This is a genomic window from Cysteiniphilum sp. 19S12-1, from assembly GCF_052030685.1.
GTDB lineage: Bacteria > Pseudomonadota > Gammaproteobacteria > Francisellales > Francisellaceae > Caedibacter.
This window is the reverse complement of sequence record NZ_JBQAJM010000019.1, coordinates 1-47,807: the sequence shown is the minus strand read 5'-3', so window position 1 is coordinate 47,807 and position 47,807 is coordinate 1. Positions and strand designations below refer to the sequence as shown.

The window sequence follows — 47,807 nt, the reverse complement described above, 5'->3', positions numbered from 1 at the left end:
GCTTAAAAGCTCAATTGCATGAGCTAGCAATTAGATCGACTGATTCATAATTCAATGTTTAAAACTCTAAACTTCAGATACTTGAATTAACCATGGCAGAAACTTGCGTTGTATCTTTTGTGATATTACTCTGCACGTTGTATTGTGCTAATTTATTGGCGCTATTGATAGAGACAAATCCACTGCTATTATCTTCACTATAGTTAAGCGTTGCATTACTGCTTAAATAAGCGTTTGGACTACTATAGTGTGAGTAGTAAACCGAAGCTGATTGATTAAATTTGCCTTGTGTTTGACCATCATCCATATAGTCAGAGCTGGCACTAACGTTCCAACGACCTTGCGTAAAGTAAAAGCGAATACCTGCTTGAATTAAGTGATCATGATCTGTCTTTACCGCTGAGAATGTCATATCAGCACTTAAACCTGAAGTACTAAATAAATTTCGAGAAAGACTGACACCATAACGATTCTGATGCGTGATCGTATTCCAACTGTGTGATAAAGATGTACTGACACCTAACCATGTAAAGCTTAAGTTGTTTTGCAATTGCAACTGTTGACCACTTGGCAAAGGATTAAAAAGCCGTGGTTTAGGCATTAATGCGTCATTATTATCAATAACGCCTAGAATATTGCTATACCAACTGATATTACCAAAGTTCCAACTACCAGTAATTGCTGAGGCATATTTATTAACATTTGAAACAGTGTTATACCATGACAGCCTTAAGTTACCACCCAATAAACTATCTAAGCCAAATGTCGCATAGATATCGTCAAAATTAGACAGCATATTCCCTGTTAATGCCAATCGGTTATTTAAACTCTGCGTCCATTTTGCGTTAAAAACGGGTTCATCGGTATAGCTTTGAGGATAGTAAAAATGTTCATTACTATTAATCGTTTTTTGCAAATAGCCCAATGCAAATTGATAGTTTGGTTTGTCTACTTCAGGAATCAATGAAAACTTTGTAAAAAACTCACGTGATACAGTTTTTTTATTAAACTGATCAATCACTTCAATCGTAATATTATATGACCCATCTGGAAAGCTGTAGGTATCAAGCTTCTGCTTCCCTGCTGGTAATTGCTGGGCGTAAATCAATTGATTATCTTTATAAACACGCACTTGCGAATTTGTTGTCAATAATACCTCTACTGGCGTGCCTGAGTTACTCGTGCTATAGCTATAGACTTCATTATTGTTGCGCATACTCATACCAATAATGTTTTGCTGAGCAAGGATATTATCCCCTGCCGTTATTGTTGTTCCTGCTGAAATTAAGGCAGGATTCCAATAGTAGCGCAAAGTTAAGTTATTAATGCTCAACGTTGTGTCATTATCACTGCGCTGCGAGACTTTCTGCTCAAGTGCTGGGGTTACTAACAAGCTAGCATTGCCATAATTAAAATATTGATTGGTATTTAGATTAAGACTACTATCGTTAAAATCCGTTGTTGAATAGAGCAAAGAAGAATTATTAAAATACGAAAAACTAGACGTCGATGACGCAAGCATTGGATTAATTGGCCCATTAGTGCTTTCTAGAAACTTAGGATTAATAAAAACATACAAATTAAGATTGCTCGGGTTAAAAATCACACCCGCTATTTCAGGTGTCAGCGCCTCACAAATATTGCCATAGCCTACACTTTTAGGCGCATCTAATTTGCATAGCCTTTCACTATGGTTAGGTAGCTTTTGTGATAATACTTCAAGCACTTTTTGTTTATTCGCATCAGATAGCGTAGGAACTCTATTAATAACACTTACAGGATTAATTATTTCAATCGTAGCATCATCAAATTTAACCATAGTCGTTGCGACGATACGTCCATTGATATACACCGGCACATTCATCGTTGATATTGCTTGATAATTTTCAAATCCTTTAGGAATGCTTTCATCCTCAATTGCACGAATTTCAGCAAAAGCAAATCCACCTTGCAACGCAGCCAGTAGATACATAACGCTTTTTTTATGCTGAAATACCATTTTCTATCCATTTTATTATGTGTTTTGATATGAGCACATAATATAAAGTGATCAAAATAAAATCAGCACATAAAGCATTAATCTATTTTATAAGGTCATTAAGTGTTTAAATACTAATTGGTTTTTTTTTAACCTAATCATCACGTATGATATAAGCATGATCAATAGCAACAGGTACTCGAATGAAGATTGTAGCAACTATCATCACGGTTATGTTGAGCTATGCAACAGGCGTCAGTCATGTTGTGACAACGGGACTAAATTACTCTATCCCCTCACGACTAGACTTCACCCTAAGTCCAATTACCGGAAGCATTCATTCCAATAGTCAAAGTGTTTACACCAGTGATGTGATGTTTAACCAAAACAACCGCTATAACCCAAGTGACCGTTATGGTTTGGTCATTAATGCATTTAATAGTAACTTTCTACCGTTGAAAGAAGATAATAGTGTCGTCATTCCGTTAGGAAAGATCGATCACGGAGAGGCCGAAGTTGGCATAAGCCATATCGCTTTTTTAAATGCGCAAAATAACCGATTGAACTTAGTCAATGGCAGAAACAACGCCAATTGTGCCATTGTTGATAATCAGTTGTCATTTTTTGCGATAGGACAACCAATCAGCTGTGAGCTTGAATTTAGTGGGCAAGCCCTTGTTGAACATTTCAAGCGTATGGAGCTAACCTTCAAAGCGGCTAAAATGACCCAAGAACAATACACAGGAGTATTATATGTTACGATCAAAAAAACATTATAAATTGCTCTGCATCATTAGCGGCAGCTATTTAGCGCTATCAAGCTTTGGATATGCTCACAGCTTAGGTGAACCACAACTTGTTATTGACACGCCCAATGCAACGATTAATTTTAACAGTGGTTACTATGACCAAGTAAGCTTAACAGCGCATACTGCCAACATCTTTGAGGATAAAAACTATCGATTAACTATCACACCACAGGTACCGAATCAATTTACCTCAATCACACAAGATGGTAAAAAAGTTTATGGCCTCGGGTTAGATAATTTACACAATGCACACACGGGTGCTGTTGTGTCATTGATTCGTTTTGAAGACAGTCAAAGCAATAGCATTGTGCCAATAAATACAATTAACTCAGCATTGTGTCAGTATAACGGTGGTCTTCAAGGCATTATTTTTAATACCACACAATCATCAGGCAGTTGTGACATGGTGTTTTCTGGCACAACACTTGCTAACTTAAATCGTATCATTCTTAATGTTTCAGCAAATGATACGATTGAGGGGCATTTCAACCTTAATATTAATTGGTCACTGCAAGTGATTTAAATGATAAAGTTAAAAGGAGATATCGATGTTTAAACAATTTTTAAAGCTTGGTTTATTTGGTTTACTGCCACTACAATTTGCGATTGCAGGCATATCAGTTACGCCACTTGTGATCAAACATAAGTCAACGAACACTCAGTCTTATGTTGATATCAAGGTTAAAAACGAAGGTGATAAATCTGCTTATGTTGAGGTTATTGCCAAGAAGTTCGATACCAATATAGGGAAGTTTACGCCCTTTGATGGTTCAATTGATCCAAAGAAATTTGGCATGATTGTCTCTCCGCCAAAACTGGTCATTCCTGCCAAACAGACTCGTATTGTACGCGCTAATTTATTAAATAAAGATGTAACCACAGAAGAGGCTTATACACTTACTATTAGCCCCGTTGTTAATGACATCAAAGGCTTTACTGGTGTCGATGATAAAGATACGGTCAGTGGCGTTCAAGTTGTGGTTTCTTATAAAGTGCAGTTATTTAATCAGCCTAAAGAAATTCATAAAGCACTAGATTATCAGTATAAAGACGGTCTGCTTACTGTAAAGAACACCGGCAACAGCTATAGTGTCTTGCGCAATATGTATGCTTGTGATAAAGACTTTAAGACATATGATTTATTACCTCAGAACAATCAAGATAAACAAAGTAAGTCAAAAACTGACGATAAACTTGCCTCATCTTCAGAAATCAAAGGATGCAAGGCTCTTGGCAGTGAAGTAGTTTATGCCGGAGAAGAAAAAACCTTTACGGTGGATCAAGGTAAGCAAATTGTATTTTATGAAAACAAGTCCTCTAAACTGCACAAGTACTTATAGCCGACTTAATCCACGGACAAAACGCTTGCTCTTCTTCATGGGCTTCCATAGTTTATATTTGTACACCTTATTTAGAAATAACCACAACTTTAACTGTTGCTAATTTCTTAAGATAATGCCGCTACCATCACCCATCATTTTCAAAAGCTGATTTGCACTATGCTTTATTTGATAGTAAGTATAAAATAGCCACTATCTTTAGAAAATGGACTGTTGTATGCGGCATAAAGCACGTAAATTCTTAAGACAAATGCCAGTAGGCGCTGTTAAATTTATTCTTAATCGTTACCGCCCTTATCGTGGCGCGGGGATCAGAACCTTACATATTGCCAAAGACTATCGCTATATCAAGGTTGCGATGCCACTAAAATGGCATAATCGAAATTATTTTGGCACACACTTTGGTGGCTCTCTGTTTGCAATGACCGATGCCTTTTATCCGCTAATGCTTAGTCATATTTTAGGCAATGACTATATTATCTGGGATAAGGAATCGTCGATAAAGTACATCGCGCCTGGCAAATCAACAGTATACTGTGAGTTTCGCTTAAGTGATGAAGATATCAATCAAATCAAGCATCAAACCAGTGTTAATGGCAAAATATATTTCCAGAAAGAGATCGAGATACATGATCAAGATAAACAAACTATTGCACGTGTTTTGCGCACTATTTATATCAAAGACAAAAGGTTTGTTAAACCAGATTAAGCATAATGCATCCTATGAGTGCCCATTACTTATAACGATCACCCACTTTGGCAGATGCCTGCCATTGCATAAAATCAAGCACTTCTTTGTCGCCCTCTTTTGGCGCCCATTGCACAAAATCATTCTCTAATGTTGGCGTAAAAGGACCAGGTTTCACCTCAAAAAATAATGCCTCATCAGTTATTGCATATAATGAATGCCATGTGTTGGGTGCCATCTCAAACCCCAAAGTATCGCCATCTGCGCCCAGTACAAATTGGTCAATCACAACAGCTTCATTATCATAAATAAGCACACCTATCTGACCTTTAAGCGCTATGATCAACTCCCATTTATGCGATTCTGAGTGCCTGTGCGGACGAATATAAGTGCCCTTTTGAAGATGGATAGCTAACCGATTGACGGAATCTGATAGCTCAGGATGGAAATTGTGATGTGCGCGTAAACGCGGTGACTCCTTGGCGTTTTGCGCCATTTGAGTCATTAACGCATGATCAATTTTTTTCATATAAGTACAAATCCTATTTCAAAAGAGACTCACTTTAAACTTTTGATAAATGCTAACACTTCCTCAACATGCCCTGGCACTTTGACTTTACGCCATTCTTTGATAAGTTTGCCTTCCATATCAATCACAAACGTGCTGCGCTCAATGCCCATATATTTTTTACCAAACATGCTTTTTTCTTTCAGCACGGCAAATGCCTCACATAGCTCTTTTTCAGTATCAGCAATAAGCTCAAACGGCATATGATATTTTGCCTTGAACTTCTCGTGTGAGTTTAAGGTATCTTTTGACACACCGAGGATCGTAGCATTAACTTTGACAAAATCTTTATAATGATCGGTAAAACCAATACTTTCCGTCGTGCATCCTGGTGTGCTATCCTTTGGATAAAAGTAAATCACCAAATAATTGCCACGGTAATCATCAAGTGTAAATATTTTATTTGAGGTCATTGCCACCTGCGGCAAGCTTATTTTTTCACCCACTTGCAAAGTCATCTTGCATACTCCTAAACTTTGATTATCATGAACACCTGTGTACTTTAACAAAGATAATCTTGAGATAAAGCATGTTACAACAAAAACCTTTTATTTTAGATCCCATCAAAGCTGCTAAAGAAGGCATGGTGCTTAATCAAACCTTTAGTTTTTCGCATCTTGCTTCATTGCATGAATGTATTGTTGATGGAACTTATGATTTTCAGCTTAACCTTAAATTTCATTTTGAAAACAACAAGCCACTACTTGATGGGCAACTTGCTGGCAAGGTGACACTCATTTGCCAAAGAACACTTGAACCTTTTGAATTTCGCTTTGATGATCCGGTTAAACTTGGTTTTGTGACAGATGATCGTTTTTTTAAAAACTTCCCAGACACTTATGATCCTTACATCTATAAAGACAATCAAATCAACCTCGTTGAGCTACTAGAAGAGGAAATCTTACTGTCTATTCCGATGATCCCAAAAAAATCACTTAATGATTGTCAAACTGAACAAAATACGTCATACTATGGCGTTTTTGAAACTAGCGACACCGAAAAGCAGGACAAACCGAACCCGTTTTCTGCTTTAAAAGAGCTAAAATTTACAAAGAAAGATTAATATTAAAGTAGTGAAATAGGAGAATTAATAATGGCTGTACAGCAAAACAAAAAGAGTCGTTCAAGAAGAGATATGCGTCGTTCACACGATGCATTAACTGCTTCAGCGCTTTCAACTGATAAAACAACAGGCGAAATGCACTTGCGCCATCATGTGTCTGCAAACGGTTACTACAAAGGCAAGAAAGTAGTTGCTGTTGCCTCTGATGATGAATAGAATAACTGCACGATAAGGCAATTATTCTGTATTACTGTGACCAGTTCAATATCTTATAAAATATCTATTGATGCCATGGGTGGTGACCATGGATTAAAAACCACCATTCCAGCCTGCTTATCGGCGCTAAAAAAATTTCCTGATTTACATATCTGCCTCGTTGGTATCGCCAAAGATATCGAGCAATTCTTAACCTCACACAAAACACCATATGATACGACACGCTTATCGATTGTTAATGCCAATGAAATTGTCGAGATGGACGAATCCCCTGCATTGGCGCTTCGCAATAAAAAAGACTCATCAATGCGCGTTGCCATTAATCTTGTTAAGAGCGGCGATGTTGACGCGTGCGTTAGCGCGGGCAACACGGGTGCTTTGATGGCAACCTCAAAGTTTGTATTAAAAACACTCAATGAAATTGATCGCCCAGCAATTGTGTATGCGATTCCCTCGTTAGATCGCAAAACCAAGAAAATGAATCCAGTCTATATGCTAGATTTGGGGGCCAATGTGAACTGCTCATCTGAGCAGTTGTTTCAATTTGGCATTATGGGTTCTGTGTTAGCTGCAAATCTTAAGGGCACTGAGCGCCCACGTGTTGCCTTGCTTAATATCGGTGAGGAAGAAATGAAAGGCTTAGACAGCATCAAGCAAGCAGCCAAAATGCTACAAAACTGTGATCACATCAACTATATCGGCTATGTCGAAGGCAATGATATTTTCTCAGCTAAAGCTGACGTGATTGTTTGCGATGGTTTTGCCGGAAATATCGCCCTTAAAACAATGGAAGGCACGGCCAAGCTCATTGCAGACATGCTCAAAGATAGTTTTAACAACAGCATTTTCTCCAAGCTTGCGATGCTGTTGAGCGCACCAGTACTGACAGGACTTAAACGCAAACTTGACACCAACCAATATAATGGCGCATCCCTGCTTGGTTTAAGAGGTATTGTGATTAAAAGTCATGGTGGTGCTTCAGCTGAAGCTTTTGAAACTGCCATTTACGAGGCAATCAAAGAAATCAAATACAATATCCCGCAAAAAACGCAGGCGCAAATTGAGCGCATTATGCAATCTTAAGGCTAAGAACAATGTTTGCAAAGATCACTGGCACTGGCAGCTACTTACCCGCCAAAGTACTACATAACACAGATATTGCTAAGATGGTTGACACCTCTGATGAATGGATCACACAACGCGTTGGTATCAAGCAACGTCATATTGCCAATGAATCAGAAAGCACAGCATATATGGCAATTGAAGCTGCCAATAACGCCATGAGTATGGCAAACATTCAAGCTCAAGACATTGATCTTATTATCGTTGCCACAGGCACCGCAGACTATATCATGCCATCAACTGCGAGTATCGTGCAAACACAAATAGGCGCACCTTGTTGTCCGGCATTTGATATCAGCGCTGCATGCAGTGGCTTTGTTTATGCTGTTGATATTGCTAAGCAATATATTGAAAATGGTAGTGCTAAAAACGCCTTAGTCATTGCTTCTGAGCGTATGTCGCGTACACTGGATTGGCAAGATCGCTCAACTTGTGTCCTCTTTGGTGATGGCGCTGGTGCAATTATCCTAAGCCAAAGCATTGAGGCAGGTATTATTGCCTCAACTCTTTATTGTGATGGTGAAGGCAAAGATATGTTACATATCCCAGGACTTTTAAGTAAAACACCATTTACCCAAGGTCAATATCATGCCATGTTACACATGGAAGGCAATAAAGTCTTTAAAAAGGCTGTTTCTAAGCTTAGCGATCTGGTATCTGATTTACTAACTAAAGCCAATATGTGTGACTCAGACATTGACTGGCTAGTTCCCCATCAAGCCAACTACCGCATTCTTGAAGCAACTGCCAAGAAGCTTAATATGCCGATGTCACAGGTGATCATCACCCTTGAAAACCATGGCAACACGTCTGCGGCCTCCATTCCTCTAGCGCTTGATCATGCTGTACGCAACAACCTAATAAAGCCGGGACAAACAATCCTGACTGAAGCCTTTGGTGCTGGTCTTGTTTGGGGTGGCTTCATTGCACAATTTTAACATGTCACAAAAAATCAACTGCAGTTGCCTTTGCCAACAAATCCGTTTTAGCTGTGATGCCAGAATATTATCAAATCAATGATTCCATCAAACAATACTCAGATTTCTTCGGCATTGATCGCAAATAACAATAAAGCACACTTGAAAAGCCTTACTGCATCATGCAGAATGCATCTAGTTTAAATTTATACTTTGATCGATATGGGTTTATTTAACCGCTTTAAACGTAGTAATGAACAAAAAATCAAACGTCCTGATGCTCACACTATTCAAGATAAAAAAATACAAGAAGACGTTGCAGCAGCAGAGCCTCAACAAGAAACTGTAAATGAAATAGAAACATCAACTGTTTCAATACCAGTTGAAGTTGAAGCTGAACCTAAAGCAAATACTGATATTCAAATACCTGAGTCATCAGCATCCTCTAGCACAAATACACCAACAATAGACAATAAAGAAAAAACCGTTGTAATTGAAACATCTAATAATGATAAACGTGGATTATTTGCGCGTTTAAAAGATGGTTTGAAAAAAACACGCTCAAAACTCGGTGGTGGCATTGGTGATTTACTCTTGGGTAAAAAAGTCATTGACGATGATCTAATCGATGATATTGAAATGCAGCTACTAACCGCAGATATTGGCGTTGAAGCAACCCAAGAAATCATGGAGACGGTGCGTAATAAAGTCAGTCGCAATGAACTACAAACCATGGAAGCACTTACTGATCTTATTAAAGAGAAGCTCAAAGAAATTATCACACCTGCTGAAAAACCATTAGTAATTGATAGCACACATAAGCCATATGTTATTCTAATGATTGGTATTAATGGTGCTGGCAAAACGACAACGATTGGCAAACTGGCTAAGAAGTTCCAAACCGAAGGTAAATCGGTTATTTTAGCAGCAGGTGACACCTTTCGTGCAGCTGCGGTTGAACAACTTCAAGTGTGGGGTGAGCGCAACCATATCCCCGTCATTGCCCAACACACAGGGGCAGATAGCGCTTCAGTTATCTATGATGCAGTACAAGCAGCCAAATCAAGAAGTATTGACATTGTCATCGCCGACACTGCAGGGCGCTTGCACAACAAAGATAGTCTAATGGAAGAGCTTAAGAAAGTTGCTCGTGTGATGAAAAAGCTTGATGATACGGCACCTCACGAAGTTATGCTTGTATTAGACTCTGGTACCGGACAAAATGCTATTATGCAAGCAGACGTATTTAACAAAATTCTATCAGTTACTGGTATTACGCTCACAAAAATGGATGGCACAGCCAAAGGTGGTGTGATTTTCGCAATTGCTAAAAAGCTTCAATTGCCTATTCGTTTTATTGGTATTGGAGAGAAGATTGATGATCTTCGCCCATTTCACGCAGATGACTTTATTGACGCACTATTTAGCCAAGATTAATGCATCTGTAATATTTCTCTGGCATACTACCGCAAAAAATAAATACTTAATTTTCAATGAAACATACAGGACTTTTTGAACGCACGGCTATTCTTGTCAATGATAATGGTATTGAACGACTAAAAAACTCACATGTATTGCTTGCCGGTGTCGGTGGCGTTGGCTCCTTTGCTGCGGAAGCACTAGCACGCGCGGGCATTGGTGAAATCACATTAATTGATCATGATGTTGTCTCACCATCTAATCTTAATCGCCAATTAGTCGCACTGAACTCAAATATTGGCATCAAAAAAGCCCAAATCATGCGTGAGCGCATTTTGGATATTAACCCTAATTGTAAGGTTAATATTGTTGATGACTTTATTCGTAAAGATGATATGACACCTATATTTGACAAACCCTACGACTTTGTTATTGACGCCATTGATAGTCTTGTGTGCAAGGTTGCTTTTGTTGCTTATGCGCATAAACAGGGTTACAAGGTCATCTCAAGCATGGGTGCTGGTGGCAAGCTTGATCCTACACAGATTAAAGTCGCTGATATCTATCAAACAAGCATGTGTAAACTCGCTAAATTCGTGCGCATTCGCTTGCGTCGCCTGAAAGTTAAAAAAGGGATTCTTGCCGTTTACTCAACCGAGAGCTCATTACCTCCGCTTCCACCCGAGCCTGTTGGTGGCGATAGTCGTGATCGTGCCGTTAATGGCACAATTAGCTACATGCCGGCATTGTTTGGTCTTACCATTGCTGGCATGGTGATAAAGCATCTTGTCGGTGGAAATCCACACACCAATCAATAATATAACTACCCCATTCTATAATTTATTTAACCTGTTGCATCGTTTGTTTACCTTTAAAGATTCGTGCGACACTCCCTGATAGCGCATAAACCATAAATATCACAAACAAAGTAACCGATGGATCAATAAAGATAATTGCGATAATAAATACAACAAACACCGTTTGCGTAAAAACCACTTTACCTTTTAGATCATAATCTTTGAAGCTTCTAAACTTAATATTACTCACCATCATCGCTGATAGATAAAGTGTGATAATCGTTGCGAAAAATGTTACCCATCCTTCAGCAGATGTATGCCCAAGCGTATTACAAAACCACACAAATCCAGCAATGGTGGCAGCAGATGCCGGACACGGCAAACCGGTAAAATAGCGTTTACTATCAGGGCTATTATCATCTAGTTGCGTATTAAAACGCGCCAGACGCAAAGCAACACATGCCAAATAAATAAATGCCACCGCCCAACCAAACTGATCTAAGTGCTTGACTGCCCAAAAATAGATAATTAAAGCAGGCGCCACACCAAAGGAAACAATGTCCGCTAATGAATCATACTCTGCACCAAACGCGCTTTGGGTATTGGTTAAACGCGCAACACGCCCATCTAATGAATCCATGATCGCGGCAACATAAATACACACTGACGCCAGTACAAAGTGACTGTTAAACGCAGCAATAATCGCATAAAACCCAGCGAATAAACTGGCTGAAGTAAATAAATTTGGCAGAATATAAATACTTTTACTGCGTTGTGTTACTTGCTTATCTAACGATTGATCATCTTTCATCGCATTATCCTTACACGTTACTTTTATTGCCTTTCACGACATCTTTAATCTAAAAATCATTAAGCTTAGCCTTTTTTACACCACCAAGCTTAGTTTGTTTTAATAACTTTGGTAAAGGGAAGGTCACTTCTTCCTTAACACCTTTAAAGTCGACAACGTACGCATCAGCAAAGTGTGTTTGCAAGAAACTGACCACTTGCTGCACCAGATACTCAGGTGCCGAAGCCCCTGCGGTAACACCTGCAGTATGCTTATGAGCAAACCATTCAAGATTAATATCATCTTTATTATCAATCAAATAAGCATCTACACCCTCTTTTTCAGCTAATTCACGTAAGCGATTTGAGTTAGAGCTATTTTTAGATCCTACTACCAAGAGAATATCAACCTCTTTAGCCAACTGCCTTACGGCATTTTGGCGATTCTGTGTAGCGTAGCAAATATCTTCTTTTTTCGGTGAACTGACTTCAGGATATTTAGCCTTTAATGCAGCAATAATATCTTTTGTTTCATCAACCGATAAGGTTGTTTGGGTTGCAAAAATAAGTCTTGTTGGATCTTGTACATCTAGGTTTGCCACGTCATCGACATTTTCAACCAAATAGATCTGACTGTAGTCATTTTTATATTGCCCAAGTGTACCTTCAACTTCAGGGTGCCCTTTGTGACCTATAAGCACACATTCAACACCAATATTGCTGGCTTTTTGCACCTCCCGATGCACCTTTGTTACCAATGGACAAGTCGCATCGTAAATTTTAAGCGCTTTGCGTTTAGCCTCTTCCTCTACTGCTTGTGAGACGCCATGCGCGCTAAAAATACATACCGCATAGTCTGGTACTTCATGTAATTCTTTAACGAAAATTGCCCCTTTTTCTTTGAGACTCTCAACCACCGCACGATTATGCACCACTTCATGGCGCACATAGACAGGATGTGGCTCTATTGCAAGCACACGTTCAACAACATCGACAGCGCGTGAAACACCTGCGCAAAATCCCCGTGGGTTGGCTAAAATAATTTTCATTAGGCAAATTCCTTATCTGAAATCTCTAAAATATCCACATCAAACAAAATCACTTGCCCTGATAATGGATGATTGAAATCAACCGTCACATCATGCTCATGAATCTCAACAATCACACCGGGCAACTCTGTTCCGTCCTTTTGTGAGAAGGCAACGATTAGACCTTGCTCTAATGCCATCTCTTCTGGGAATCTTTTTCTTGGCACCTCATAAATCATCGCAGGATGCTTTTGACCAAAGGCATCTTCAGGCATCAACATCATCTTACGATTCGCACCAACTTCTAACCCAATTAGCTCGTTTTCTACTTTTTCTGAAAACGTCTCTTTGCCCATTTGGAAAACATATGGGTGATCATAGTTTTTTGTATCTTCAGCAATAGATCCATCTTTTAAACGGATTTTAAAATGCATCTTTACAAAGCTATCTCTTTGTATTTTCATGGAATTCCTTTGCTTTAATTTTTTTAATTATTTTTTAATTATGCTTTTTTTGCTTTTCCCCAACATCTAGGCTAGAGTTTTAGCAGGTTACTAACGCGCACATTCTACGAGATTTATAAAAAATGCACAAATACTCCTTTGCACAACAAGCACCTCTTAATATGATTTCATATAAGCTGCTGCTGCCTATTACCTTTTTACTACTCTCGACGCTGCTCATCAAGCCTGTACAAGCCGAGTCTTTATATGACAAATATCATATTTTTTTTAGTAATTTCTATTTATCTAACATTCCTCTAAAGGATGCTGGCAAAATCATTGCCTCATCAAAAGGACAAGCGCTTGTAAGCTCTGGTGATACCGTTTATGTTTCTAAAACGAGTGAGGCACCTTTTTATTATGTTTTTTCACATGTAAATAGCATCCCTTACGCTGAGAACAAATACGATTATATTTTCAAACGCCTTGGCAAAGCTGAGTTTATTAGCAACTACCAAGGCACACTGGTACTGCGCATTATGAATATTACCCAAGAAATTAATATCGGAGATCATGCATTGCCTTCTGATTTAGTGCAAACAAAACTACCTCATGATGAAATTATCGCTGATAACAATATTAATGGTGAAGTCACACAACTAGAGGGTGAAGCCGATTTTGCTGGAACTTATCAATCTGTCTTAATCAATACAGGGCAAAATGCTGGACTTAAAATGGGCATGCGTGTTTATTTTGAATCACCTGCTAAAAAAATTGATGGTTATGCCATCCCAGGACAGCTTTTAGGGCAAGGATTTGTCTATCGACTTGCTAGTCATCATGCCATAGCACTTGTGACCGATGCCAAACAAGAAGTTATGATTGGCAGTACCGTATTAACTCAACTCCCCAAGTACCATGTCAAACATGAGCTTTAGTGTTTTACACACGATTCCTAGGTTTGCTTCTAAACACTACCAAAAACTTGTTAGCCTTAAAGTCAGTATTGATGACTTTCTTGCCAAACCACATCACTATCAGCAAGTTTTGCATTTAAGTCATGAAACGATTACTTTTATTCAAGAGCAGAAATTTACGCCTTATCTTAAGAAACTTGAAACATGGCTTGCCTCTTCTGACAAACATCATTTAATTCATCTTATTGATATAGCATTTCCTCCGCAATTAAAACAAATTAGCGATCCACCATTGAGCTTATATGCCATTGGCGATATTTCTCTTTTAAACACATTGCAACTAGCTATTGTTGGCACGCGCCAAGCCAGTCTTTACGGCAGTGAATGTATCAAAGCACTTATCCCACAACTTGTACAGGCTAGGCTCACCATCAATAGTGGCATGGCGCTTGGCATCGATACTTTGACACATCAAGAAACACTTAACTGCCATGGCAAGACCATTGCCGTACTTGGTACTGGGATTAATATCTGTTATCCGGCACAAAACCGTCATCTTTATGCTCAACTTCAAAACCACGGTTTGGTTATTTCTGAGTTTTTATTAGGACAAGCGCCTAAGCGCTTTCACTTTCCCAAAAGAAATCGACTGATTAGTGGCTTAAGTCTTGGTGTTGTTGTCATTGAAGCAGCGCACAAAAGTGGCTCACTGATCACGGCAATGCATGCTTTAGAGCAAAATCGCGATGTTTTTGCTATCCCTGGCAATATCTTTCACAGTCAGAGTCATGGCTGCCATAAGCTCATTCAGATGGGAGCGAAACTCGTTTGTTCAGCAGAGGATATCCTCGAAGAGCTCAACCTCAAACAAACACTCAATGCGTCGAAAACACCCTTTCAACAATCCTTATTACTCACCTGCGAGCAACAGCTTGTTTTTGACAGTATTGGCTCAAGTTGCACTACGATTGACAAAATTATCGACACGACCAACTTAACATACGCAAAAATAACTGGCATACTGTTTGAGCTTGAGATGGAAGCGCTTATTGGCGCAGTTCCTGGCGGATATAAACGAATCTAATAAGGTAACATGAACAACAAAGCCCCTATACTACAAGTTCTCATGTCGCTGTTTAGCGATTTGCCCTATTTCGATGGTGATATGGTCAAATTGACGAACTCACAAGAGATATTGCATGAATTGCAAAAAGCAGGTCTTGCGCCACAGGCGATTGAACAAGCAATTGCTTGGCTTGAGCGCTTTAGCAAATTCAATGATGAGCCAAGAGCAGACTATCACCCTGAAACCGTACGTGTCTTTACACCACAAGAAAAGGCGATTATTCCAACAGAAAGCCTGCGATTCTTGCTTGAAGCTTACTTAGCAGGCGATATTCAATCACATGAGCTTGAATTTATTATTGAACAAATCATATCCCTTGGCACGCACACCATTACTGAAGATCAATTCTTATGGGTGTTTGAAATGACCATTGCCAACCAAGAAGATGAACTCTTTGGTGGATTTATTCCCATAGAAGAAGTATTAACAAGATCTTTCCGTATTCATTAATCCTTACCCTGCTTTTTATTATTTTTCATTTTGCCTGCCAACATTGCGCTTAGCATTTATCGATCTATAATCATGATTGTCACCATATTATATCAAACAGCAAGGAGCTTATATGTTTAAAGTTATCACCAATAAAGATGGGCAAACACAAGAGATTCAAACATCACTGTCCGCGCATGCACTCATGGATAACCCACTGTTAAACAAAGGCACCGCCTTTAGTAAGGAAGAGCGTGATGCATTTGATTTACACGGCAAACTGCCAATTCAAGTTGAAAGCCTATCCTCACAACTGATGCGCGTCTATCGTCAGTTTCAGGAAAAAAATGACAATATTCAAAAAAATATTTTCCTAAACACCCTGCATGATAGCAACACGACACTCTTTTATAAATTTTGCTCGCAGCATATTGATGAAGTACTGCCAATTGTATATACACCAACGGTTGGCGATGCTGTTGAGCAATACTCTAGCGAATTCAGGCGTCCTGCTGGTGTTTACCTTGCCTATGATGAGCAAAAACAAATAGATAAGATCCTTGGTAATATTGCCAAAAAGCAACAGATTGATTTTATTATCGTTACCGATGGCGAGGCTGTACTTGGTATTGGCGATTGGGGCATTGGTGGCATGGATATTAGCATTGGCAAACTGATGGTTTATATTATTTGTGCCGGTATTAACCCTGCCAATGTTCTCCCTGTACAACTTGATGTTGGCACTAACAACCAAAAGCTACTGGATGATCCGATGTATCTTGGTGCGCGCCATCCACGTATTAGCGGCAAAAAGTATGATCAATTTATCGAGAAATTTGTCAGCAGTGTTAAAAGCCACTTTCCCAATGTCTATTTGCACTGGGAGGATTTCGGTCGGAATCATGCCCGAGCGATTTTAGAGACTTATCGCGATCAACTTTGTACATTTAATGATGATATGCAAGGCACAGGCATTGTTGCTACTGCTAATGTGATTTCAGCCATCAAAGCCACCCAAACTAAATTCACGGATCATAAAGTGGTCATGTTTGGTGCCGGCACCGCAGGCTGCGGCATTATGGATCAGATTCTTGATGCATTTATTGCCAGTGGCATGACAAGAAAACAGGCTTTGGATCGCTTTTATATTATTGATCGATTCGGTCTGGTTATTGATGATATGCCAGATTTACCAGACTTTCAAAAGCCCTATGCCAAATCAAGAAAGCAACTTAAAAACTGGAATATCAACAATCCTCAAAACATTTCACTGCTTGAAGTCGTGCAAAATGCTAGAGCCACGATTTTAATCGGATGCTCAACGGTTAAAGGGGCTTTTAACAAACCGATTGTCACCACCATGGCACAAAATATTGAACGCCCAATTATCATGCCATTATCCAATCCAAACTCACACTGTGAAGCAACACCTGAAGATCTTATCAACTGGACCAATGCCAAAGCTATTATTGCCGCAGGCAGTCCATTTGAACCTGTTATTTATCAAGGAAAGACTTACCAGATATCTCAAGGCAACAATGCCTTTATCTTCCCAGGACTTGGACTAGGTGCCATTGCTGTTAAAGCAACTAAGATGTCTGATGGCATGATTCGTGTTGCCAGCCAAACACTAGCGAGCTTCTCACCACTGCATCAATCCGTTGACAATCCCGTGTTGCCACCTATTCATGATGCAACTATTGTTAGTAAGGCGGTAGCTATCGCCGTTGCTAAACAAGCGATTAAAGAAGGCTTATCAAGCATCAAAGCCAAAGAAACTGATGTCGATAAACTCGTCAACAGCGCACAATGGATACCGGATTATTACCCACTAAAAAAACAATAAAATATCTTAATTCTCTGACTCGCCTGCACTTGTTGCACTAATCTTAGTGGTATTGGCTTGTGCGTCAAATTCAATGCTATAGTTTGATTTGTCATTATTCTCACCTAAATCTATCCCCATATTGAGCTTTTGATTTTTACCCGTCTTATCACTACTTGCTTGGAGCGACATTTCCTGATCGGCACCCCAAAACAAAGACTCAAGCTGAGTTGATGCCTCAATGGGCTTTATAATTTTCGTTGCAATAATACCATCAAGCATCACACATTCAGGGTGACACTCAAGCATCACTCTTGTACCTACTTTCAATGGCAAATGATATTGAGCATGTGTGATATAGCCACTAACGGGAACCTGTATCAGTAGATTGTTAAACTCAGGTAATTTAACCCAATAACATAGCTCATCTTTTGCTAATTGATCTAAGGTCACACCGTCAATTGCTGGGTTTTTATTTTTATCAACTACATATAAATATTGTGCTGATTTGTTACTTTGCTGTTGATTTGCATCTGAGCTGCCGACAATAACGCCCTCGGTCGTTATTAATGGCATATCTCTCACTTTGGGCGTAAATGCAAGGTTTTGCTCCTTAGGATCAACAAACACATATTCTGAAACAATCCTATGTGTTGCTGAATAATATCTTTTAAGATCTGTGGCTTTCATCTTGCCAAGGCACACACCCTCATTGTTTGCTTGATGAAGACTCATCATCAATTTAAATGAATACATTTGAGCAAATTTATCACCAAATAAATTTAAGCTCTCACCATCAGCTAATGGTAAATTCAAATCCATGTGGTCAAGTGGAAATATTCGACCCGTAAAGCTTGGTAACACATCAAACTGCATCATTAATCGTTGCAATGGTGATTTTTGAGCACTCTCAAACTTTAATTGCTGGCTTGCTTGTTTTTTAGCATCATCTTCAACTGCATATGATATACGCCTATTTGCAATGCATATTGGCTTGTCTTCAGCACTCTCAGGATAACTTTTCACCAGGTCAGGAAACGTATTGATCATCTGATCTGCTGTTTGTGACTTTGTGATATTTTCAAGATTAATATTAACCAACTGCTGCCAATCACTAAAAACCAGACTTACCTTAGATTTAGATTCTCCATCTGCTGCGATTGCTTTTATTTGATATTTTGGCACCTCTATTGTAGGCCAACTAATCACACTACCATCGGATTTTTCCGATAGCACCACACTTGGTTTTTTCTCCTGCATCGCCTGATAATCAAGGGCTAACACACCACCATAATGCGCAACAATAAATGCTAGATATTCATAATGGCTTATATCCTTTCCATGCACACAAGGGATAATAACTCGCCTTTTTGTTTGGTAATTTGCGAGCTTCCCATCTACTGTCAAGGTGCAAAATGCTTTAAATGGTGACATGATATCGGTGATGACATCACTATAACTTTTATCCTTAAATCCCATGCGTTTACTTGATTGCTTTAACCAATACTGCAATGGATCAGTAAACTTTAGTGTTATGCGCTGACGCATAGATGTAATCACAGGTTTTTTAGTTTTGGCATCTATTTGACTATTAAAATCCAAATACTCCATGGTTAACGGTTCATACTCTGTTAAATAACCGCTTAAAATAAGCTGTTCTACTTGATTGCTTTGGCTATCAACATTTAATTTTTGCTGAATCAATATATTTATCTTAACCGCCTCTTTACTCATCAAATCTTTGACTGTATTAAGCAGCGTTTTATCATACTCCAAAGGAATAAACATCAACTCTCCATTAAAGCCACCTACTTGCAAATCTAATGAAAATTGATGAATAAAAGAGCCGTTGATCTCAAGTATTTTATCTGGTTGTGGTTTATTGCTTTTATCCAATGGAATCAATTGAATTTGCAGTAATTGAGTATCAAAAGGTGCCATTTGTTTAAACCGATTTATTAATCTATCCTAAATTCAATATATCTTTCTTAAGGGGAAAAACCATAGCCAATATGGCCTGGCAGTATCACTTTATCTTTTGAATCTTCTTGGTGGTGCAGAACGAGACCTTCTGTGCTCGGTCAAGTCATGGATAGTTGCTTTACGCCAACTATCGGTACCTGAGCTTCTGCAAACCCCCAGCCCTTTAAAGTATCCTCCTTTTGACTCATCGCAAACAAATTGATGCTCAGATCTAATCTCAAGAAAGGACATTTGTGATCGCATAGAAGCATAATTTTGATCCAGTGATAGCCCACCACAAAGATATAATGCAAACTGCATAGGAAAAACATTGGTAATTGTCCCTAGTATAGATCGATTATTATCCTGAGGATGGACAATAGAACCAAGTCCTTCTTTAACGGCTACAGCTCTTTTTGCATCGAACCATCGAGAGAAATGACTAGAACCCGACGTTGATTTCACACCAATAAAGATCTTATTTAAAAGCTCACAAATTTTTACAACAATAGGATGATTTGCTCGACCTGCATACATCACATGGCTATCTAAATTTTGCACTCTGCCAAACATTAGATTATCAGCACCCGCATCGCCAACTTGCGACATGCGAGCATTTGAAAACATATCATCACCGGTATTTGCTAACCCACCTAAACTTATACTTTGTCCGGCATAAGCAGCACACCTAAAGGTATCAGCAGTCATTTTAATGATGGTTGGATCACGTTGATTGCTTATGTGGAATGAGAAATCCATATAAAAACCACCATAAGCTTGCAAAATAAAAAAACGAAGCAAATCAGTTAAATATGCATATGCATGTCTTCGTTCTAGCTCATCATAAATGGAATAAAGAGAACGAGGCAAAATGGCTAAATAATCAATTTTTTTCACTTCAAATTCAATATAACCTTGGTTTGCACCTATAAGAGATTGAATGAAGTTCAATGAATTATAACTAGATTCCCCTTTATCAACCCATAGGCAAATTTTAATGGGTGCTTGGCGATACCACCCAAGCTTTTTTGCACAAGCAATATCAGCACAAACTGCCGATTTCAGTCTTGTTTCATCAAGGTAACCTCCAACCCAAATATGATGGAATATTTGTACTCCAGGTAATGTTTGATAGTGTTTTTTCTCAGCACAGCTAATCACATCACGTTGTTGCATTCTATCAAGATGAGATCTAACAACATGAAAATAAGGCTCATTTCTCAATACACCTTTACCGTGCCCCATCTCTTCTGTATAGCGTGTGTGCATTGCTGCTATTTCATTTTCAATTGACTGTAAATTAACAGCAAGGCTCTTATCAAGTAAGAAATCTATCGTTTTCATTACTTCCCGCGTATACTCAGCACCATGCGTAACACCATCACTGTGTGGAATTAAAGATGAACGTAATAATGTCTTCAGCTGATATAATTCATGATCATACATAGTTAATATTATCCTCTAGTTTTACTTAATGGAGTATAGTTATGAACCAAAATTAACCTGTGGTGCTTTGCCGCTAATCGAACTACCCTTCATGCTAATACTTTGCCCATCCTGCTCAATGTTTTCTGCCTTAATCATGATCCCACTTTCTGAAATCGTTAATTTAGAGCTGCCGACACAGATTGAAATCTCACCGTCTTTGATATCAAATTTCGCACTACCTATTTCAATAAACGCTTCATCACTACTTAGCTTTAATGTCGTGTTTTTCACTTGAGCTGTAAGCGTTTCATCGGCAGTTAGCGTGATTTGTTTGCTTTTTTTCTGAATCGTACCCTGTGGTACTGACTCATTAGATAGCTTTGCTTTGGCATCAAGGCAATATTGATATTGATCCTCACTATTCTTAAGCTGGGTTGTCAATGCAATGCTTGGCGTATTCGCAGCAAGGGTAATATCTGCTGTATTTAATTGTGCCATTTTTTTACCTTAAGCCACCTCGATGGCATCTTGCCCTGGGTTAACCACTGTAACCATGCCACTCATTGCGGTAAAGGCGCAGTGCAATTGACTATTTTGACGCACTAAAGGCATGCTTAAACCTTGAGTCATCGTTGCTAAAGGGAACCATGGCAATGTCAATGGCATGCAAGCCGATGGCGCCCCCAAAGAAGCAATCACTAGTGGATTTGCTGGATTTGTGCATGGTGAAAATGGTTTCACATTTAAGAAAGGAATCATATTGATCGGTAAAGTTGCCGGCTTCCCAGGAGATAGATTCACACCAAAGGGAAGCACGGTTAGTGGCAAAGGAGCCGCTCCCATCATACAACGAATCTCAGCTCCGGAGGATACTGCGACCATTTTCTCTCCACTACCACTAGGTATCGCAAATGCACTCATCACACACCCTAGAGCTGCTGTTAACTGATTAAGCATATCTGTTAGTTGTGGAATAACGACATTATTTGGTAATAAACTATTAATATCTGGTAAGGGTGGCAATTGCATTGATGCTAATAGACTTTGTTCATTTGGCATTGCAGGGAAAGTTGCCATAGATTGTGTATTTAAGGCGATCGGTTGATCAAGTGTGATACTTGTATTCACAGCAGTCTGACCATTGGCTAATAGGTTATTGCTATTTGCCTGCATACTAAGTGCATTATCACGTAGCTGAAGTAAGTTTTGTGGCAATGCAACCTGATCTTGTGAAGGGTTTAATGCCTGTTGGAATGTTAAATTTAACTGATTAACTTGTTGATAGGCATCATTTATTTGATCTGTTGCATGTGGACAACTTGGAAAATTCATGCGAGCTTGGATGAGGCTTTGTTTGATATTATCTGCCTTGGACTGCATCACATCAACACCTGTTGATAGTAAGGGGCATAGCTTAGGCTTTGTCGTTGCAATCTGCTTATTAACTTGCTGCTGCATATCGTTAAGTACCTCAGCTACTTGTGCTTGTGATTGACTGATTACTGCCAGATTTTGTGTCAACTGTGCCGAACGACTTTGACTTGTAAGCCCACTCATATTCTGTTGTGCTTTTATTAACTCTGTGTTGAGCTGATTGAGTTTCTTGAATGTGCTTGGTTGTAACGTTGCTATCTCATTAATAGGCGCTGATTGACTGAGTGAAGCCATTGGATTGACATTACAGAAAGTTTGCGACACTTGATTAGATAGATTTTGTGTCATCGCATTAGCTGCATTTAGCTTACTATTTAATATACTTTGCATTTTCTGTGCTGCAGCTTGAATATCAGCAAGCTTTTCTAAATATGCTGCCTTAAGCTTGGCATAGTCAGCTTGAGCCTTTGCATATGCAGACATCGCTTTGTCTTGTAATTCTTGTATTTGTGCTAACCTTTTCTCACCGTTTTGTGGCGAGCCATTAAGAGCTGTTATTGCTTGTGACTTCATTTGACTTTGCAATTGATTAAATTGACCTAATGACTGTGCATAATGATCTTGTGCTTGCGACAGTGATTTATTGTTATTAATGCAACTACTCAATGAGGCAATCTGATGCGCGTGCGCATTGTGCAAACCATTCATGTGCTCATTTGTCTCAATCAACTGATCATTTAATTTTTGCTGATAACCATTGCTTATAGTCGCGGCATGTATATTTAATTGTGTTAGAGAAGTATTTAAATGGTCTAAAGCTTGCGCATATTTTCCTGATCGATTGGCAAAGTCTTTGCAACCTTTGGCACCATTAATAATATCAGCTGCACTTTGCGCATTGTTTAATGCTTTTATCATCTGTTGGTTGACGCTATCTTCTGATAATTGATGTTGCTGAAGTTGATTGTTTAGTGTTGCTAGCGGTTGATATTGCGTTGCAGCATCTGCTGACTGTGCCGCCCAATATTGACGACTTATGTGTTGCGTTTGCGTCGATATATAGCTTATTCGCTGCTGCAAATCGTCGTCATTTGCTATGGTGGTTGCGCTAGATGATTCTTGCTTGACCTGCGAAAGCTGATAGTTAACTTGAGTGGCTTCAATATGCGCACGATAGATACCTGCTTCCGTTTGCAATGACTGTTGGTATAAATTATTATTTTGACAGGTCGCATTGAGTTGACTAAAGCTTGCTTGTGTATTTGCTATCGCCATTTGCACCTTTGTCATCTGAGCATTTATATCTGCTTGACTTGACTGAGCACTATTATGCATCGCATACAACTGCATCAACGCGTTAGAGGTATCATTCATACGTTGTTGAAAATCACCAATATTTGCATTTAATGCAGAGTGACTACGTGCAAAGGGCATCAAGCTACTAACTGCTGATGTATAGCTTTGTTGCAACAACATAAATTGATTTGCCTGTGGGAAACGCGACGCTTGCGCATGCCCTGCAATACTTTGCTGTAATGCGCTATTATATTGCTGTACAAGTGCCTCTTGATTTAAACCCATATTATTTTGTGCATTTAATTGCTCAGCGAGCATATCATCTGGACAATTCTCAATGGCGCCTTTGTAGTTATTGAGTGCATTGAGATTGCTACTTGCCATCATCATCTGTATTTGCGCAGGTGATCCTGCGCTACTTAGATCAGGAAGAGCAGGCTCACTCAAGTTAGCATTATCTTTGAATGCATATAACTGCGCTTGCTGATCACTAGCCCCTTGCTTTAAAGCATCGACATTAGCTAGCTGGTCAATATTTGATTGATATGTGCTAGTTTGATTCGACATAGACGCCTTTAGCATATTGTCATAATCTGTGGCATTTTTCTTAAATGATGTATCTGAATCGGACGCCAGAGCATCTTGAGTCGGTGATTGATAATCAGTAGCAGCATATGCCCCAATTAGGGCATATTGCCAAGCATTTGCTAATGCTTTAACCTGTTGGTTATGGCAATTACCTTGACAAGTTTGTGCATTAGGGCACATTGATTGTTCAGACGATACTAACTCACTTTCCACCATAAACACCTTTAATCTTGACGTATAAACTCGTTGTTGTAATGATTTTCACGTTCTTGGAACGGTTGCTGCGATGAATGATCCCTCTCATAGTCATAGCGCTCATGCACTAGACTTTGTGAACTTGGCATTGACGTATTGGCAATAAGTCCATTAAAGACCTCCTTATCAACAGCACTACCATTATTATCAAGCGTTTGATCTAACAATAACCTATGATCCGAATGAATAATATTCTCAAGAATACTCCACTGCAACGAGTTAAGATTATCATTCATATGATTAACCAATGTTTGAAACTTTGGGTCAAAACTTTGCTGATAAAACCCAATGAAAATACTTGGGAAATACTGTAACGGATTAAACTGTGATAGCTCTTTATATAGGTGATGATACATGGCTGCTGTAGCAATCGTATCACCTTGTGCTTTTAATAAATTAAATGTTTCAAGCTTCGCTAACAAATCAAACCATTTTGGCGATGCTTCTTTGAGTGCAATCGCATCAACTTGTCTGCCGAGTGCTTTGCGATCTTCTGCCATGGTTGGCGAGCACGAGTCTTTATGTTCATCTTCATGCTGGCATGACTCCCCCTGATCAGTTTTAGCGAGTCGTTGCTGCAGAAAATGTTGCAATTTTTTGTAGGCGTCCTGCAAATTGGGGGCTAATTGCATCATACACTCTACAAGTAAATTAAAAGCATTGACAACATCTTCTGCAATACCTAGGCGCGATTTATGACTTTCTTGATAACTTAAATTATCCAACACACCATTGATAAACCATGCTAAAGCACTTTCAATCTGACGTGATTTAAATTTATGTGGTTGAAGCGCTTGATAACGCTCAAGCAAGATAAAATGTAAACTATCAAAAGCATATATCGCATGTTCATTGAAGTTTTTACAACAAAGTCCAAAAAGATAATAGCACACTAAGCGAATATCAAAATAGCCTTCGGTTAACTTTGAAGCTGACAACTCCATACATTTTTTATATTCACCTTTTTGACACCAATCAATGATCTCAGATAGATCAACTTGTGATAACACATCCTCATTAACTAGTATCTCATTAAAATCAATATATTCACTCATAGCGCGCTCCTTTCGACCTTATAATCTGGTGAATATAAAAAAATCTTGGCATTTTCAAGCTGAGGGGTCGTTGTCATCGCCATATTGCCATAATGAATCACGTTATCCCACTCTCGACCTGCCTCCACTTTATAGATTTGGGTATTGGCATCAAAAATATGTGAAAATAATGTCTCTTTTTCATGGGTTAATTGCAAGCCAGGCAATGCCTTTTGATGCACCACAGGCAAGCGCTCACTACTAGCAATCTTGATATCATTAATATTAAAATCTTTGGTTAACTCTTGAATAAGTAAGTAAACTCGATTTGAGCCTAAAATAATCTCTGGAATTTCCTTAAGCTCTATATAACGTACACCTTTGTTAAAGGCTAACAATGAAGCTTCTTTCACTTCATATTTGGCAATAAAACCTAAATGCTCTATAAGGTCATCTAGACTCTTACAGCATTTAGTATGCTGATATGTCAGCTCAGTAATAGGCTCATCATCGATGTAATTGCAAAAACAAAGATAAAAATCATATAACTGTTGAAACAAATAATCTGGTGATGACTGACCACCTTTTTCCATAGTCATCATGCAATTATCAATGCGATAGCTATGCATTAAAACTGTCTGTGCCATCACATATTTACTGGCTGAAATATGATTTAATAAATCATTTTTAATTCGCGCCTCAATGGACAAAACAATGCCCTTGATCTGGTCTTTATACCCTTCCCAAAATAGATTGCTATAAAAACTTAAAATCGGCGTTTTTGGTAAGGCATTAAGCTCACATTTACCAGATGGCAGCATTGAAATTTTACAAAAAGGAAAGCTACTAATACTTCCATCCATAGTAGGGATAGTAGATAAAACTGCCTTGTAGCTTTTGATCTCAATTTGTTGATCGACGACTGATATCTCTTTAGGTTTTGCCAAGAAAACATGTAAATAAGCTTCTTTATTTGACGTCTTTAATAACTCATCTAGCAGGCATTCTTCAATACTGAGATTATTATGTAACTCATAATACTGACCACAAACATCAATTGCTTTAAGCGCTTTAAAGCGGATAACACCCATTGCGCATAAGTCACGATCAATTACTAAATCAGCAAAACCATAAAAAGCCTCACCTTGTAATTTTGAGCATTGAGCAATAAGCGCAACATGATGATCACCCATCATATTAAAATGCTGAGGCAAAAGTAATTGACCATTTTTCCAATTGACTTGATGCATACGAAACTCCCAGTATTGAAAACATTGAATTTATGCTGCGTTTGAAGCGATACCCCAAGCACGCGCCGTTTTTTGCCCTTGTCCTAAGTCAATCGTAATATTCGGATTAGTAGCCTTTAAAGATGGAGGTAGGAAAGTTAATGTCCATATACCAAATTTCTCATGCGCATCTAAAGAGTCTTTATTATATTCAGCAGCAGGCTTACCACCAAAACTGTCCAAACGGGTTGTAATCACTTCTTCATTTTTTGCATAGACAACCCACTGTCCTTCACCGGTTCCATCTTTACCTGCAAATTTATGAATTTCAAACTTCAATTCAATTAATTGATTATCAGCTTTGAAGCTTTGCATCGTTGTCACAAGTGCTGTGTGGTGTGCTGCTGGATACATAAATCTGATCGATAATGGGCTTGACGAGCGCTCGCCTAAGTTAAATGTATCGATAATAGCAACGGCTTCTGCATCGCTCACACCATCATCAGTTGGCTGCTTATATTTAACTCCCTTTGGCAGCTCAGTCCCATTGATTTTCAGCTCAGTAATGACAGCATACTCGTCATGTTGCAGAGCATTGCCTTGGTCTAATAAAACATATGGATCAAACGTTTTATTAATTGCTGTACTATTCATTTATAGATACTCCTTTTGTTGTTGCTTTTATATTTTTAACATTATTGTTATTGTTTTAAGCTAATCGAGAGTCTAGCTTTAACTCAGCATCCATACCTTCAAATTGAAGATGAGGTAGCACACTAATTTTGCAGTTATACCAACCAATTTTTCCATCAACAGAGTTCACCTCAATATTGGCGGTTTTAAAAGGGAACCTCTGCAGTGTGACATCATCTGGATCAGTTACTGCAGTTACATAATCGTTGAGCCACTTTGATAGTTGATTCTGGATATAAGCACCATCCGCTGTTGAACCAATATTGTCACGCATCACAGACTTAACATAATGCGCAATACGTGTAATTGAATAAGTGTACGACAAATTTGAAATCATCTGCGCGTTTTCTGAATCTTTTGGATCTTCAAAGGTTTCGACATATTTCGCTGATTGCGCACTAAAGAAACAAGCTTCTGTTGTTCCCTTGTTATATACCAAAGGAATGAAACCACATTTAGCAAACTCAAATTCACGATAATCTGGAATCACAAATTCAACCGGTGGCTTTGCTTCTTCCTTACCGCGAATATCAAACGTATGTGTAGCGAGATTTTCAACCATGCCTCCGGCTTTTGGACCACGAATGTGCTGACACCAACCAGAACGTTCAAAAGACTTAGTTAAATTCTTAGCGAATAATATGGCGCTTGAGCCCCATAAATAATCATGATCGTTAAGTGGATTAATATCTTCTTTAAAGCCTTTTAAACCTTTGTTTGCTGGATTAATCTCAGGATCATAAGGCAGTCTTAAGACATAGCGCGGCAGTGTCAAACCAACATAAGTTGCCTGCTCCGTTTTTCTAAACTTATTCCAATTCCCAAATTTAGGGTGATTCATTAACCCTTCAAGGTCTTTAATTTGTGATAACTCTTCAACAGAATCACAGCCAAAAAATTGAGGCTTAACCGCTGACACAAATGGCGCATGTGATGCAACTGAGATTTTACCCATGGTTGATAACCAATCTAAATCTTCATTTGAACGATCAAACTCATACAGCCCAACGATCGAGCCATATGGCTCACCACCATATTGATCATACTCTGCAATATAAACCTTTTTGAATAACGATGCCCCTGCAATATCAACACTATTGCATTCAAAATCCTCAGCAAGCTCATCTTTAGACGCATCTAAAAAGTCAATTCGAATATTGGCCTGAAAATTAGTATCTTTCACCAAGTCTGCTAAGGAGGTAAATTGAGATTCAATATGTTTGAACTCTGGCTGATGCATGATTTCATTGACTTGATCATTGATGACATTATCAATGCGATCGATAATTCGCTGTGCAATTGATTTATTAAAGCCCGCGCTAAAATCCTCTACCTCGGCATTTGCCATAAGTGCTGCCAAACTGGCAAGCAGGCGATTTTCCTCACTGCAGTTTTCCTCTACATTAGAAAATGCATCGGCAACCATTGGAGTTTGTGAAACGGCTGTTGTATTTAAACTTGCGGAACTAAGTAAAGCTTCAATAGCACTTAAAGCTTGTGTATTCTCTACTGTCATTAGTTACTCCTTAGCAGCACTATCAATTTCACCTTCAATCACATTCGTTACCACGGCCTTTGGTAAGGTGTAATTTTCAAGTGCATTTAGATTAGACTTAAGTTCGTTGGCACTGTCATGTGCCTTTAAAATATCATTGAGTTTACGACGAAATGCCTTGTTATTATCTGACATTGCCTGCAATTCAATCAGTAATGTTTTCATTAAATTAAGTGCTTTAATCTTTGGTACTGATTGAGCAACACTTGTAGGGTTGAATGATTTTATATTTTCAATGGGGATATTGACATCAATAGAGCCTTCATTGGAAGGATCCACTTTATTTTCGACATTAAGATTTAGTGTGATCCCCATATCTTTAATTGTTTTATCTAAATTTTTACCATCAAGTTGACGCACTTCTCTGGCATCAAAATCTACTTGACGATCTTTTGATTTCCCCAACGAAAAATCACCCATAACTAACATTCTAAATGGCAATTCTTTTTTTACCTTTTTACCATTGATTTCTACTGGATATTTAAGGGTGATACGTGATTTAGGAATTTCATCAACTACTGCCATATCGTTTCTCCAATTTGTTTGACACTTATTATAAAATCACTAACTAGCGATCTTTATGTGATCAATATTAATTCATCGTTTTCAATGTAAACATAGCCATATTGGCCTAATGCTAAAAATACTTTAGCTAAACGCTTAAGGTTTAGATCATTATGATTACGTAGTAATAGATTGACTGAAGAAATTCAGCATTTTTGGCAATGTTAACATATTCATTTTACTCCTTTTGGCAAAATAGCCAACTTGGCTATATAACTATGGCATAACCTCTAAAACAATAGACTCATCGCAGATTATTTTGCGATGTTTTAGATATAAGTTTTAACGACCGAGGTAAAGAATATGGATAAATCAGATATTGAGAACTTAATTGAAGAAGCAATGTATGTTGATGATATTAGCACATTCATTGAGAGAAATTACGGTACAGATGATAATGAGCAAGCATTAGTAAAATTTTTATTGGAAAAAATTGATAAATCTATCAATAAAGGTTTTATACCAATGATTCTAGGAGCCGGCAGTTATGGCGTAGCGGTAAGATGTTTCGATGGAGTATATAAAATTAGGGTGCAAAACATTGAGAAACGTCCACACGATAAAATAGCTTCAGAGCCCGAGAGGATAGCTCGTCTTTGGAATGTTTATTTTAAAGGGCTTCATAACTGGGCAATCAGTATGGCTAAAATGCATATTCCAAATTATGCAACAGCAGAAGTCATACAAAACAGGCATTGCACAGATATCAACAATCTTAATTATAAAATCTTAAGAACCCCATTTGTCAGATGTGCCAATATAGATTATCAAACAGCGGAAGGTCAAAAATTAGTCTGCTCAGGAGAGGCTAGATTACGTGCATTTTTAAATCGTGGAATGGAAGATAAAAAGGTAAGAGGTAACTATGTCCAACTACTCAGTCTCACAGACAACAGCCTACTTGAGTTTGCTGTGCCTTTAGACTTTGATCGCGTGGTAGATAACTCACAATATCGACCCAGATCGGCAACCTCAACTAGGTATGGCACAGCACCCCACCACCACCCTATAACATCTGGAGGATTGCCTGAAATCAACCCTAGGTATCTGCATCGCTAAAGCTTATAAAATATTTAATAAGCCTAGCCAATCATTTTTAGAAGAATCACCGTAAAGTGTTTTGTGAGCAGTCACTTTTAAGCCAAATATAATGGATAATGCCTTAAAATATCACAGTTAAACACAAATACTATACGGTCTCCTATATGTGGTAATCCTTGTGTCAAGCCAATCTCACGCAGCATGTCATGTGGATGATAACCAATCTCTGGATATTCTTTGAAAATACCATCCTCAAGTGCTTGATGATAATGCTCTTGATACTTTCTGCATTTAAGTATCATTGGCAAAGGAGTGCCTTTGTTATATCTAAGCTCAACCCATTCTTTAAATAGCCCTGGTAACTCTGGATCTCGCACATCTTCAGGTGCTAAGAACTGTATGAGCGCATCGTGAGTAATCGATTCTCTATCTTGAGTCAACGTACGCCTGTCATCAGCCAATCTAAATCCTTCAGCGTTAACACTACGCCAACGAATTAACATTCCATCATTAGAATAGAAATAATATGAACCAATACCTTGAGCTCTCTCTGTTTTAAATATCATGCGCCATGATTGATTTAAAGGCTTTAAGCTTCTCAACTTATCTCTGATCTCTCTCAAGTATTGAATTGTTTGCTGGCGATAATCTGGATCTACAAGATGGGCTAGGCTAGCTCTATCATCTCTAACGATTTGTTCAACAATCGATCCATGCTGAGGTTGATCATTACGCCTTCTTTGCATCAGTATCAACCTTTGCCCTTGATCATGCTCGCTACCAGCTGATTGCCGAGAATTCACGGCATGACTACTCTCTCTTGCTGCTACAGATGATGTAACACCAAAATCGACACTGCGAGAAGTATTATCTCTATGCTCACTTAGATTTCTAATATATTGCAAGCTTGACATGTTAGCAGCAGGCGCCTGACAAATGCTCCTATCAACCTGCGCTGTATTACATCGTAGGCTTCTCATATACTGCAAGCTTGACATCTGTGGCTGAGTTGCCTCAGGTTCTCTTTTTTGATGTTGAGGACAGAGTTCTCCATACATGATTTCCACACCACAAATTAAACATCGTTTCAATTTCACGCTCCTTTTCAATAAAGTCACTAATAAACTGCAACCGTATCAAATCTTGCAACAGATGATAAAATTACACATACAGCATTGATAGATTAGTTGTATTTCTTTTGAAGATTAAACCATCTGACTTTTAACACTTAGGCAATGTTTTCGGCAAATGTTATAAATTCTGTGTTGTCCCAGTAACTTTGATGCTTTAGAAATATTCTCTAAAGCACTGATTAATACATCTTTAAAATCACCATCGTATTCATGATATTTAGATATTCTTTGATGGTATTTTTTATCTTTTAAAAGCAACCTTGACATCAACATATAAATTAATAAGTTAGATTCTTTTAATATTTTCGGATTCAATGGTATTTGTTTTTTACTTATTGCCTGCTCAATTAAATGACTTGCATAAACAAGTTTTCTACTAGCAAATGCTTCATTTAGCATATGTGACCGACTTTTCTCGAATAAAAGCTCAAATGCTTTCACTATTTCAATAAATACTTCATAAATATATTTAACTTCATCTTTTGTATCCTCAGTTAATTCAAGATTATACACTGATGTATATACTGATTTAAGTATGCTAAAAACGGTGTTAATTTCTCGCCAATGAGCCAAGCCATTCTGCTGTGAACCAAAACTTTTATAGTCCTCATTGTCCCTTTTTATATAAGCGTGATTGCATTGCGTGCCTTCAACTTCAGTCGTTTGTAGAATTGGGCAGTAAAGTATATGTTGTGTAACTGTCACTCCATCGTCGTCAGTTAATGAAATCACAGCACCATGACTGGCCTGATGGTCTAAAGTATATACAAACAGGCTAGACCTAACTGATCCATAAAAATCTTTTTTAGATTGCAACGTCTTACAAATTCTTTCATGAACAGAATCTGACTGCCCTGATGCTGCCGAGCATGAAATTACCTCTACGACTGTTTCTTGAACAGCTTTATTTTTGAATGTCTTATAGCAACGATAAATACTATTAGCGACTAGTTGGCAATCGATTGCCCCACCAACATCTGAATGCATTTTGCTCTCATCTGGCGCACCATGCCCTAGCACAAGTATTCTAATACGTGTATATGGATCCAGTTTTTTGCTATAGTAATAATAATTCAACCACCCCCTAAAATATTGTTCCTCATAAAATGCAAAGTTTTTAGGGTGTAAATCTACGGTAATAAAATTTTTTAGCCCTTTATAGTTTTTGCTCAAACTATTTGAAAGCATTTGATCTCTTTGATCTTCATCACAAGGTTTAAAATAACTACTTGCATACGAACAGGCCGCGTTTAAATAATAGCGACTGTTATTAAACGCCTGCTGATAAAAAGTAGGACGTATTCTTAATAAAATTGTTAATTCATTATTCATAATAGGTTCAGACTTTAAAATTAAACGATTACTACCAACTAGAATGCTTTGATAAACTTATTACCTTCTAGATCTTAGGATAAAGGGTGGAGCCGCCTTTACTCTTGGTGATAAAGCATTTTGTGCATACTCCGATATACCACAGCGTTCTTCGTAGCATCGTAATGTTCTATGCGCCAAATACACCTTATCTTCAGGCACCCAAATAAAACTAATATCCTCAATACGCAAACAGCCAATCGAGAGTGGATGTTCCCTTACTCTTCTATGCAACCTGCTAATATCAAGATTTTTAATGGCGTAAATCATAGGATAGCAATTAGCATCACCCGCATTCCTCATGTTGGCATAGTCAATGCAATTTTCTATATCTGCGATTTCGTACATACTAATACCATTGGCAATAGGTTGATTCCCATCCATATTTGCAGCTAATATTGTGTTGCCACGCTCTCCTGATCTTAACTGTCCAGGGCGACCTAACACCCTGTTGTGCATAATCTGTGACATTGTTAATATGGTTTTAAACTGAGCTAACCCAGTCAGCGCATTGCTATTAGTTCCATGAACATGAGATATATTATATAGCTCAGCCTGAGTTTCTGCCCACTCTACCGCAGGACTTGGTGTTACATCAATCGTTAACCCAAAAGGATTTCCGTTCATTTCACTCTCCTATAGTTTATAAGATTACTACTGCCGCACATCCAAGATACGCGAATATTTCAGTTAGGTGGTGTAATACACTATGAAATAAGACGTTTTAAAGGGGCGCTATATATATGATTAAGCAATTTATAAGATTTAGCGCTCCCACAAAATAGCCAAAATGGCCTCTTTCTCTATAGCTTGTTTTTAAACTGTACTAATACCTTAAACATCGCATTTAGATAGTAATTGAGCATGCTGTCCTTACAAAAATTCATCGCTTTAATATTTTCCACATCAACAATTTGATCTTCAACATCTCGTAAATATGCTATCAAGTGTGTCAATTTTTCTTGTTGATACTGCAGTGGTAAAATTTCAGTGACTAAGTCTAGTAAATCTTTATGCAAAATATTTCTCTTGTAACTTAATTTTTGAATCAGTTGCATTGCATAAAAGTCTAAGACAACAGGAGCAGAGGCCTCCAAACTCATGACTGGAGCCAGCTTTAATGACTCAATCGGTTTAGAGGGAATACTAAAGCTTTCTAGTCTACCCAGCTGGCGATAACCACTATGCCATGCAGCCTTTATTTGAGCCTGCATCCCAGGCTCAAATGGGATATTATGAAACTGTATGTGCGTATATCTTTGATACATTGATTTCTCAGCAGGCACTAAAGTATAACTTGGCTCACCATAACCACAGCTACTTTGAGGATATAAACGTGTAGTTTTTGCCTCTTGAATCAAACTAACTTCAAGCTCCCGCAACAACAAATCATTTTTTTCATGGTTTAAAATAATTGGATAACTATCTTTTGAACCATCGATCTGAATTGGTAATGCGTAATCAATATGATAGTTTATCAATGGCAAATGGTTAATCTTAATCAGTGATATACCTTCTTCAACATCGAGCATTTTCCCTTTACAATCGATGACAAGCTCTATGGATTTAATTTCCTCTTCATAAAAGTCGTTATTAAACTGCAAGCGTAACCCTTGATAAAATCGTCTATCTCTTAACTGATCTTTTAAATACTCATGTGGATGCATATAGGCATAATGAAGCTTCTCAACGACTGCTCTTTTGGTTTTTTTCTCACCTTGCAATGTAAATTCTAGCAAAAAATCAGCTTCTTTAAGACCGTCAAAGTAATTACTAGCAAGTATTTCATTCTCATCAAAACACCAAATATCAATATAGTTTTGCTCAAGATAAAAAAAGCCAGCCAAGTTGTTTAGACTCAAATATAACTTGTCATTATCACTTCTGCGATTTGTGATTTCACAAGGCAAGATTTGAGTATTAAACATCGGGTGCAGTGTGCATTTTTGACCATCTTTGGTTAATGCTTCAATGCGATCACTCAACAATAGATCCACAGCACTTACTTGTGACGGTTTGAGCTTAATCTCAGTAAACAGTTTATATGGAATAGCACTTTGTAAATATGGAATTCTTGTATTAAACGACCTAAGACGTGCATTATAGATATACTGCAAAACATCTCTTTTAAGATCCTTGACATCACTCTCCAATATAGACTGAAGTTGGATAAATTTCTGTGCTAATACATCTTGCATAAAGGCTCCCTAGTTTAGAAATAGACTAACACACCGCATAACAAATACGTTAAAGCCACACATCCGCCTAAGATCAAGCCCAAGTGCTGTCTAAAGCATTGCTTGACTTTATTAGCCACACGTAAATACCTGCTTTTTGTTACCAAGGGTGTTGATAAGTTATTGCTTTCTAATAATGGCTTCTCATGCTCAAACTGCAACATTTCCTTAAGCTTATTAATATAATTAGCAATTGCATAACGCTCTGATTCCGCAGGGTATTTGCCTTTAAATCCACCTGTTAGCATGCAGTAATACAACTCATAGATAAACTTAGGATAAAATGGGTTTGCTAATACATCATCGACATATTCGTAAAACTTCACCCCGCCTTCAGTCGTTTCAAAAAGCTCCTTTTGTAAACTCGGCCAAGGATGTGCTGCATACTCATAGATCCCAGAGAGTATTTCATCTAACCATACCGCTATGCCAAAACTGGTATATTTAGCAATTTTTGCATTGTGTAGATGCTCTACTTTTTGCACTATCTGATGTAATGCATTACGAAAAAAGGCTCTTGTCTCAATCGTTTCTTCAATATCAACATTTGCCAAATTATTAACCTCCTTGCCATATGACTCTGATTTCAAAATCAACTGACTAATATCTTTCCAAATCAAAAAATCCTGTTGCATCTTCTTTGCCTCCTAAGCGCTAAAATTCGATAGACTGTCTTTACCTATTGTCACTTCATACTTCTTGCCATAGGCTTCAGGAATATATTGCTTCCACTGCGTATTGCTCGCCATATTGGTATAGAACACAAAAACACCCATGCCTTGATGCTCATTTGCTGGCACCTTATACACATAATCACCATCAGCAAAGTTATCCGGTGTGAGCGTTACGGTATGTGAGCTTGATTTGCCCACCAAACTTAACGCCTTCTCATAATCTGTATTGATAAAGCTTTGCTCGGACATGGGTGCTGCTAACACGGTCAAAATTTGACTATTATTACTATTGTTATCTAGATGCATTTTAAGTGTTAGCGTCGGTGAAGTGCTAAACATTGCACAACCTCCTAATGACAACACAGCAAAGGCAACAATTAATAATTTACTTTTATGTAGTATCTTTCTCATTTGTTATTATCTCCGGATTTATAGTTCTTGCTCAAAGAGCAACTGCTGTCTTGCATTTAGTTTTGTCGTAGTCGTCAACTTATTTGATAAATAGGTGCTCTCTTGATTCGTCAATAATCTCATATGTAATTGCAAAAGATAGCCATGCCAAAAACTACCATAGTGCGCGCACCATTTTGCATGCAAAAGCTGGGTAACACGCATGATCTCATATTCACTTAAACCTTCTTCAATATTTAAGGTGATTTCAATTTTGTTTTTTGCCTCAATAATCACATGACCTATCTGCCCATGTTGTTCAGATAATCTAGCTTGCCCTAAGATCATTTGCTGTGGTCTCACTAAAGAGTTTGTATGATTAACCTTAAGGTCAAAATAATATTCAGGGAAAAGGCTTGCTATCTGATGATGAAGCTCAGCATAGGAGTTTAATGCCAAAGTATTATTCTCAGTAATGGCATTAAACGCATCCTTTGACTCTACCATTAAGTCCAAATGCAACAACATCAATATATGCTTCAACCATTTGTTAGCATAATGTGCAAATGTTTTACTTTGCAAAAAGTCTTCTGAAAAGCCAATGTCTTTGAGTTTGGACTGCGCTGCAAGCCACCCTAAATTCACACCAATGATTATTTTAGCGTCAACATAATGTAAGTAAGCAATCGTGTGTGTATGACATGCGTTACTTTCAACACTTTCAAACTCGATATTCTGAATATCAAAACCGAGCATAAACAGCTGCTCTAGCAAATAGCTTAAACTAAACTTTGTTGCATGCTGTTGCAAATTATGCAAGGCTTTATTTGATAATACACACGTCATATTCTGTCTTACCTATGATAGTGGGAAAACCATATTTTGCGCGCTGAATGCTACTGGTACTTTATGTCCATTCACGGGAATGTTCCAAGTCATCAGGCCATTATTACCCATAACCGATTGATTCACCAATTGATATAATGCCCAGTTACCATTATTGCTAATCGTTTGATTTATCGAGTTGTTTAACACCACGCCAATGCTCACCTCCGCAGGCTTCCACCAATCATATTCAATGGCTTGTTGTAGCGGTTTTGCATCTATGCCAACAACAGATTTATTATTTAATGAAAGATAAGTCATCTTAATATAGTTTGTCGCTAATTTCTTTTGATAAAATGGCTCTGCTTGAAGCATGATTTGTATAGGCTTTGGTTGGCCATCACTACTCCAAAGTGCATCACTGATATATTGCATTTTTTGTACATTTTCAAGGATGCTCGATAAGTTCAAGGCACCGGCATAAGGCACCTTCCTCATCCGCCAGATGCCATTTTTCTTGACAAAGACTTGCGCGAATTTTTGCTTAAATAAATCCCAAAACTGCCCATCTTTAGGTGACAGCAAACTAGTTAACACTTTGGGAGACATTGTTTGTGAAGCCGTTAAACGCATTGGGAAGCTATTTTCAATTGTGTTAACCATATTCGCCAACTTCTCATTCCAAACTGTATCAAAATAATGAGCGACTTGCTGCATTCCTAACGTATATACCACTGAAAATATCTGAACAAATGGCTTACGCTGCGCTACAGGCATGTGGATTTTATCAAGCTCATTGTTTGTCAAACGCATATAAGAGCTTGATGAGTCTAAATAAATCGCCAAAGCTTGATTTGCCAAGGCAGACATTCCACCATTACTGACTAAGTGACTATCTAGACCTTGATATAACAGTTGATTACGCAGTGTTGAGATAATATTGATATATCCACTCAATCCTGCATTACTGTTTTGTTTGCTTGTGTTTATCCCCAATAATAAGCTATCGAAATTCTGCAGCTGATGGTAGCTTGCAAAGCTTTGACTAATTTGCTTTATAAAGCCATATTTCAGCATACTTTTATCAAAGTTTGTATTACTATTGATTTGTGTAATTAATGCCAACAATGGCGAGCTTGGTTGCTTCATGTTATATAAAGCGACTTTTAAAGCCGCAACACTTGTTATATTATAGTCAAAGTGCGTAATCAATTGATTGTATGCTTCAATATATCGCTGCGTATACTGATCAATCGATTGATTAAAGACTTTTTGCAACTGAGTGGTATCAATATGCTCCTTACTTAGCTTAGCAATTAAGTGCTTATAGGCCTCGATATCTGGAACAACGACATTTTGTATATAATTACCCGTAAAACTTGAAGCGACCTGACCATTTGCTGACAATAATGTTGATCCTTGACTGGAAGTTGTATGTTGAGACAAAAACAAATTACCTGAGTGATGTGTATACTCGTCAATAAGCGTATTAATTTTTGCACGCACAATCATCTGCTGCCAATTGCCATAACTAAACTGATCACTACCATAAGCCTTAGGCAAATTGCTATTTTGCCCTTCTACAATAATAGTGCTTATAGCGTTTAACAGATCTGAAAAATCGCGAACCTTAGTCATCGTGAAACTCGGCTCATTGGCTAATAGTTTAATCAAGCTTAGGTAAGTCGCATTTTGTGCTTGTTCTTGCTCCTGTGAACCCAATCTATCAATAAATTGCTGCAAAAATTTTAGCTCATTATGTGATAAATGCGGCTGCATAATAGGTAGAAATTGATACAACGCTGATTTAAGAATAATTTTAGATGCAAAGCTATCATAAATCGTCCGATAAAAATGTTTGATATCCGATATTTTAATCGCACTATCCTGCAACATAATATTGATTGCCACCATAACAGATTGATAACTGTCACTATCATCCAACGGAATCGCATCGATTGATTGTCCTGTAAATTCATCTGTAGGAACTCTATCATTATATTTAATATATAAGCGAATCGTTTTTTCTGGTAGCTGACTTAAACTTGCGAAAACATTGGCATAATGCACAATAAAATCACGCTCATTCTGCTTGATTGCATGTGTAATCAATAGCAATGCAGCTAATTGAACATCGCTCGTTGATTGCTCAATCAATGGTTTTATATTACTTTGGTATATGCTATTAGCAATTTTCTGCTTGATTCCATGCATTAAAATAAACTGCGGATAAATATCTGCAATAGGCGTACTCACAATATCTTGCTGATAATCTAGCGTGATTTTTTGCATCTTGTCAGCAAAATCATTTAATGAGATTTGCTTATTTTGCACTAAATTCGCAACCGTATTGGCTGTATTATCAAAAGCCACTTGCCTGCTTTGTAATTTGGAAGCGTACAATATCATAAAGCCAATGAGTCCTGCACTTAATATACTAGCTGACAATCGAAATAATGAAATAGGCTGTCGTATCTTCTTATACGTTAATGTCAAGATATTTGGCGTGCTTTGTGCTGCTTGCGCCAAAAACAAAGCCTGAATTTTTGGTGTCAATGTGACTTGATTTTCATAGTGCAAGGTATCAACAATAACCTGCATGACTTCCAAAGATTGCCTAATACCATCCAATACCACCAACTGGTTCATAAAGATATGACTATCTTCAACATTAATCAGTCGACTCTTTAATGCCACCAGTTTATCAGCAAATACCTCCAGTAGCTGCCCTCCTTCATTTGTCTGATACATGCATATATTTTGAAGCTCCAACGATAAAGCGCTTGCTTCTTCAGTCATCTTTGTATGTGATAACTGTATACAAACTGGTAGACGACGTTTTTTAATCTTTTGCATGACATCAATTTTTGCTCTGATAAGTTGCGCTAAATTCTGCAAATCATCTCTGCTTTGTTGCAAAAGTTTATCAACATCGAAGCTAATGATAATTGTAGGGCTCTGCCCACGGAAGATCTTTTTCCATAAGCGCTTTAACAAAAGCACTTCTAATTTATCGTCCTCATCAAGACGCGCTTGACCGATTTCATAGATAAATGACTTATTATCAATAAAATAATTATCCAAACCATCTGGTTTATATTTCAAATAAAATTGACGACGAAAATGTTCAAATTGTGTGTGCTTTACCAAACTCTCTTTCTCTGCCAGATTAATATGCAAATAATACTGGCAAAGCTTCATTTTTCTTCTTAACGCAAATGGCAAATCCTGCTTAAATAGTTTAAAACTTTTAATGCCATTATTTGAGGTAAAAACACTTTTTAGGCTAAGCCAAAGCTTCTTTAACTTAACCGAATTTTGAATGAATTTTTTATACACTTTTTGAATTGCTTGCACAAGCAACCAAAAACCACCCAGACCTAAAATCAACAGGCAAATTGGATTATGCAATATACTTTTAATCGCTTCACTCATGTCTTAATGAACCTTACTTTGATTAAACATAAATAAGTTTATTGCTTGATGAATAAATACCTGAGATAAGTTTAAATAGATATACTAGCTGTAATGGCGTACTGATATTAAACTTACTTTTGATCATCTTTAGATGATTACTCACCGTATGTTTGGAAATAAACAATCGATCTGCTATTTCCTGATAACTGGCGCCATGCATATAAAGCGTTAAACATTCTGCTTCTTTTGGTGACATACGTACACCTTTGCTAGATATATATTCTTTGGGAAACAGCTTTATTTGATCACGTGAAAAATAGCTTTCAACATGTGCGGCAATGTCACTATTGGGTTCAATCTTCTCAAGATAGTTACATGCGGTTGTTGTTAATTCTTTTTTCACACAATCAATAAAGGTATTGATTTCATCAATGCCACTCATGAGTTGACTATTGCTCATATCCGTACTAAAGAAAATCGAAACCAAGATACCATTATTATAGGGTTCGACATAAGAAAAAGCATTGTTGACATTAGAAATATATTGCTGCTTCAAACTCAACAAATGCGCTAATGTTGATGATTCATTACTAAACTCAATTTTTGAGAGTTTAAATAACTCAGGTAAAAGTGCCGGTTTAGCACTGACCATATCTTTTATAAACTGCTCTTGCATTCCTAGCATTAACAATTTTCCATCACTATCGGCAAAAAACATTAGACAACTTTCTATATTTAGGGCATTTAATGCCGTAATACGCGTCTGTAAGATTTTCTTATAACGATATGAAAATTGTATGATTTTTTGTAGAGTACTTTCCTGCAACATATAACGATTACCTCATCCTGTATTAAACAATCATTGCTTATGTTCACCAACGCTCAGTTGCGCTGTGATCTGATGATTATGGTATGAAAAACTGATGAGGATTTAAACAATATAAAGATGACTAAATATTACTGATACATTTTATTCATTAAAAGGATTCATGCTAAGCGCGTCATCATATTGCGCACCCAACTCTCCAAACTTTTTATGTGAATGTGAATAGAATTTCACAAACCTTATCCCTGAAAAACTAAATACCGCTGGTGATTTATAGCCTTGAGAATCAATTAAACAACGATAATGTTGTTGATACTGTAACGCCTGATCTCTTAAATCAGTCTTATAATCCATCGTAAATTCATCTGACTGCAACTCAAATCGCAAACTCAGTACGTAAATCGCAACAGCCATACTGTTGATGATACACGGATCTCTAGTTTGCTTATTCTTTGCCATTAAGGCACGTCTTCCTAACTCGCTTAAGTCAAAATGCGTTTTATGAATACTCACTCCAGGCTGTTGATATTGTAAATAATAGTCATGATAAAATCCAAACAAACTAAGTTCCAAAAACAAATTTCTAGCGCGTGAGAATATTACTGAACATTCAATTTGATTGACATATGGTAACATCCTTGGAGTTACTGCCTGATCTTTATAAAGAGATTTCTGTGCACACACATTCTCATATGGCCATTTATGTGTAGCTTCTAACACTTTAAATCCCGCTCGACTATTTAATATGTCACTCCAATCATGCTGATGTATTTGATGCCTTTGTTGTACATCATCCAGCACCACATTAGAGTCAAAATAGAGCCCTCCATATCGATGAATCGCAATCAATCTCAAAATATTAACCGCACTAGCAACACGTCTAAAATTGCCAATACATTCTCGTTCTGCAATGCTAACGATAAGAGATCGTACACGTTGATTTAATCTACAAGGATAGTCTTTACTGCAAAACTCCTTGGCAAGGCTTGAAATAGTTTTCACCTCACAAAAGCCACCAGACATGGTATTCATTTCTGACTGTATTCGTAGGGCATTTCGTTTATCAGTCCACAACATGCCTCTGGTTTGTGTGTTGCGACATATTCTTGCAAAGCTTGTTAATCTTGTCCTAGGAATATTGCCAATATGGATAGTATGCAAAAACATGGTATGATTTTCATACTTACTAAGATAGTCTGATGAAGGTATTGATGAAAAACCTTTACCCTCGCACCGTTGGCAAATAAATTTAGCTGTATCATTGTGACAAATTACGCATTTCCCATTAGCTAGGGCTGCAGACTCTTCTATAGCATCGTCATCAGAATCATCTAAAACTGACTTAATGTTTAATCGCGGCGGCATATTATCTCCTTAGTCTTGTATTAGTAGATCTCTCTAAATAAGTCACTCGTTGTACTGTACAACTTTCGCCATGGAAGCTGTGGATTCAAAGAGCATATGACACTAGAATCTATCTCGGTTCGTGGAAAATAACTAAGTAACCTAACGCCAAGTGTCTCTGTTATTTGAATTTTGTTCAGTTGATTTATAAAAAGGATAGATGATACCTGACATCCCACTAATGGTTATTATTTCTCTGTTACCTTCATCACTGTGATAAATTATTGAATTCAGAATCATAACAATATATTTTCCTTGATACTATGAATTTACTACTCTGCAATCTGGTGTTGTTGTACAACGCTACGCAGCAGATCATTCATATCATAACGATCAGCAAACAGATAATGACTTCTCATTTGAGTGCTATAGCTAAAATATTCATGATGCGTTGTTCTAAACTCATCTTGATCATTTATTTCATTCACTAAAATCACATAAGCACGTCACAGCCTGTCATGCTCTTCAGGTTTTAGTACTGTTTGATGTCTCATCATAGACTTGCTCCAAAGCACATTTTAAAGTTACCATGAGCATATCTGAAAACTAACATATCGATATAGCCAAAATAGCTATTTTTATAGCTGGCTAACTCTTAAGAGGAAATTAAGCATTTAGCATTCATCACTTGCGCAAAGCCAAATGCAATATTTTTAATTGCCGCTAAATTTATTTCATAGTTCATTTTAGACTTCCCGGTCATTCTTTTGGCATATCATAACGCTGCTAACACCATATTGAAATCATTCTATTATCAAAGCACAACCTGCAAAATGATTGAGTTTTCACCATTTTTTAAAGATTCATTTTTTTTGAAAAAAAGCTATTGACTCACAAAGGCTTCATCTATAGAATTCACTCTCGTTAAGGCATTCCCCGATAGCTCAGTCGGTAGAGCAAGTGACTGTTAATCACTGGGTCGGCGGTTCAAGTCCGTCTCGGGGAGCCATCTCAAAGCCATATCTAGCAAGGCATTCAAGTAGTTTAAATAATAAAAGCAAAAATCCATGTTCTTTCAATAGGTAACAAAAAATATCTGCATAATCTCGCCAGATTGTACCCATTATTGAAGTTTTGGTGCTGACACTTCTGACGGCACCATGATGATGCCCGCAATGGAAGGAACATGAAAATTCATGCAAGCGCTCACAGTATGCAGCAAAACTAATAGCGAGTTTGTGTAAATATTTTGGTTTTGCTTACACAGTCTTTTTTGACTTTTAAGCTAACTTGTTTATTTTGGTACCGACATCAATATCGGTAGCATCATTCTATTGCTGATTGTAGCGTCAATTGCGCACTGATTTGATATGATTTGATATACCCTAATATTGATCATCTGCAGCGGGTTTGATTAAGGTGATCTACCCCTTGCATTATTCACCCTCCCTCGATGGTATACAACAAGGATAAGCGTTAAATCGTGTTAGGTTTGTGCTGATTTATAACTTTTGATTTGACAAATACGCCTTAGGCGTATATAGTTATTCTCATAGAAATATAGGTAATGTTGCAATGATTACAGTTGTTGAACTTCCAAGCTACATAAAAAAAGCAAATGTATGTCTTACAACAGATAATCAAAAATCACTTGTAGACTACCTAGCCGTTTACCCTGAAGCAGGTGCAATTATGGAGGGAACAGGCGGCATTCGTAAACTAAGATGGGCAACAGAAAATAGCGGCAAAAGTGGCGGCGTACGTGTTATTTACTATTATTACAATGAAAGCATACCGTTATATTTAATTGCGATGTTCAAAAAAAGCGAAAAGGCAAATTTAACTAAAGCTGAGAGAAACGACTTAGCTGCCATGGTTGAACTACTGAAAAAAGGGGCTAGAAAATGAGTGCATTTCAAGAAATAAAACAAGGGGTACAAGAAGCAATTGACCATCAAAAAGGCTTATCTATTAATACAAAAGAGCATCATTTTGATGATGTTGATGTAAAAAACATCCGCGAATCACTGCACCTATCTCAACATGATTTTGCAGCAAAGTTTTGTTTAAATTTAAAATCAGTGCAGAACTGGGAGCAAAAAAGGAAAAAACCCTCAGGTGCAACATTAGTTCTGCTTAAAGTTATTGCTAGCAATCCATCAGCTGTTATAAATGCTTTACATACACGATGAAGTGCTTAGACAACCTGATTGGCGAACCCGAAACCATTGCGAATATTTTGCTTGCATTACGTAAATATGACGAAATTACGCAAGCTGACTTTGCAAAAAATAGGTATTTCAACACAGCAGCTATGCGACATTGAACACGGGAGACGCCCTGTGACAGTTCAGCTTGCTGTGCGCTTTGCTAAAGCATTGGCCATGAGTCAAAAGACTTTTGTGAAACTAGCGCTGCAAGATATGCTTAAACGTGAAGGTTTGCATTATAAAATTAATTTAGATGGCACAGCCTAATGCTTATTCTCTTCTTTTAACTGCCATACCACTGAATAAGTATCGTAATTTTGTTTAAAACTATCACCAATGTTTACTACCTCAAGCTTTTTTGACGTAAAACAAAGATATCGCACATAGCTTAATTCAAATCCTAACTTATCTGCAATATCAAACTCTTTCCTCTCGGTTGTATGTTCTTTTGATAAATTGTCACCTAATAGGGTGCGTCAATCTTAATTTGTATTGGTGTTTTAATATCAATTTGACCATTAAATATAAATTAAGCTAGAATGCACCTAGAAGCGGCCAATAGAGCACCATTGCTAGCGTAATAACAATAATACCAGCTAATTTAAGTGCTACACCCCATGCCATTGCCTGATGAATCTTGACATGATCTGACTGGACGACTAGCGCCATTGCTGGCGTGCTCACTGGTAGCATAAATGTCAAACCTGCACTTGTCGCAATGGCAATAGTCACCACACGTGGATCGATACCATACTCTACAGCCAAAGCTAAGCCAATCGGTAAAAGAACAGCTACTGAAGCCGCATTGCTCATAATCTCAGTTAATATCGCTGCCAATACCACAAGCAAAATAAGAATAACTAAAGGTGACACAATGCCTAAACGCATCATCATTTGCACCATCTCTGCTGCCGCCCCTGTATTACGTAGAGCAACACTTAAAGCAATCGCACTACCATACATCAAGACGATACCCCACTGCACATCTTTTTCAACTTCTTTCCAATTGGTAATACGTAGACTAAACGCGATAATAACGCCCAAAAAAGCAATCCAATCTAAGCCCCATGCCGTGCCATAACATACCCATAATAAAATCGTAAACAAGACCACAATAAGTGTTAAAATCTCACGCTTGGTAATTTTGCCAATTTGCTTTTTATGCGCCATTAATTTCTCACGTGCCAATTGAATATTAGCGCCCGTATTATGTGCCGCAATCAAGACACAAACACTTGCTAATGCTAGCATAATAAGTACAATCGGGATCACCCAAATACTCCATTGAATAAAACCAATGTGACTAGCATGAACAAGCTTTGCATTATTAGCAAAGGTATCCTGCAAGATTCCCAAGGCTAATGGCGCACGCGCCCCACCTAGCAAAGTTGCAGTCCCACCAATCATCGCACCCCATGCCATTGCCATATAGGCAGCAAAGGCAAAGCGACTTTTCTTTCTTACATTTGCAGCCGTTACAATTTCAAGCACAATAGGCAATAGCATGGCCGCTACCGCATGCTCACTAATAAAAAATGCCATCATACTTGCTAGCACAAAAATCGACATACACAATCTTTTTGAACCTGTACCGAACTTAGCAATAATGGTAATTGCAAAGCGTTTGCTTAGACCTGAGCGCATCACTGGACTTGCTAGAATAAAGGCACCTAATACGAAAAAAATTGCTGAGTTACCAAAGTAACTATACACATCTTGTGAAAAGATATCACCTGACATCGGTAACAAAAACAATACAATAATGCCTGTCACTGCTAGCGGGAAGATATTACTAATCCATAAAAAAGCAGCCACACAAAACACAGCAAACGCATGTTTTCCAGCTTCATTAAAATGCCCAACTGGCAGATAAAGTGCCACAAAATAAATCACAACAGCAGCTAAAATACACAAGAAAATGCTTGGGATCGTGGGCAATTCCATTTCTTTTTGATGCATAATTTGGTACTCATAAACCACTGTCTATAAACAGTAGTTGAGCAAATGAATTTTTTCCAGCGCTTTTAATAATTTTATAATTGACATCATCGTAGGGGCGTATCGCATACGCCCTTTTACAACCATCTATCTAGATCCTTACCTATCAAAAGATAAATTTCATCATTAAGCCTGTATCCACCGTATTATTCTCCGGTTCGTACCATCCTTTTCTAGTTGCACCATCCGCTGTTTCGGAAGTCTGAATTTTCCAATATTTAATATACGGTCCAACAAGCCACGCCCAATTTCCTTGATCACGCCCAACAAGCAGATAACCACTAGCACCCCAACCTTCACGTTGTTGGTTGGTGACACCTCCATCAATACCAGAGTATTGTATCCCATGGATCAATCCATCAAACTCAAGACGTGATTGCATAATCATTTTATTCTTATGCCATGAGATATCGGCACCTACTGGGATATAGAAATAATTTGAAATGCGTAAATATCCCGCTGAGTTATTACTTGAATCATTATTCAGATAGCGATAGCCCAAACCGATATAAGGGGTGAGTTTCAATCCTGATTTTTGCCAAGAAAAAACATAACCTACTTTTGGTGAAATACCCAAGATATAGCTATTATCATTATCCATTTGGAATGGTCTACCATCAAGTAAGCTGCCGTCATACTTACCATTGACGAAGCCTAGCTGTCCATCAACAATCAAAGTTACTTTATTGCGATCAATATACTGATAACTACCATCCAAACCGAAGCTTGGACCTTTAATACTCATAAGTCCTGGCTCACGATAACTATAGTATCCTGCCATGGGTGAGATAGAAAATAAAGAACAACCTGCTTCACGGCTGTCCCATCTAAAATATGTTGACTTTTGCTAAATTTATCTTTGAATATGTTGACTTTTGCTAAATTTATC

General features: G+C 37.8%; 46 protein-coding genes and 1 tRNA gene. 19 read left to right on the top strand and 28 right to left on the bottom strand.

The genetic code is table 11. The features are described 5' to 3' along the window. Positions 1-73: 73 nt before the first annotated feature. Complete coding sequence (locus tag ACTS4L_RS07560) at positions 74-1,999, bottom strand: TcfC E-set like domain-containing protein (protein ID WP_440651907.1); 1,926 nt, start codon at positions 1,997-1,999, stop codon at positions 74-76. Positions 2,000-2,181: 182 nt separating this feature from the next. Between ACTS4L_RS07560 and ACTS4L_RS07555 the strand changes: the two genes are divergently transcribed. The 4 genes from ACTS4L_RS07555 to ACTS4L_RS07540 all read left to right on the top strand — a co-directional run bounded on the left by ACTS4L_RS07555 (position 2,182) and on the right by ACTS4L_RS07540 (position 4,836). Beyond that, complete coding sequence (locus ACTS4L_RS07555; RefSeq protein ID WP_440615357.1) at positions 2,182-2,757, top strand: hypothetical protein; 576 nt, start codon at positions 2,182-2,184, stop codon at positions 2,755-2,757. Next, the gene (locus tag ACTS4L_RS07550) at positions 2,732-3,310 is read left to right on the top strand and encodes a hypothetical protein (RefSeq protein WP_440615356.1); all 579 of its coding nucleotides are present in this window, start codon (positions 2,732-2,734) and stop codon (positions 3,308-3,310) included. The genes ACTS4L_RS07555 and ACTS4L_RS07550 overlap by 26 nt, the downstream gene beginning before the upstream one ends. Before the next feature lie 25 nt (positions 3,311-3,335). Next, the gene (locus tag ACTS4L_RS07545) at positions 3,336-4,127 is read left to right on the top strand and encodes a hypothetical protein (RefSeq protein ID WP_440615355.1); all 792 of its coding nucleotides are present in this window, start codon (positions 3,336-3,338) and stop codon (positions 4,125-4,127) included. A gap of 217 nt (positions 4,128-4,344) precedes the next feature. Further along, positions 4,345-4,836 (top strand): DUF4442 domain-containing protein, encoded by a 492-nt coding sequence (locus ACTS4L_RS07540; RefSeq protein ID WP_440615354.1) that lies wholly within the window; start codon positions 4,345-4,347, stop codon positions 4,834-4,836. Between the two features lie 25 nt (positions 4,837-4,861). Here ACTS4L_RS07540 and ACTS4L_RS07535 read toward each other — a convergent pair whose 3' ends face one another. Together ACTS4L_RS07535 and ACTS4L_RS07530 are read right to left on the bottom strand one after the other, a co-directional pair. After that, complete coding sequence (locus ACTS4L_RS07535) at positions 4,862-5,344, bottom strand: WbuC family cupin fold metalloprotein (RefSeq protein ID WP_440615353.1); 483 nt, start codon at positions 5,342-5,344, stop codon at positions 4,862-4,864. Between the two features lie 29 nt (positions 5,345-5,373). Next, positions 5,374-5,841 (bottom strand): peroxiredoxin, encoded by a 468-nt coding sequence (locus ACTS4L_RS07530; RefSeq protein ID WP_440615352.1) that lies wholly within the window; start codon positions 5,839-5,841, stop codon positions 5,374-5,376. Between the two features lie 71 nt (positions 5,842-5,912). On the opposite strand from ACTS4L_RS07530, the gene ACTS4L_RS07525 reads away from it, so the two are divergent. The 6 genes from ACTS4L_RS07525 to ACTS4L_RS07500 all read left to right on the top strand — a co-directional run bounded on the left by ACTS4L_RS07525 (position 5,913) and on the right by ACTS4L_RS07500 (position 10,938). Beyond that, complete coding sequence (locus tag ACTS4L_RS07525) at positions 5,913-6,446, top strand: YceD family protein (RefSeq protein WP_440615351.1); 534 nt, start codon at positions 5,913-5,915, stop codon at positions 6,444-6,446. A gap of 30 nt (positions 6,447-6,476) precedes the next feature. After that, positions 6,477-6,662 carry a 50S ribosomal protein L32 gene (rpmF, locus tag ACTS4L_RS07520; protein ID WP_117002212.1) on the top strand — a complete coding sequence of 62 codons (186 nt, stop codon included), beginning with the start codon at positions 6,477-6,479 and terminating at the stop codon, positions 6,660-6,662. A gap of 48 nt (positions 6,663-6,710) precedes the next feature. Further along, positions 6,711-7,745 carry a phosphate acyltransferase PlsX gene (plsX, locus tag ACTS4L_RS07515; RefSeq protein WP_440615475.1) on the top strand — a complete coding sequence of 345 codons (1,035 nt, stop codon included), beginning with the start codon at positions 6,711-6,713 and terminating at the stop codon, positions 7,743-7,745. 11 nt (positions 7,746-7,756) lie between these two features. Further along, a complete protein-coding gene (locus ACTS4L_RS07510; protein ID WP_440615350.1) occupies positions 7,757-8,722 on the top strand; it encodes a beta-ketoacyl-ACP synthase III in 966 nt (321 codons plus the stop codon). 201 nt (positions 8,723-8,923) lie between these two features. Further along, on the top strand, positions 8,924-10,138 hold the full coding sequence (ftsY, locus tag ACTS4L_RS07505; protein ID WP_440651905.1) for a signal recognition particle-docking protein FtsY: 1,215 nt from the start codon (positions 8,924-8,926) through the stop codon (positions 10,136-10,138). A gap of 56 nt (positions 10,139-10,194) precedes the next feature. Beyond that, on the top strand, positions 10,195-10,938 hold the full coding sequence (locus tag ACTS4L_RS07500; RefSeq protein ID WP_440615348.1) for a tRNA threonylcarbamoyladenosine dehydratase: 744 nt from the start codon (positions 10,195-10,197) through the stop codon (positions 10,936-10,938). A 22-nt stretch (positions 10,939-10,960) separates the two neighbouring features. Here the strand turns inward: ACTS4L_RS07500 and pssA are convergent, their stop codons facing one another. The 3 genes from pssA to fkpB are packed head-to-tail and all read right to left on the bottom strand — an operon-like array spanning position 10,961 to position 13,198. Further along, entirely contained in the window at positions 10,961-11,728 is a 768-nt protein-coding gene (pssA, locus tag ACTS4L_RS07495; protein ID WP_440615347.1) for a CDP-diacylglycerol--serine O-phosphatidyltransferase, read from the bottom strand. A 49-nt stretch (positions 11,729-11,777) separates the two neighbouring features. After that, entirely contained in the window at positions 11,778-12,755 is a 978-nt protein-coding gene (gene ispH, locus ACTS4L_RS07490; protein ID WP_440615346.1) for a 4-hydroxy-3-methylbut-2-enyl diphosphate reductase, read from the bottom strand. Then, the gene (gene fkpB, locus ACTS4L_RS07485; RefSeq protein WP_440615345.1) at positions 12,755-13,198 is read right to left on the bottom strand and encodes an FKBP-type peptidyl-prolyl cis-trans isomerase; all 444 of its coding nucleotides are present in this window, start codon (positions 13,196-13,198) and stop codon (positions 12,755-12,757) included. The genes ispH and fkpB overlap by 1 nt, the downstream gene beginning before the upstream one ends. A 161-nt stretch (positions 13,199-13,359) precedes the next feature. Between fkpB and ACTS4L_RS07480 the strand changes: the two genes are divergently transcribed. The 4 genes from ACTS4L_RS07480 to ACTS4L_RS07465 all read left to right on the top strand — a co-directional run bounded on the left by ACTS4L_RS07480 (position 13,360) and on the right by ACTS4L_RS07465 (position 17,495). Beyond that, on the top strand, positions 13,360-14,115 hold the full coding sequence (locus ACTS4L_RS07480) for a hypothetical protein (protein WP_440615344.1): 756 nt from the start codon (positions 13,360-13,362) through the stop codon (positions 14,113-14,115). Beyond that, positions 14,096-15,178, top strand: a complete 1,083-nt coding sequence (dprA, locus tag ACTS4L_RS07475; RefSeq protein WP_440651903.1) for a DNA-processing protein DprA — start codon at positions 14,096-14,098, stop codon at positions 15,176-15,178. The genes ACTS4L_RS07480 and dprA overlap by 20 nt, the downstream gene beginning before the upstream one ends. 42 nt (positions 15,179-15,220) lie before the next feature. Further along, entirely contained in the window at positions 15,221-15,670 is a 450-nt protein-coding gene (locus ACTS4L_RS07470; RefSeq protein WP_203250154.1) for a DUF494 family protein, read from the top strand. Positions 15,671-15,782: 112 nt separating this feature from the next. Then, positions 15,783-17,495: an NAD-dependent malic enzyme gene (locus ACTS4L_RS07465; protein ID WP_440615342.1), complete on the top strand. Its 1,713-nt coding sequence runs from the start codon at positions 15,783-15,785 to the stop codon at positions 17,493-17,495. A gap of 6 nt (positions 17,496-17,501) precedes the next feature. Here ACTS4L_RS07465 and ACTS4L_RS07460 read toward each other — a convergent pair whose 3' ends face one another. The 9 genes from ACTS4L_RS07460 to tssB all read right to left on the bottom strand — a co-directional run bounded on the left by ACTS4L_RS07460 (position 17,502) and on the right by tssB (position 29,413). After that, positions 17,502-19,415: a hypothetical protein gene (locus ACTS4L_RS07460; RefSeq protein ID WP_440615341.1), complete on the bottom strand. Its 1,914-nt coding sequence runs from the start codon at positions 19,413-19,415 to the stop codon at positions 17,502-17,504. 90 nt (positions 19,416-19,505) lie between these two features. Further along, the gene (locus ACTS4L_RS07455) at positions 19,506-20,882 is read right to left on the bottom strand and encodes a glycosyltransferase (protein WP_440615340.1); all 1,377 of its coding nucleotides are present in this window, start codon (positions 20,880-20,882) and stop codon (positions 19,506-19,508) included. Positions 20,883-20,921: 39 nt separating this feature from the next. Further along, positions 20,922-21,362, bottom strand: coding sequence for a hypothetical protein (locus ACTS4L_RS07450; protein WP_440615339.1), 441 nt, complete (start codon positions 21,360-21,362; stop codon positions 20,922-20,924). Positions 21,363-21,371: 9 nt separating this feature from the next. Beyond that, on the bottom strand, positions 21,372-24,335 hold the full coding sequence (locus tag ACTS4L_RS07445) for a PAAR-like protein (protein ID WP_440615338.1): 2,964 nt from the start codon (positions 24,333-24,335) through the stop codon (positions 21,372-21,374). A gap of 11 nt (positions 24,336-24,346) precedes the next feature. Continuing rightward, positions 24,347-25,432, bottom strand: coding sequence for a type VI secretion system protein IglI family protein (locus tag ACTS4L_RS07440; protein ID WP_440615337.1), 1,086 nt, complete (start codon positions 25,430-25,432; stop codon positions 24,347-24,349). Continuing rightward, positions 25,429-26,661 carry a type VI secretion system baseplate subunit TssK gene (tssK, locus tag ACTS4L_RS07435; RefSeq protein WP_440651901.1) on the bottom strand — a complete coding sequence of 411 codons (1,233 nt, stop codon included), beginning with the start codon at positions 26,659-26,661 and terminating at the stop codon, positions 25,429-25,431. Before tssK ends, ACTS4L_RS07440 begins: the two co-directional genes overlap by 4 nt. Before the next feature lie 30 nt (positions 26,662-26,691). Continuing rightward, on the bottom strand, positions 26,692-27,294 hold the full coding sequence (locus ACTS4L_RS07430) for a hypothetical protein (protein ID WP_440615335.1): 603 nt from the start codon (positions 27,292-27,294) through the stop codon (positions 26,692-26,694). Between the two features lie 55 nt (positions 27,295-27,349). Then, positions 27,350-28,849 carry a type VI secretion system contractile sheath large subunit gene (gene tssC, locus ACTS4L_RS07425; RefSeq protein WP_440615334.1) on the bottom strand — a complete coding sequence of 500 codons (1,500 nt, stop codon included), beginning with the start codon at positions 28,847-28,849 and terminating at the stop codon, positions 27,350-27,352. 3 nt (positions 28,850-28,852) lie between these two features. Beyond that, positions 28,853-29,413 (bottom strand): type VI secretion system contractile sheath small subunit, encoded by a 561-nt coding sequence (gene tssB, locus ACTS4L_RS07420; protein ID WP_440615333.1) that lies wholly within the window; start codon positions 29,411-29,413, stop codon positions 28,853-28,855. A gap of 342 nt (positions 29,414-29,755) precedes the next feature. On the opposite strand from tssB, the gene ACTS4L_RS07415 reads away from it, so the two are divergent. Then, a complete protein-coding gene (locus ACTS4L_RS07415) occupies positions 29,756-30,511 on the top strand; it encodes a hypothetical protein (RefSeq protein WP_440615332.1) in 756 nt (251 codons plus the stop codon). 77 nt (positions 30,512-30,588) lie between these two features. Here ACTS4L_RS07415 and ACTS4L_RS07410 read toward each other — a convergent pair whose 3' ends face one another. From ACTS4L_RS07410 to ACTS4L_RS07360, 11 genes are all read right to left on the bottom strand, one after another. After that, positions 30,589-31,584, bottom strand: coding sequence for a hypothetical protein (locus ACTS4L_RS07410; RefSeq protein WP_440615331.1), 996 nt, complete (start codon positions 31,582-31,584; stop codon positions 30,589-30,591). A 114-nt stretch (positions 31,585-31,698) separates the two neighbouring features. Further along, positions 31,699-32,958: a hypothetical protein gene (locus ACTS4L_RS07405; RefSeq protein WP_440651899.1), complete on the bottom strand. Its 1,260-nt coding sequence runs from the start codon at positions 32,956-32,958 to the stop codon at positions 31,699-31,701. Between the two features lie 60 nt (positions 32,959-33,018). After that, positions 33,019-33,624: a hypothetical protein gene (locus ACTS4L_RS07400; RefSeq protein WP_440617674.1), complete on the bottom strand. Its 606-nt coding sequence runs from the start codon at positions 33,622-33,624 to the stop codon at positions 33,019-33,021. A gap of 176 nt (positions 33,625-33,800) precedes the next feature. Beyond that, on the bottom strand, positions 33,801-35,195 hold the full coding sequence (iglH, locus tag ACTS4L_RS07395) for a type VI secretion system baseplate subunit TssF/IglH (RefSeq protein ID WP_440617673.1): 1,395 nt from the start codon (positions 35,193-35,195) through the stop codon (positions 33,801-33,803). Between the two features lie 14 nt (positions 35,196-35,209). Next, positions 35,210-35,869 (bottom strand): DotU family type IV/VI secretion system protein, encoded by a 660-nt coding sequence (locus tag ACTS4L_RS07390; protein ID WP_440617672.1) that lies wholly within the window; start codon positions 35,867-35,869, stop codon positions 35,210-35,212. A gap of 12 nt (positions 35,870-35,881) precedes the next feature. Further along, positions 35,882-36,319: a hypothetical protein gene (locus ACTS4L_RS07385; protein ID WP_440617671.1), complete on the bottom strand. Its 438-nt coding sequence runs from the start codon at positions 36,317-36,319 to the stop codon at positions 35,882-35,884. A gap of 18 nt (positions 36,320-36,337) precedes the next feature. Then, positions 36,338-37,144, bottom strand: a complete 807-nt coding sequence (locus ACTS4L_RS07380; RefSeq protein ID WP_440617670.1) for a hypothetical protein — start codon at positions 37,142-37,144, stop codon at positions 36,338-36,340. Positions 37,145-37,156: 12 nt separating this feature from the next. Continuing rightward, positions 37,157-40,558 (bottom strand): hypothetical protein, encoded by a 3,402-nt coding sequence (locus tag ACTS4L_RS07375; protein WP_440617669.1) that lies wholly within the window; start codon positions 40,556-40,558, stop codon positions 37,157-37,159. A gap of 22 nt (positions 40,559-40,580) precedes the next feature. Then, complete coding sequence (locus tag ACTS4L_RS07370; RefSeq protein WP_440617668.1) at positions 40,581-41,369, bottom strand: helix-turn-helix transcriptional regulator; 789 nt, start codon at positions 41,367-41,369, stop codon at positions 40,581-40,583. A gap of 141 nt (positions 41,370-41,510) precedes the next feature. Continuing rightward, complete coding sequence (locus ACTS4L_RS07365; protein WP_440617667.1) at positions 41,511-42,731, bottom strand: hypothetical protein; 1,221 nt, start codon at positions 42,729-42,731, stop codon at positions 41,511-41,513. A gap of 311 nt (positions 42,732-43,042) precedes the next feature. Further along, positions 43,043-43,198 carry a hypothetical protein gene (locus tag ACTS4L_RS07360; RefSeq protein WP_440617666.1) on the bottom strand — a complete coding sequence of 52 codons (156 nt, stop codon included), beginning with the start codon at positions 43,196-43,198 and terminating at the stop codon, positions 43,043-43,045. Between the two features lie 445 nt (positions 43,199-43,643). On the opposite strand from ACTS4L_RS07360, the gene ACTS4L_RS07355 reads away from it, so the two are divergent. The 4 genes from ACTS4L_RS07355 to ACTS4L_RS07340 all read left to right on the top strand — a co-directional run bounded on the left by ACTS4L_RS07355 (position 43,644) and on the right by ACTS4L_RS07340 (position 45,187). Next, positions 43,644-43,719: transfer RNA gene (locus ACTS4L_RS07355), tRNA-Asn, on the top strand. A gap of 566 nt (positions 43,720-44,285) precedes the next feature. Next, on the top strand, positions 44,286-44,618 hold the full coding sequence (locus ACTS4L_RS07350) for a type II toxin-antitoxin system RelE/ParE family toxin (protein WP_440617665.1): 333 nt from the start codon (positions 44,286-44,288) through the stop codon (positions 44,616-44,618). Continuing rightward, positions 44,615-44,902, top strand: a complete 288-nt coding sequence (gene nadS, locus ACTS4L_RS07345; RefSeq protein WP_440617664.1) for a NadS family protein — start codon at positions 44,615-44,617, stop codon at positions 44,900-44,902. The genes ACTS4L_RS07350 and nadS overlap by 4 nt, the downstream gene beginning before the upstream one ends. A gap of 66 nt (positions 44,903-44,968) precedes the next feature. After that, positions 44,969-45,187: a hypothetical protein gene (locus tag ACTS4L_RS07340; protein ID WP_440617663.1), complete on the top strand. Its 219-nt coding sequence runs from the start codon at positions 44,969-44,971 to the stop codon at positions 45,185-45,187. 267 nt (positions 45,188-45,454) lie between these two features. Here ACTS4L_RS07340 and ACTS4L_RS07335 read toward each other — a convergent pair whose 3' ends face one another. Both ACTS4L_RS07335 and ACTS4L_RS07330 read right to left on the bottom strand, forming a co-directional pair. Further along, positions 45,455-46,879, bottom strand: a complete 1,425-nt coding sequence (locus ACTS4L_RS07335) for an SLC13 family permease (RefSeq protein ID WP_440617662.1) — start codon at positions 46,877-46,879, stop codon at positions 45,455-45,457. Between the two features lie 145 nt (positions 46,880-47,024). Continuing rightward, positions 47,025-47,699, bottom strand: a complete 675-nt coding sequence (locus ACTS4L_RS07330) for a hypothetical protein (RefSeq protein ID WP_440651897.1) — start codon at positions 47,697-47,699, stop codon at positions 47,025-47,027. Positions 47,700-47,807: the final 108 nt, after the last annotated feature.

Excerpts from the sequence above, each read along its gene's own strand:
- ACTS4L_RS07560 (WP_440651907.1), bottom strand. The coding sequence starts at position 1,999 with ATGGTATTTCAGCATAAAAAAAGCGTTATGTATCTACTGGCTGCGTTG.
- ACTS4L_RS07555 (WP_440615357.1), top strand. The coding sequence starts at position 2,182 with ATGAAGATTGTAGCAACTATCATCACGGTTATGTTGAGCTATGCAACA.
- ACTS4L_RS07550 (WP_440615356.1), top strand. The coding sequence starts at position 2,732 with ATGTTACGATCAAAAAAACATTATAAATTGCTCTGCATCATTAGCGGC.
- ACTS4L_RS07545 (WP_440615355.1), top strand. The coding sequence starts at position 3,336 with ATGTTTAAACAATTTTTAAAGCTTGGTTTATTTGGTTTACTGCCACTA.
- ACTS4L_RS07540 (WP_440615354.1), top strand. The coding sequence starts at position 4,345 with ATGCGGCATAAAGCACGTAAATTCTTAAGACAAATGCCAGTAGGCGCT.
- ACTS4L_RS07535 (WP_440615353.1), bottom strand. The coding sequence starts at position 5,344 with ATGAAAAAAATTGATCATGCGTTAATGACTCAAATGGCGCAAAACGCC.
- ACTS4L_RS07530 (WP_440615352.1), bottom strand. The coding sequence starts at position 5,841 with ATGACTTTGCAAGTGGGTGAAAAAATAAGCTTGCCGCAGGTGGCAATG.
- ACTS4L_RS07525 (WP_440615351.1), top strand. The coding sequence starts at position 5,913 with ATGTTACAACAAAAACCTTTTATTTTAGATCCCATCAAAGCTGCTAAA.
- rpmF (WP_117002212.1), top strand. The coding sequence starts at position 6,477 with ATGGCTGTACAGCAAAACAAAAAGAGTCGTTCAAGAAGAGATATGCGT.
- ACTS4L_RS07510 (WP_440615350.1), top strand. The coding sequence starts at position 7,757 with ATGTTTGCAAAGATCACTGGCACTGGCAGCTACTTACCCGCCAAAGTA.
- ftsY (WP_440651905.1), top strand. The coding sequence starts at position 8,924 with ATGGGTTTATTTAACCGCTTTAAACGTAGTAATGAACAAAAAATCAAA.
- ACTS4L_RS07500 (WP_440615348.1), top strand. The coding sequence starts at position 10,195 with ATGAAACATACAGGACTTTTTGAACGCACGGCTATTCTTGTCAATGAT.
- pssA (WP_440615347.1), bottom strand. The coding sequence starts at position 11,728 with ATGAAAGATGATCAATCGTTAGATAAGCAAGTAACACAACGCAGTAAA.
- ispH (WP_440615346.1), bottom strand. The coding sequence starts at position 12,755 with ATGAAAATTATTTTAGCCAACCCACGGGGATTTTGCGCAGGTGTTTCA.
- fkpB (WP_440615345.1), bottom strand. The coding sequence starts at position 13,198 with ATGAAAATACAAAGAGATAGCTTTGTAAAGATGCATTTTAAAATCCGT.
- ACTS4L_RS07480 (WP_440615344.1), top strand. The coding sequence starts at position 13,360 with ATGATTTCATATAAGCTGCTGCTGCCTATTACCTTTTTACTACTCTCG.
- dprA (WP_440651903.1), top strand. The coding sequence starts at position 14,096 with ATGTCAAACATGAGCTTTAGTGTTTTACACACGATTCCTAGGTTTGCT.
- ACTS4L_RS07470 (WP_203250154.1), top strand. The coding sequence starts at position 15,221 with ATGTCGCTGTTTAGCGATTTGCCCTATTTCGATGGTGATATGGTCAAA.
- ACTS4L_RS07465 (WP_440615342.1), top strand. The coding sequence starts at position 15,783 with ATGTTTAAAGTTATCACCAATAAAGATGGGCAAACACAAGAGATTCAA.
- ACTS4L_RS07460 (WP_440615341.1), bottom strand. The coding sequence starts at position 19,415 with ATGGCACCTTTTGATACTCAATTACTGCAAATTCAATTGATTCCATTG.
- ACTS4L_RS07455 (WP_440615340.1), bottom strand. The coding sequence starts at position 20,882 with ATGTATGATCATGAATTATATCAGCTGAAGACATTATTACGTTCATCT.
- ACTS4L_RS07450 (WP_440615339.1), bottom strand. The coding sequence starts at position 21,362 with ATGGCACAATTAAATACAGCAGATATTACCCTTGCTGCGAATACGCCA.
- ACTS4L_RS07440 (WP_440615337.1), bottom strand. The coding sequence starts at position 25,432 with ATGAGTGAATATATTGATTTTAATGAGATACTAGTTAATGAGGATGTG.
- tssK (WP_440651901.1), bottom strand. The coding sequence starts at position 26,661 with ATGCATCAAGTCAATTGGAAAAATGGTCAATTACTTTTGCCTCAGCAT.
- ACTS4L_RS07430 (WP_440615335.1), bottom strand. The coding sequence starts at position 27,294 with ATGAATAGTACAGCAATTAATAAAACGTTTGATCCATATGTTTTATTA.
- tssC (WP_440615334.1), bottom strand. The coding sequence starts at position 28,849 with ATGACAGTAGAGAATACACAAGCTTTAAGTGCTATTGAAGCTTTACTT.
- tssB (WP_440615333.1), bottom strand. The coding sequence starts at position 29,413 with ATGGCAGTAGTTGATGAAATTCCTAAATCACGTATCACCCTTAAATAT.
- ACTS4L_RS07415 (WP_440615332.1), top strand. The coding sequence starts at position 29,756 with ATGGATAAATCAGATATTGAGAACTTAATTGAAGAAGCAATGTATGTT.
- ACTS4L_RS07405 (WP_440651899.1), bottom strand. The coding sequence starts at position 32,958 with ATGAATAATGAATTAACAATTTTATTAAGAATACGTCCTACTTTTTAT.
- ACTS4L_RS07400 (WP_440617674.1), bottom strand. The coding sequence starts at position 33,624 with ATGAACGGAAATCCTTTTGGGTTAACGATTGATGTAACACCAAGTCCT.
- iglH (WP_440617673.1), bottom strand. The coding sequence starts at position 35,195 with ATGCAAGATGTATTAGCACAGAAATTTATCCAACTTCAGTCTATATTG.
- ACTS4L_RS07390 (WP_440617672.1), bottom strand. The coding sequence starts at position 35,869 with ATGCAACAGGATTTTTTGATTTGGAAAGATATTAGTCAGTTGATTTTG.
- ACTS4L_RS07385 (WP_440617671.1), bottom strand. The coding sequence starts at position 36,319 with ATGAGAAAGATACTACATAAAAGTAAATTATTAATTGTTGCCTTTGCT.
- ACTS4L_RS07380 (WP_440617670.1), bottom strand. The coding sequence starts at position 37,144 with ATGACGTGTGTATTATCAAATAAAGCCTTGCATAATTTGCAACAGCAT.
- ACTS4L_RS07375 (WP_440617669.1), bottom strand. The coding sequence starts at position 40,558 with ATGAGTGAAGCGATTAAAAGTATATTGCATAATCCAATTTGCCTGTTG.
- ACTS4L_RS07370 (WP_440617668.1), bottom strand. The coding sequence starts at position 41,369 with ATGTTGCAGGAAAGTACTCTACAAAAAATCATACAATTTTCATATCGT.
- ACTS4L_RS07365 (WP_440617667.1), bottom strand. The coding sequence starts at position 42,731 with ATGCCGCCGCGATTAAACATTAAGTCAGTTTTAGATGATTCTGATGAC.
- ACTS4L_RS07350 (WP_440617665.1), top strand. The coding sequence starts at position 44,286 with ATGATTACAGTTGTTGAACTTCCAAGCTACATAAAAAAAGCAAATGTA.
- nadS (WP_440617664.1), top strand. The coding sequence starts at position 44,615 with ATGAGTGCATTTCAAGAAATAAAACAAGGGGTACAAGAAGCAATTGAC.
- ACTS4L_RS07340 (WP_440617663.1), top strand. The coding sequence starts at position 44,969 with ATGACGAAATTACGCAAGCTGACTTTGCAAAAAATAGGTATTTCAACA.
- ACTS4L_RS07335 (WP_440617662.1), bottom strand. The coding sequence starts at position 46,879 with ATGCATCAAAAAGAAATGGAATTGCCCACGATCCCAAGCATTTTCTTG.
- ACTS4L_RS07330 (WP_440651897.1), bottom strand. The coding sequence starts at position 47,699 with ATGGCAGGATACTATAGTTATCGTGAGCCAGGACTTATGAGTATTAAA.